This is a genomic window from Paraburkholderia yinzeri (genome assembly GCF_046581065.1).
GTDB lineage: Bacteria > Pseudomonadota > Gammaproteobacteria > Burkholderiales > Burkholderiaceae > Paraburkholderia.
This window is the reverse complement of record NZ_JBFOCJ010000003.1, coordinates 1-56,509: the sequence shown is the minus strand read 5'-3', so window position 1 is coordinate 56,509 and position 56,509 is coordinate 1. Positions and strand designations below refer to the sequence as shown.

Here is a 56,509-nt window from a genome sequence, read left to right as displayed (position 1 = left end):
GCGCCATCTGCCGCTCAAGGTGCGCCGCTTCCTGGATTTTCTCGCGACGACGTTCGGCGACGAACCGCCGTGGGATCGCGGCGCATCACGACGCCGGAGCAGCCCGCGGGGTTCGCGCGGCAAGTCGAAGACCTAAGCCGCCGGGCAATCGATGCATGGCCGCACGCGGCGCTGCGTCTGCCTCAGGACAACCATCAGGAATGCAGACGATCCGGCGGCCTGCGGAACGCTACACGATCACCTGCGTCTGCGCGAAACGATCGTTGGCGAGCAGTGCGGAGAGTCGCCGCAATGCCGAGTGCAGGTGGGCGCGGTCCGCCGCTGCGCCCAGCGAGATGCGGATCGCACTCGTCACGTCCTGGCGCCCGTCGGCCGCGAACGCGGTGGAAGGCGCGACCGCCAGGCCTTCCGTACTGGCCGCCGCGGCCAGATCGCGCGCCGACCAGTGGCGCGGCAGAACGTACCAGAGATGGATGCCCGCGCCCGCCGGCGCGCCAAGCGCCTGCACGGCAACGCGCTGACGCTCGTGCGCCTCGGCGCGCACACCCTCGAAAATTCGCGCAGCCGTGCCGTCGTCGATCCACTGGATGGCCAGCGCGTACGTGAGCGGCGCCGCCATCAGCGAAAACGAGCGCAGCGCCGCCAGAAAGCGCGCATGCGCCATGGCGTCGGGCAAGACGAGGAATGCGGTGCGCAGGCCGGGCGTCAGTACCTTCGAAAGCGTAGACAGATAGCAGACCCGGGCAGGGGCGAGCCTCGCGAGCGGGGGCGGCGCCTCGGGCGCGAAACGCCAGTACGGATCGTCCTCGACAACCAGGAGACCCTGTCGCGCCGCCACGCGCAGGATGTCACGGCGGCGCGCCTCGGGCATGGTCGCGCCGGTGGGATTCTGCAGTGTCGGATTGAGGTACACGAGGCGGGCGCCGTGCATCCGGCAGGCCGCCTCCAGCGCGTCGGGCCGCATGCCGTCGGCGTCGGCGGCCACGGTTTCGAGGCGGCGGCCCAATTGCGCCGCCGCATGCGGAAGCCCGGGATAGACCAGCGGCTCGCACAGCACGACTTCGCCCGGCGCACTGAAGGCGAGGATCAACGCGGCCAGCGCCGCCTGCGCGCCGGGGCAAACCGCTACCTGTGCCGGCGCGACCGCGCCGAGCACCGGTTCGAGCCAGCGCGCGCCGGCTTCGCCATCGCGCAGGGTCCCGCCGCCAACGTGGTAGGTCATGAGCAGATCGGCATCGCTGCGCAACAGCAGCCGCGAGAGCCCTTCGCGCAGCAGCGCTGCCATCTCGATGCCGAGCGGCGCCGGCGGGATATTCATGCTCAGGTCGACGCGCTGCAACTGCGCGGCACGCGGGGGCGCAACGAAGGTGCCGAGCGGACCGCGCGACTCGATCAGCCCGCGCCGGCGCGCCTCGTTGAAGCCGCGCGTGACGGTCGTGAGATCGACGCCGAGCAGCGCCGCCAGCGCCCGCTGCGCCGGCATGCGCGTGCCGGCCGCCAGCGTGCCTTCGGCAACCGCGCGCTCGATGAAGTCGGCAAGCCGCAGGTAGCGCGGACCGCTGCCCGTCTTAAGCGCCACGGACCACGGCGAAGCGTCTCTGGCAGCACCGGAAGAAGGATTTCGCGTCATCGGATTTGCGTCATCTTGCCGCACATGTATGCATCATGTCTTACTCTAGCATGCGGACACGAAGCGCGTAAATCCATACATATGATCATGTATGGCTTTTGACCGGAAAGCGCCGTCCTGTGCACCTCCCGTCAAGACTACACAGGCCCGTAGGGATGGGTTTGCGCGATCGCCAACCACGGAACCCGACATGCGCAATCCCGACATTCGAAGAGGACCGGCCGCCGAAGCCGGCGCACCTCCACCCCCTCCTCCCCGCCTGGGGCGTTCTATCCGCCCGCGATTGCGCGCCGCCGCCACGCTTGCGGCCACCGGCGCACTCACGCTGCTCGGCGGCTGCCAGGCGGTACTGTTCGACCCCAAGGGCGACATCGGCGTGCAGGAAAAGAACCTGATCCTGATCGCGCTCGGCCTCATGCTGCTGGTCGTGATCCCGGTGATCGTGCTCACGCTATGGTTCGCATGGCGCTATCGCGAGTCGAACACGCGCGCGACCTACGCGCCGAAGTGGGCGCACTCCACGGCGATCGAGATCGTCGTCTGGTCGATTCCGTGCGTGATCGTGCTGATGCTCGCCGGGCTGATCTGGCGCACCACGCACACGCTCGATCCGTACCGGCCGATCGAGTCGCAGCAAAAGCCCATACGCGTCGACGTCGTCGCGCTCAACTGGAAGTGGCTGTTCATTTATCCGGACTACGGCGTCGCCTCCGTGAACCAGCTCGCGATTCCCGTCGATACGCCCGTCTCGTTCCGGCTGACCGCGGAATCGCTGATGAACTCGTTCTTCATCCCGCAACTGGGCAGCCAGATCTACGCCATGTCGGGCATGGAAACGCACCTGCACCTGATCGCGAACCAGCCCGGCGTGTATGCGGGCCGCTCGTCCGCGTTCAGCGGCCCGGGCTTCTCCGACATGCACTTCAACACGATCGCCACCAGTCGCGCCGATTTCGACGCGTGGATCGCGCGTGCGAAAGCCTCGAATGCGCCGTTGAGCCTTTCGGCCTACGAAACACTCGCGCAACCCGGCGAGAAGGCCCCGGTGACGCTCTATTCGAGCGTCGCGCCGGGTCTGTTCGAAGGCGCGGTCAACAAGTACATGCGCGACGTCTACGGCAACCCCATCTGCGGCAGCGCCGCGCCTCCTCCCACCCTGAGCCGCGGCACCACCCTGGCAGCGGAGTAATCACATCATGTTCGGAAAACTCACGCTCGATGCCGTTCCCTGGCACGAGCCCATCATCATGGGCACCGGCGCCGTCGTGGCGGTGCTCGGACTCGCCCTGCTCGCCGCCATCACGCTCGCCGGGAAATGGGGTTATCTGTGGCGCGAGTGGATCACTTCGGTCGACCACAAGCGCATTGGCGCCATGTACATCGTGCTCGCCATCGTCATGCTGGTGCGCGGCTTCGCCGACGCGATCATGATGCGCGTGCAGCAGGCCATTGCGTACAATGGCGCCGCCGGCTATCTGCCGCCGCACCACTACGACCAGATCTTCACGGCGCACGGCGTCATCATGATCTTCTTCGTGGCCACGCCGCTCATTCTCGGGCTCATGAACGTGGTCGTGCCGCTGCAGATCGGCGCGCGCGACGTGGCCTATCCGTTCGTCAACTCGCTCTCCTACTGGCTCTCCGTGGTGGGCGCCGTGCTGGTGATGATCTCGATGTTCGTCGGCGATTTCGCGGCTACGGGCTGGGTCGCCTATCCGCCGCTCTCGGAGCTCGGCTATAGCCCGACTGTCGGTGTGGACTACTACATATGGTCGCTGCAGCTATCCGGCCTCGGCACCACGCTCTCGGGCATCAACTTCATCGTGACGATCCTGCGCATGCGCGCGCCCGGCATGGATCTCATGAAGATGCCGGTGTTCGTGTGGACCGCGCTCATCACCAACATCCTGATCGTCGCCGTGTTCCCCGTGCTGACCGGCACGCTCGCGCTGCTCACGATGGACCGCTATCTCGGCATGCATTTCTTCACGAACGAGCTGGGCGGCAACGCGATGATGTACATCAACCTGATCTGGGTGTGGGGCCATCCCGAGGTGTACATCCTGATCCTGCCCGCGTTCGGCGCGTTCTCCGAAATCATCGCGACGTTTTCGGGCAAACCGCTGTTCGGCTACAAGTCGATGGTGTACGCCACGGCCTCGATCGGCATCCTCTCGTTCTTCGTGTGGCTGCACCACTTCTTCACGATGGGATCGGGCGCGAACGTCAATGCGTTCTTCGGCATCATGACCACGATCATCTCGATCCCGACCGGCGTGAAGCTCTTCAACTGGCTCTTCACGATGTACCGCGGTCGCATCCGCTATCACAGCGCAACGCTCTGGACTATCGGCTTCATGGTGACGTTCGCCGTGGGCGGCATGACCGGCGTGTTGCTGGCCGTGCCGGGCGCGGACTTCGTGCTGCACAATTCGCTCTTTCTCGTTGCCCACTTCCATAACGTGATCATCGGCGGCGTGGTGTACGGCTGTCTCGCCGGCGTCAGCTTCTGGTTTCCGAAAGTATTCGGTTTCACGCTCAACGAGTTCTGGGGCAAGGTCTCGTTCTGGTGCTGGCTCATCGGCTACTGGCTCGCCTTCACACCGCTCTATATCCTCGGCTTCGAGGGCATGACGCGTCGCATGAATCACTATGACGTGGCGGCATGGCATCCGTGGCTCGTGGTGGCGCTCGTGGGCGCGGTCTTCGTCGGCCTCGGCATTCTCGCGATGATCGTGCAGATCGTGGTGAGCGTGCGCGACCGCGAAGCCAACCGCGACCTCACGGGCGACCCCTGGAACGGCCGCAGCCTCGAATGGTCGACCGCCTCGCCCGCGCCGTTCTATAACTTCGCCGTGCTGCCGAAGATCACTTCGATGGAGCAGCACTGGGACAACAAGGAAGCGGGCCGCGCGTACGCCGAAGCGCTGGTCTACGAGGACATCCACATGCCGCGCAACACGGGCGCGGGCTTCATCATCGCCATGTTCAGCCTGCTGTTCGGCTTCGCGATCGTGTGGCACATGTGGCTCTTCGCGGCGATCGGCCTCGCCGGCATGATCGTCACCTTCATCCTGCGCACCTACGACGAGGACACGGACTACTGGGTCCCCGCCGCCGAGGTCGCACGCATCGAGAACGCGCGCTTCGAACAGCTCGCGCAACTGGAAATCAGGGAGGCTGCGTAACTCATGGCGCACGCTGCAATCCATCACGCCGGCCATGCGCATGGCCACGATCACGACGACACCACGAAGACCACGTTCGGCTTCTGGATCTACCTGATGAGCGACTGCCTCATCTTCGCGACACTCTTCGCCACCTTCGGCGTGCTCGCGAACGCAACAGCAGGCGGTCCTGGCGCCACGCAACTGTTCGAGCCGTCCTACGTGCTCGGCGAAACGCTGCTGCTGCTTGCCAGCAGCGTCACGTTCGGCATGGCGATGTTGAACCTCCATGCGCACCGGCGCGCGGCGGTGATAGCGTGGCTCGCGGTGACGTTCGTGTTCGGCGCGGGCTTCATCGGCATGGAAGTCAACGAGTTCGCGAAACTCGTGGCCGAAAACGCCGGCCCCGGCACGAGCGCCTATCTCTCGGCGTATTTCACGCTCGTCGGCACGCACGGCCTGCACGTCACGGTGGGGCTGCTGTGGATCGCCCTCATGATGCACCAGACCCTGAAGTTCGGCCTGACCGGCACGATTCGCCGCCGTCTCGCCTGCCTGAGCCTCTTCTGGCACTTCCTGGATCTCGTGTGGATCTGCGTTTTCACTTTTGTCTATCTGCGAGGTCTGCTGTGAGCCACTCCCCCGTCACGCATCCGGTCGGCCAGGCGCATGGCAGCCTCAAGGGCTACATGGCGGGCGCCGTCCTGTCACTGCTGCTCACGCTCGCCTCGTTCGGCGTGGTCATGTTTCACGTCGTGCCACCCGGTGCAGGGCTGGCGGCCATCGTCGCGCTGTGCATCGCGCAGCTCGTGGTGCAGCTCGTCTACTTTCTGCATATCGGCTCGGCGCGCAGCCAGCGCGCGAACACGGGCATCTTCGTGTGTACGACGTTTCTGATCGCAGTGATCGTCGGACTTTCGCTGTGGGTCATGCACAATGCCAACGTCAACATGATGTCGACGCACCTCACCGTCGAGCGCGCCATGGCGCACGACTAGACGCGCCGGCGTCTTGCCGGCGGCCTGCCCCGTGGGCGGGCCCGCCGGCCTTCCGGTAGCGCGCCCGCGCATACCCCCTCGCCCCGCACAGCCCGTCGCGCTAGACCACAACCTCTTCTGCCGTTTCGGCGATGCCGGGCGGGTTCGAAATGGTCAGCTTCCACACGCCGTCGTCGCCGCGTACCATCACCTGGGTCGCCGTGCCGCGTTGGCGGGCCTCCCGCCCGTTCGGCAACGCCACCGTCACGGTCCAGTCGATCAAGACCAGCGCCACGTTACCGCTGACGAGCGAGCGCCGTACCTCGTTGTGAATGCGGGGCCCCGCCTTCAGGAGTCCGGAGAACTGCGTACGCAACGCGTCGTGACCGCTCGCCACACCTTTGCCATCGGCCATCCGCATTGTCGCGTTCTCGCTGAACACGGCAAGCATGCCGTCAATATCGCCGGCGTTGAACGCGGCGTCGAAGGCCACCGGAACCTGCTCGGGGGTGCCGGGTCCGTTTGCCGCGCGGTCTGCGTCCAGTTTGCCGGCGAACTGCCGGATCAGCGCCGCGAGGGCGGCGGGCGCCTCCAGCGGCAACAAATGTCCGACACGAGGCAGTACGTGCAGGCACGCACCGGCAATGCGCGGCAGCAACTCCTTGCGCAAGGTCTCGACCCGGTCGACCTGATCGAACTCGCCGGCAATCACGACGACGGGCACATCGATCGCCCCCACTTCGCCCGTGATGTCTTCGAGCATGCCGGCGATGGGCCACGCGGTCTTCGCTTGCGGCGCGCCGCGCAGACTGTCGGCGATGGCCTGCTCGCGATGCGCGGGTTCGAGCCGGTTCGCAGTGAGCGCGTGATCGAGCACCTGGCTCACGGATTCGCGCGACGCATAGGCCGAAACCATCGCGGCGCGCTGCTCGTCAGGCAGGGCCATCGGCGACGGCGGCGAAGGCGCGACGAGCACGACACCCGCCAGCCCGCGCGGGCGGCGCGACGCGAGCAGTTGCGCAACCTTGCCGCCCATTGAGTGCCCGACCAGCACATAGCGCCGCAGATCGAGTGCTTCGACAACGTCTTGCGCGTCGTTGGCCAGGTCCGCTATCGCGTAGCCCTGCGCAGGCGCTTCCGAATCGCCCCAGCCGCGATGGTCGATGGCGACGGTGCGGTAGCGGTCCGCTAGCTGCCCCACGACACCATCCCACGTGCGGGACGATCCGCCCCAGTAATGCAGAAACACGAGCGCCGGCTCGCCGTCGCCCTGTACTGTGACATGAATTCTCGGGCCGTTCGTCTGGATATGCATGGCAATGCTCCTGGGTCTGGTGTGCCGGTGGCACAAAAGTGGAGTGGTTGGGAGTGGACCCAAACCATGAAAGCATCGTAGACCCGGTCGATTGAATTGATAATCCGGCATCCCTTATCGACAGTCGATCACAGCAAGATCGAATTAGCTCGCAAGCGCGGAAACGGTTTCTCCCGGCAACAATGCCGGACTTCCATGTTTTAATGGTGTCCTTACTTTCCCGCCCCGCTTGCCGCCATGCCGCTATTCACGCCCGCCACGCTGACTACGCCTCGCCTCAATCTGCGGCCGCTACGCGAAGACGATGCGCAAGCGCTGTTCACGATCTGGTCGGATGCAGAAGCGATGCGCTACTTTTCGTTTCCCGCGATGAATCATCTCGACGAGGCAAAAGATCGGATTGCGCGCAAATTGAGGACTGCGATGGATGGCGAGAGCTTCATCTGCGTGATCGAGCTGCAGGGCACCGGCGAAGTGGTTGGTGACTGCGCGCTGTTTCACGCGGAGGAACAATGCCGGCGCGCGGAAGTCGGCTTTAGCCTGCAGCGCGGGCATTGGGGCAACGGCTATATGAGCCAAGCGGTTTCGGCGCTGATCGAGCATGCGTTCGGCACCTTGTGTCTGCGCCGCATCGAGGCCGATATCGACCCGCGCAACGCCGCCTCGGCACGCCTGCTCGAGCGGCTCGGCTTCGTCCGGGAGGGGCTGCTGCGCGAACGCTGGGTGGTGGGTGGCGAAGTATCGGATAGCGCGCTCTACGGGCTGCTCGAACGCGATCGTCGGGCCTGAGCGGCCAGCCGGCTATCGTCGAGGTGCTGCGAAGTATCGGCTGGGGACCACGCCCATGATGCGCCGGAAAACCGCTGCGAACGCGCTGGCCGAATCGTAACCGAGGTCGAATGCGACGGCCGTGACCGGCTCCCCGGCGGCAAGTCGCGGCAAGGCTGCATAAACGCGCATGTGTTGCCGCCATTGTCCGAAGGACATACCGGCCTGAGCGCGAAACAATCTCGCAAGCGTGCGCGCCGACATGTTCAGCGCACGCGCCCATTCTTCGAGCGTGCGCGAGTCGGCTGGCGCGTTTTCAAGCACCTCGCGCAAGACCTGAAGTCGCGAATCGGTCAGCGCCGGCAGTTCCAGTGGCCGCACCGTCGACCATTCGATTTCCGCCAGTGCGAGCGACGTAATCTGACCGTCGCGCCCCGCTTCGTCATACTCGATCGGCATCTCGACCGCTCTGAGGATCAGCTCTCGCAGTAGAGGCGACACGTCGATACTGCACGGCACGGAAGGCACGTCTCCCTGCAACACCGCGGGGTCGATATAGAAGGTCCGCACGGAAGTGGCGGTCCGGAAGTGGACCTCGTGCCCGCATGACGGCGGGATCCAGATGGCGCGCTGCGGCGACGCAACCCACGTCGTCCCGCCGGTACGGACTTCCATGACGCCCACCGGCGCATAGAGCAGTTGCGCGCGTGCATGGCAATGCCAGGCGCTCACCGTGCCGCGCGCGAATTCCTTGGCCATCGCACCTACGGCGCGCGCGATCGTTTGGTAGTCGTCCCGATTAGAGCTTTTCATGGCCGGTTGACGTGTCCGGTTTGATGCAGAGGTTGGCCGATATAGTGTAGCGAAGCCGGCGTCATCGACCTACACTGCGCTGCCCTATCGCATTCAGGCTGACTGTCATGACACCACGCTCCACCGCTGCGGCAACCAGGACCGCATGGGTCCTCAGACACGTCCACTTCGAGGATCTCGGCAGTCTGGCCGACGTCCTGACCGAATCGGGCTACGCCATCCGATACTTCGAAGCCGGCATCGAGGCACTGCCCGACGAAGCGGCAACCGTGCCCGATCTGCTCGTCGTTCTGGGAGGTCCCATCGGCGCCTGCGAGGAAACCCGCTACCCATGGCTGACGAATACGCTTCGGGTACTCGATCGACGCGTTCGGGCAGACGCTCCGACATTGGGGATCTGCCTTGGAGCGCAGTTGCTGGCGCGTGCCCTGGGCGCGAGCGTCTACCCGGGAGACCGCAAGGAGATCGGCTGGTCGCCTCTCAAGCTGACCGCTGCGGGCCTCGCCTCGCCCTTGCGGCACCTTGGGGCCGAACACACGTCGATGCTGCATTGGCACGGCGACACGTTCGATCTGCCGCAAGGCGCCGTGCTGCTGGCTTCGACGGATCTGTATCGCAACCAGGCCTTCATGCATGGGCGCAACGTGCTGGCGCTTCAGTGCCACCCTGAAGTGCGGGCGCGAGAATTCGAACGCTGGCTGATCGGGCATGCCTGCGAGATCGCAGCGACACCCGGTGTCACCGTGCAGCAGTTGCGCGACGATACGCAACGGTACGGCGCGAAGCTGGAGCACGCCGCGGCGGCCATGTTCAAGGACTTCCTGCCGCCTCGACGATAATCGCCGCGAGTCGCCGCGCCGCCGCCGCCATCTGCGCGCTGCCGAATCCGCCAAAGCCGAGTATGAGCCCAGGGCGGCCGGTTCCCCGCGCGAACATCGGCGACACCGCGCGCACCGCCACACCGGCCTGAGCCGCCAGTTGAACGACCGCGCGGTCGTCGAAGCGGTCGGCGAGCCACAGCACCAGGTGCATGCCCTGATCGCCAGGTTCGATCCAGGCCAGATTCCCCGGCAATACTTCGTCAAGCGTCCTGATCAACTGAATGCGCTGCTCCGCATACACGTTGCGAACCTTTCGAATGTGACGCCCGAGATGCCCCTCTGCCATGAAAGCGGCCAGCACGTGCTGATCGGCGGTGGGCGGATGGCGGTCCATGAGCACCCTGGCCCCGCAGAAGGCATCCGCAAGACTGCGCGGGACGATCGCATAGCCCAGCCTCAGCGAGGGAAACAGGATCTTGCTGAAAGTGCCGAGGTAAACCACGCGGTCCGGGTCCAGGCCCTGAAGCGCCGGGAACGGATAACCCTCATATCGCAGCTCGCTATCGTAGTCGTCCTCGACCACCCAGGCGTTGCCGGCCCCCGCCCAGGCCAGCAACGCCGTGCGCCGGGCCATGCTCAAGGGCATCCCCAGCGGATACTGATGAGACGGCGTGACAAAGGCCGCGCGTGCCTGCGGCGCCATGCGCATGCCCGCTTCCACGTCGAGGCCTTCGGCGTCGACGGGAACCCGCACCATGCCGTCACGATAGCCCAGGCTCTCCAGAATGGCGGTAACGCCGCGGTAGGCTGGGTTCTCGACCCATACCCGATCGTGCGGCCCCAGCAGGACCTGGCTTGCAAGAAAGAGCCCCTGCTGGGTTCCGCTCGTCACCACGACCTGATCCGCTTCGCAACGCACCGAGCGGGACTTGCGCACGTACGCGGCAATCGCTTCGCGCAGCGCTGGTGCGCCAAGCGGATCGGCATATCCCGTTGGCGCGCCGGGTCCCCTCGCGCGCAACCGGTTTCCGAGGCGGCGCCAGGTGTCGGCCGGTGCAGTGAGGCCGGTTGGCACCGATATCGCGAAGGGTATCGGCTCCAGCGGCCGGAACTCTTGCGCAATCTGCGCGAATCCCCTGGCGCGTTCAGACAGGCCGGGTTCCGATGTCGCGCGCCCTCGCGCCGCACGGGATTCGCTGGCCGGCTGCGGCCGGGCCAGTGCCTGCGCGACGCGCGTTCCCGCGCCCGCCTTCGATTCGAGAAAGCCCTCGGCGATCAATTGCGCGTAGGCTTCGATCACCGTGCCGCGAGCCACGCGAAGCGAAGCGGCAAGCGAACGCGTGGACGGCAACGCATCGCCGGCCCCGAGATCGCTTTTATGCACCGCCTCCCGCAACGCCTCGGCAACCTGACGGCTCAGATTGCCCGCCGTGCGATCGAGCGCGCCGAACGACGGCATCTCCGCAATCCGCACCGTTCTCGCCATGATTCTGGTCTATCGGGAATGGAATAAACTGGATCTACAGAATAAACCACTTTTCGGGCAAACTGGATGCCGTTGCCGTGCCCGCCCATCATCCCGTTCATCACGCCAGCCCGAGGCAATCGCATGTACGTACCCGCCCATTTCGCCGAATCCCGCAAGGAAGTGCTGCATACCCTCATCGTCCAGCACCCGTTTGGTACGCTGGTCACGCACGGCCAAAGCGGACTCGACGCCAATCACGTTCCGTTCGAACTGGCCGCCGCGGAAGGCGAACTGGGTGTGCTGCGCGCGCACGTCGCGCGGGCCAATCCGGTATGGCAGGACGTGGCGAACGGCGACGAGGTACTGGTGATTTTCCAGGCGGGGGACGCCTATATCTCGCCGAACTGGTATCCGAGCAAGCACGAAACGCACAAACAGGTGCCCACCTGGAATTACAGGGTCGTCCACGCGCACGGGCGGATCACGATCCTCGACGACGAGCGTTATGTGCGCGGCGTGGTCAGCCGACTGACGCGCACGCACGAAGCACCGCTGCCGAAGCCCTGGAAAATGGGAGACGCGCCCGAGGACTATATCGATACGATGCTCAAGGCGATTGTCGGCCTGCAGATCGAGATCACGCAACTCGTCGGCAAGAGCAAACTCAGCCAGAACAAGGAAACCCGCGATATTCGCGGGGCGGCTGATGCGCTCAGGGCAAGCGGAGCGTCGCCCATTGGCGATGCCATGCTCGTCGAGGCCGCGAGGAAGCCGGAATAACGCGCTTTGGCGGAGCTTCGGCGTCCGCCTCTCTCGCCAAAGCGCGCGCGGAAATCGCCTACACTACAGAACCGGCGAACGCGGTCAACCCGCATGGGTCCATCATGGCGCACCTCTTCTTCGCAGCCTCGATTCAGCGCCATATCGCAACGCCCGAGCACGAAGTCGACGCACGTACGCTCGGCGAAGCGCTCGCGGCCGTATTTGCCGCGCAACCCCGGCTGCGCGGCTACATCCTCGACGACCAGGGCTCGCTGCGAAAACATCTGGCCGTGTTCGTGGACGGCCGGCCGGTGCGCGACCGCCAGCATCTATCCGACTCGCTCGGCGAGCAGAGCCGCGTGTACGTCGTGCAGGCATTGTCGGGCGGATAAAGGGACATCACGGCTGTACACGAGGAGACATTCGGCATGAACGATCGATTGCTCGTCGCAACCCGCAAAGGGCTGTTCGTTCTGCATACCGACGGCAAGGGCGGCTGGACACTCGGCGACCCCCATTTCGTCGGCGAGCCGGTAAGCATGGTGCTGCACGATCCGCGCGACGGATCGCTGTACGCCGCGCTCAATCTCGGCCACTTCGGCGTGAAGCTGCATCGCCAGCGCGCGGGCGCGGCGAATTGGGAAGAGTGCGCGGTTCCTGTTTATCCGCCGCAGCCTGCCAATGAGCCGCTTGCCGACGGCAGCGCGAACACGGGCGAAGACGATCAGGATACCGATCCATCCGGCCCGCCGCTCGCCTGGACGCTTCATCAGATCTGGTCGCTCGAAACGGGTGGCCCGGACGAGCCGGGCGTCCTGTGGGCCGGCACGATACCTGGCGGCCTCTTCCGTTCCGACGACGGCGGCGACAGTTGGGCACTCAACCGCGCGCTATGGGACCGCCCGGAGCGCCGCGAATGGGCCGGTGGCGGCTACGACTGGCCGGGCATCCATTCCGTGCTGGTCGATCCACGCGACAGCCGGCACGTGACCCTGGGCGTATCGAGCGGCGGCGTCTGGCAGACCTTCGACAGCGGCGCGAGCTGGCACCTGACCGCCGAAGGCATGGAAGCCGACTACATGCCGCCCGAGCGGCGCGGCGAAGGCAACGTGCAGGACCCGCATCGCGTCGTGCAGTGCCCCGCCAATCCCGACGTGCTCTGGACGCAGCATCACTGCGGGATTTTCCGCTCGACCAACGGGGCGGCGCGCTGGCAGCGGATCGAGGCGCAGCCTTCGAGCTTCGGCTTCGCGGTGGCCGTGCATCCGGGCGAGCCGGACACCGCATGGTTCGTCCCCGCCGCGAAAGACCAGTACCGGATCCCGGTGAGCGGTCAGTTCGTCGTCACGCGCACGCGGGACGGCGGGCGCACCTTCGAGCGCTTTGCGAACGGCTTGCCGCCCGCACCCGCGTATGACCTCGTGTATCGGCACGGACTCGCGATCGACGACTCCGGCACGCGCCTCGCCATGGGGTCGACCACCGGCGCGCTGTGGACGTCCGATAACGGCGGGGAACACTGGCATTTGATTTCAGCGCATTTGCCGCCGGTTTATTGTGTCCGGTTCGGATGAAGCGTGGCGCCGGCCCAACGGTGCGCAACGAGGCCGCGAATGCATTCGCGCAGGCATCGGTGCGCGGGGTCGGTGTCGGCGCGCGGATGCCACCCCTGCACGATCTGCTCGGCCGGCACGGCCACCGGCAGCCGGAACATCGCGATTCCAAGGCTTTTTTCGACGTTGCGCACCATAGGCTCCGCCGCGCACGCAACCAGATCCGATTGAGCCGCTGCCATCAGCGAGCCGTAGGCGGTCGGCACCGTCAAGGCAACCTCGCGCACGATCCCGGCGTCGGCCAGCGCGCGGCCCAGCACGTCGCGGCTTTGTCCGCGCTGCAGCACGGCTACATGCTGCGAGGCGGCGAAGCGCTTGAGCGTGGCCCGCGACCGTATCAGCGGGTGCCCCGCCCTTACGGCGCCCACGATGTGCTGTTCGAGGAGCAACTCCGTACGAATCTCCGGACTGCGATCGTACAAAGTCCCGATGTCGACGTCGACGCGACCCTCGCGCAAAGCCATGACGTCGCCGTCGAGCTCGGGCACGAAGCGCACGGTGGCAAGCGGCATGACCTGCCGCACCGCTGCCAGCAACTGCGCGCCAAACACGACAGGAAAGCTGTCCATCGCACGCACGACGAATTCGCGACGCATGGCCGATAGTTGCGGTCCGTCCGCGGGTAGCATCAACTGCCGCGCCTCGGCGACGAGCCGGCGCACGGGCTCTCGTAGTTCCATCGCGCGCTGCGTAGGAATGAGGCGCTGGCCGGCACGCACGAGGATGGGATCGCCCAGCGCCTCGCGAATGCGCGCGAGCGTATGACTCATTGCCGGCGCACTGAGGTGCATGCGTTCCGCGGCCTCGCTCACACTACCGGTACTGAGCAGCGTGTCGAGCGCACAGAGCAGGTTCAAGTCGAATTTGTTCATTTCGTGCAGGTATCGATTAAGAACATTGCACTGGTCAAATGTGAGCCATCGTACAACACTGGCGCCCATGACTACGAGACCCAACACCGCGCTTCCGCTCGCCGCGACGTTCCTGGCCTTCCTCAGCCTCGTTGTACTGGCCGCGTTCGATCAGACCGTCGTATCGACGGTCCTTCCCGGTATTCAACGCGATCTTCGCGGCACGAGCGACATTTCGTGGATATTCTCTGCCTACCTGATCACATCGACGGTTGCAGTGCCGCTATACGGAAAGCTCGCCGATCAGTGGGGTAGCAAGCCGGCTCTGCTCGCTGCTGCGTCGATCTTTCTGGCGGGCTCCGTTTTCTGTGGCGCGAGCGGCAGCGCAACGGAACTCGTGTTGGCGCGCGGACTTCAAGGGGCGGGGGGAGGCGCGTTCATGACGCTGGCCATGACCTCGGTAGCACGTCTCTTCGATCCGCCGCTGCGCTTTCGGCTTCAAGGGCTGCTCGGCGCGGCATTCAGCCTTTCGACCATGGCTGGACCGGTATTGGGCGGCATCCTCGTGCAATACGGCTCGTGGCGATGGGCGTTCCTTTTCAATGTCCCCGCGGCGTTGCTCGCCATCGCGGTCCTCAGTTTCACGCTGCCTCGCACGCGCGCGATACGGGCCAGCGGCATGGACTACCGCGGTGCGCTGCTGTTGACCGCATCGTTGGTATGCATCATCGTGGGGACGTCCCGCAACGTGGCGATGGGCGTAGGCCGGCCCGGCTTCGTGCTGGCGGGCATTGCACTGGCTTCCGTTTTTATCTGGCTCCAGGCGCGTACGCCCAATGCGCTTCTTCCGCTCGAACCGTTTCGGCATCCTTCCTATGTGGCGGCCAACGTGCTGAGCGCTGCGTCGGGCATCGCGCTCTTTGCCATTGTCGTGTTCATGCCACTGTATTTCCAGTCCGCGCGAATGTTGACGCCGACCGCGTCCGGATGGCATCTGATGGCGCTTACCGCCGGCATTACGCTCGGCTCGGCGGCCGGCGGCCGTTCCCTCGCCGCCGCCGGCCGAGTACGCCGCCTGGCAATAACCGCGTGCGGGCTGATCTTCGCCTCCCTCGTGGCGCTGGCGTATGGGCTCGCCAGCCATCGCGCGCCTGTGTTCGTACTTTCCGCGTGCCTCGCGCCGTTGGGAGCCGGCCTGGGAATCCTGTTTCCGCTCGTCACCGTGGTGGCACAGCGATCGGTCTGCCCAACCCTGCTGGGTGTGGCTACGGCGAGCCCGGTCATGTTCAGGTCGGTGGCGGGCGCCCTTGGGGTGTCGGTGCTCGATGCGATCTTTTCGGGCGCCATGCGTCACGCCGGAACCGCGTTCCCGGGCATCGCATCGAAAGCGGTCACGTTTGAAAGTGCGCTGAGCGTGGTGCTATGGGTCGTCGCCGGCGTGGTACTCATTGCCGGCCTTGCGGCGTGGCGTCTTCCGCCGCAACTGATACGCCAGGCACCGATTCGGCCTACCCTCGGCGCGACTGCCGGAATGCAGGTACAGGAATAGCCCGATATCCGAACCGGCCTCCCCGCTCACGCCGACCGCAGCTCCCGCACCCCTCGCCCCAACCTGCGGCGCAGCAGCGTTCGCAGCGTGGCGCCGTCGGCATAGCCCACTTCCGCGGCAATGGCATCCAGATCCATCGAGCTCGTTTCGATGAGGTGCCGTGCGCGCTCCACCCGGCGGTCCTGGAAATACGACAACGGCGATTTGCCCAGCACGGCTTCCGCGCGCCTTTGCAGCGTGCGCGGACTGGTGGCGAGCGCACTCGCCGCCTCCTGGAGCGAGAAGCCGCTTGCCAGGTTCGCGCGCGTCCAGCGCTCGAAGCGCTCGATGAGCGGATCGCTGTGCGCAAGGTGATCGGGAATGATGTACGGCGCCTGCGAAACCCGGCCGTCGACCAGCATGTACCGCGCCACGAGCGTCGCCAGCTCCGGGCTCGCCTGGCGAATCAGCCAGAGTATGAGATCGAGGTGCCCCATCGCCGCGCCGGCGGTCACGAAGGGGCCTGATGGCACCAGCATGCGGTCCTTGTCGAGGCGCACCTTCGGGTAGCGGCTGCGAAAAAGCGGACTGAGCCACCAGGTCGTCGTGGCTTCCTCCGCGTCGAGCAACCCCGATTCGGCGAGGATAAACGTCCCGACGCAGGCCGCCGCGATCCGCACGCCCCCCGAGTACCAGTCGCGCAGTTGCATCCCGGCGTCGCGCACCGCAGGGCGCTCGAGAAATTCGGCCAGCATGTCGGGCGCCACGGTGCTGATCGCAGGAACGAGGATCCAGTCGGCCGGCTGCACGGTACGCGCCTTGTGTGTCTCGACCGTCACGCCAAGCGCCGTCGTGACGCGGGTTCGCAGGCCGGCCAGTTCGACTTCGAATGGCGGCGGCTCGCCGGGATGCGCGACCGCGGCGAGCCCGTTCGCCATCCTGAGCGCGTCGCGCACCACCGCGAGGCCCGTGTCGAACACGCCATCCAGAGGAAACACGACGATACGCATGGCGTAAATGATTCGAATAATGTCATTTGCGATGCTACCTTCGCGGGCCGTCTGCGTCTATTCTTTGCACCACCACATGATCGATGCAGGAGGACAGCATGGCGGAAACGACCCTCGCCGAACAGGAAGCCGGCACCGCGCACCCGCTGGACAAGGCGATAGGGAACGCGCTCGCCGGCAGACACCACGCCTTCGCGGAAGGAGACGACCGCGTGCGGCGCTATGCAGGCACGGTCGCTCCGTTCGGGGCGATAGCCGACACCAGCCCGGAGTCGTTCCGGACGTTGCGCGCGCTCATCGAGCAGCACGGCCCGACTGCCCTGGTGACCGTGAGCGAGGTCGTGCCTCCCGCGGGTTTCTCCATCGCGAGGCGCGACACCCTGCTGCAGATGGTGTGGCAAGGCGAACCCGACCGCCAGCACGAACCGCCGCACGTGAGGCTGACGGTCCAGGATGTGCCCGAAATGCTCGCCCTCGTGGCGGCCACGCAACCCGGCCCCTTCGGTCCGCGCACCATCGAGCTCGGCACCTATATCGGCATTCGTCACGAGGGCAAGCTCGCCGCGATGGCCGGCGAACGCATCAAGCCGGACGGCTTCACGGAGATCAGCGCGGTCTGCGTAGACCCGGCTTTTCGAGGGCAAGGTCTTGCAGCAAGTCTCATGAAGCGGCTGATCTCGACCATTGCCGCGCGTTCCGAAACGCCCTTTCTGCACGTGATCGCGTCGAATCGCGGCGCCATCGCGCTCTACGAAAAGCTGGGCTTCGTCGAGCGGCGCGCGATGCATCTCATGGTGCTTGGCGTGGCGTAGAGTTGATCGATTGTCGGCAGGCCGAAGCGCGAAATTAAAGCTGCTCCGTGGCGGGAATCCCGGAACGGCGCGACGGTTCGCCGAGCGCCTCGTCCCTCACCCGAACGCGGCTCAGGAACGCAAACGCGGCGAGCGCGCATAGCAGCGTGATCAGCGCGAGTCCGTCGAGTAACTGGCCAAACGCCGCGTGGTAGCCGGCCTGCAGTGTCGCGGGCGCGAGGCCCGGCAGTCGCGCCGCCGCATCGGCAAGGTTCCCCGCCGCGAGCCGCGCAGCAGCATCGGCCACCGCGGCCGGCTGCGCTTGCGGGAGCGCCGCGTGCAGCCGCGCCTGCACGAGTCCGGCAAGCAGCGCGCTCACGCCCGACGGCAGCGAGCCGCCGAACCTGCGCACGACGATGACCTGCAACAACATGGAGGCGCTGCGCGGCGCAGTAGCCGCGGGCTTCGGGATCGGCTTCATGCCGGACTTCCTTGCCCAGGAAACGCTCGCCAGCGGCGCGCTCGTCACGGCGCTCGGCGATCACCCGATCGCGCTCGGCCAGCTCTCGATCCTGTGGCCGTCCAGCCGGCAGCTTTCGCCGAAGCTGCGCGTTTTCGTCGACTTCATGTGTGCGCACCTGTTTCAGGAGTCCGTGCCGCCCGGCATCACGCGCGCCCATGCAAACGCCGATGCAACGGCCCAAGCGCGAGAGAAAGCGCCACGTAGGCCAGCAGCACCCCGACGAGCACAAACATCGTAGTCCTGAACGCGTGCACATAATCGGCGACCATGGGATGCGCACCGAGCGCCGAGAAGAACACCCCGCCGAGCGTTGCGGCACCCACAGCCGCGCCAATCTGCAGCGTCGCCGTCACCATCCCCGACGCCACGCCCGCCCGTTCGGGCGCCACCTCGGCCAGCACGATCCGCACGACAGAGGGAAGCACGAGCCCCTGCCCCATGCCGATCGCAGCGAGTCCCAGGTAAAAGCCCAATCCGGGCGCGGAGCTTCCCGCGAACGCGGCAGAGGCCGCGAGCCCGCACGCGAGCAGCACGTAGCCGAGCGTGAGCACGCGGTAACCGCCGAACCGATGGACGAGCTGCGGCATCAGCAGCGGGCTCGAAAGAAACCCCAGGCCGAACGGCAGGATCGCGAGCCCCGAGGCGAGCGGCGACCAGTGCAGGCCGCCTTGAAGATAGATGCCATAGGTCAGGAAGAACGCGCTCATCGTGTAGAACAGAAACGCCAGCGCGAGGCCCAGCGCCACCACGGGGTTGCGGAAAAGACGCAGATCCAGCAGCGGATCGCGGCCCTCCACGAGCTTGCGCCACTCCACGCGCAGCAGCCAACCGAGCACCGGCAACGAACCGGCGAGGCAGGCCAGCATCCACAGCGGCCAGCCGGCCTCGCGTCCGCGCGTGAGCGGATACACGAGCATCAGCAGGAACAGCGAGAGCAGGAGCGTGCCGGGCAGATCGATGCGCTGGCCGCGCGGCGGCCGGCTTTCCGGGATGAAGCGCCAGCTGCCGAGGAGCGCAAGCAGACCGATCGGCAGATTGACGAGGAAAATTGCGCGCCAGCCCAGCCCGAACGGATGCAGGCTGATCAGCGCGCCGCCGCCAAGCTGGCCGATGACGGCGGCAAGCCCGAACACGAAGCCGTAGAACCCCATGACGCGCACCTGTTCGTGCGGCGTGAAGACGCTACGGATCGTGGCGAGCACCTGCGGCGCCAGAATGGCCGCGAACAGACCCTGGAGCACGCGCCCGGCAACCAGCACGCCGCCACTGCCGGCCAGCCCGCAAAGCGTGGACGCAAGGACGAAGCCGGTCATGCCGATCATGAAGATGCGTTTGCGGCCGTACAGGTCGCCCAGGCGGCCGCCCGTGATCTGGGCAACGGCATTCGCGCAGGCATAGGCGGAGATCACCAGCTCCAGCTCGGCGGGTTGCGCGCCGAGTCCGTCGCGGATGGCCGGCAATGCGAGGTTCACGATGAAGTAGTCGATCGGCGGCAGGATCGCGCCGACCAGCAAGACGACCAGCGCCCAGCCGTGATGGTTGTGCGCCACCTTAGCGGTGGCGCCGCACGCCGGAGCGCGTGCGGCAAGCGTGCTGTCTGTCATGAGCGAAATCTCGATGGGGGGCCGGATGATGGGCCAGATGGGCCAATCAGCGCCACAGCCGCTCGCCTTTTCAGGAACCCACAGCCGGGCATTCGAGACGCCATTCTGACCTTTCCTCATGATCCGGAAAAGCGGGAAATGATGGTAGCATCCATCGCATATCCCGATGGATGAGGCGTGCGATGCGCGGTTTCGATTTCGACCAGTTGAAGACCTTCACAGCGGTGGCGGAGGCGGGCAGCCTCTCCGCGGCTGCGCCGCTGCTGCATCTCTCGCAATCGACCGTCAGCGAACAGGTGCGCAAGCTCGAGGAGCGCGCGGGCGTGCCGCTTTTCGTGCGCAGCAAGCGCGGCGTCGAGCCGACCGCTTCGGGCACACGGCTGCTGGAGCATGCGCGGCGTCTCGTAGCGCTCAACGAGGCCGCTTTCGACGAACTGCGCGGCCAGGCGATCAAGGGCGAGCTGCGTGTCGCGATCACCGAATATTTCCGTCCCAACGAGGTGGCGGGCCTGCTCGCGCGGCTGCGCGAGTGCTACCCGCGGCTCAGCCTGCATGTGCGCGCGATGAAGAGCGCCGATATCGAACTCGCCCAGACGAAGGGGCAGATCGACCTGGGTGTGGTCATGAACCTCTCGACGGGGCCGTACCGGCCCGTTGCCAGCGACGCCCAGTGGATCCTGCGGCGCGAGCCGCTCTACTGGGTCGCGTCGGCGGCGCTGGCGGAGCAGTTGCCCGAGCGGCTGCCGCTCGTGCTGCTGCCGGACGACTGCATGATGCACCAGACCGCGGTGCGTTCGCTCGAAGACAAGGCGCTGCCCTACGAGCTCGTGCACAGCGCGTCCGGCGTGGCTGGCCTGCAATCGATGGTCGCGGCCGGCCTCGGCGTGGGCTGCCTCTGCGCGTCGTCGATCCCGGACGGGCTCGTGCGGCTGGGCGCGAAGTACCGGTTGCCGGTGTTGCCCGAGGCCGTGTTCTCGCTCACGCCGCCGCATCCCGGCGAACGGGAAACGGTGACGCAGGCGAGAGAGGTGCTGTCGCGGCAGTTGTTGGTGTGAGACGTGTGAGACCTGGCCACTCGGCCAGAAGAGCCGGGCCGGTGGATAGCGTTACGGGCGCGTGCGGCGCACGCCCGCGGCCCGCAGCATCGCGAGATCGGGGAAGCCGTCGACGGCCATCAGCAGATCCGCCTCGGCAAGCAGGGACCGCACGACGTGGACGACGCCGGCCGCGCCGCCCAGCGCAAGACCATAGGCATACGGCCGGCCGACGCCGACCATGCTGGCCCCCATCGCGAGCGCCTTGACGACGTCGGTGCCCGAACGGATGCCCGAATCGAACCAGACCGGAACCTTGCCGCATGCCGCGACGAGCGCGGGCAGGAGGTCGATCGAGGCGATTCCGCCGTTGGCCTGGCGGCCGCCATGGTTCGAGCAATAGATCGCGTCGACGCCGGTGTCGACGGCGCGCTTCGCGTCGTCGGGATGCTGGATGCCTTTGACGATCAGCGGCAGGCGGGTGAGGGAGCGCAGCCAGACCAGATCGTCCCAGGTGACGGTCTGCCCGAATACCGATGCCCATTGACGCACGGCCCCGGCGATATCCTCTTCCGGCGGCGCCGCGAGCTTTGCGCGGAAGTGCGGATCCGAGAAGTAATTGGCGAGCGCCACGCCGCGCAACTGGGGAAAGTTGCTGTCGTTGAGGTCGCGCGGGCGCCAGCCCGTCAGCCAGGTGTCGAGCGTGACGACGATGCCCTGGTAGCCGGCCGTTTCGGCCCGCCGCACGAAGCTCGCGGCAAGATCGCGATCCTTGGGCGTATAGAGCTGGAAGAAGGCCGTGCCTTCGCCCAACGCTTGCGCAACCGTTTCGAGCGGGTCGTTCATCAGCGTGGAAGCGATCATCGGCACGCCGGCTTCCGCCGCGGCCTTCGCCGTCGCGATGTCGCCGTGGCCGTCCTGCGCACACGCGCCGATCACGCCGATCGGCGCGAGCATCAGCGGGGACGGGTAGCGCTTTCCGAACATCTCGACGGAAAGATCGCGCTCGCGCGTATCGACCAGCATGCGCGGCACGATCCCCCACTCCGCGAAGGCATCGACATTGCGGCGCTGCGTGGACTCGTCGCCGCAACCGCCCTGGACGTAGCTCAGCAGCGACGGCGACAGGGCGGAGGCCGCCCGCTCCTCCAGCCGTTTGAAATCCACGGGAAGACTCGGCCGAATGCCGTGGAGGCCTTTGAAGTAGATTTCGTTCTGGTAATCACCGAATTGCTTCATGGTCACCTGCACAAGTGGGTGGGCGATCTCCGGACGCGTCGCGCGACTCGCGGGCGCCTGTGCGGTACCGGCGGCGTCGCGTGGCCAGAGGCGTGGAGGCATGATGTCGGTAATCCCGCGCGGATTCTGTCGGGTAGGCGACAACTCCGTGCGCGGGAATAAAGCGTGGCAACGGCCGGAAGGCCTGCGCCGTCTCAAGCGCCGGCTGCGCTCAGCCCTTCCACGGCCACGGTCAGGCCGTGCCCGTCGGCATTGTTCTGCAATGTCAGCGTCAGGGCCTGCCGCTCCGCAATGCGCCACGCAATGGAAAGCCCGAGCCCGCTGCCCGTGCCGGGCACATGGCTGCTGCGGTAGAAGCGGTCGAGCACGCGTTCGAGCTCGTCCGCCGGAATGCCGGGTCCGTTGTCGACCACCTGGAAGCCGAGCCGGTCGCCGCTGCGCGTCAGCACGAGATCGACCTTGCCGCCCTGCGGGGTGTAGCGGACCGCGTTGTCGATCAGGTTGCCGAGGAGCGTGGCGAGGCCATGCGCGTCCGCGAGCACCTCGCACGGATCGTCTGGGGAGACCGGCGCGCGGTGTTCGAGACCGAGGTCGATGCCCTTCTCCTCCGCCAGCAGCGAGAAGTCGCCAACCGCGTGCTCCGCGAGCTTGCGCAGGCTCACGCGCGCCGCGTCGCGCTCGGGGCCGGCGTCCTCGCGCGCGAGCGTCAGCAGTTGCTGCGCGAGCCGGATGAGGCGATTGAGCCGCATGGAGACACGTTCTAGCGTGTGCGCCTCGCCGCTGAGCGTACCGTCGCGCAGCGCCGCCTGAAGCTGAAGCTTGAGCGCAGCGAGCGGCGAGCGCAGTTCGTGCGCCGCGTCGGCGATGAAGTTGCGTTGGGTCTGCGAAGCGATTCTCAGGCGTTGCAGCAAGTCGTTCAGCGCCTCGACGAGCGGTCGCAGTTCGACCGGCGTTGTGTTGTCGATGCGCAGCGGTTCGAGCGAGTTGAGCGAGCGCGTCGCGAGTGCCGTCGAGAGCGCGCTCACGGGCGCGAGCCCGCGTGCCGCGACGAGCAGCACGAGCGCAATCGCCGCCGGCACGAACAGGGCGAACGGCCACAGGGTATGCAGCGCGAGCCTGAGCGCGAGCCCGTCGCGCACCGAAACCGGTTGCGCGACCTGCACGTAGCGCCCCGCCTGCTGCGTGCCGTACACGCGCCAGCGATTCTCCTCGTGTTCGACCGTGCGAATGCCGCTCACATAGCGCGGCAGCGTAGGCGTCATGCGCGAGTGGTAGACGAGATGGCCGGCGTCGTCCCAGATCTCGATCAGGATGAGGTCGTCGGCAATGCCTTCGTATTCCGGATCGGGTTGCTCGACATTGCGTGCGGCTTCGAGATTCGCCGGCATCGAGAGCGCCACCGTGCGCAACTCGTAGTCGAACAGTTCGCTGGCCTCCTTACGGGCCGTGTGAAAGATGCCGAACGCGGAAATCGCCGAAGCGACAGCGAACCCGCAGATCAGGCCGCCCAGCAGCTTGCGGCGTATCGAACTCATTCGCACCTCTTGAGCCGGTAGCCCACGCCGCGCACCGTAACGATCTGCTCCGGGCCGAGCTTGCGGCGCAAGCTGTGGACATGCACTTCGATCGTGTTGCTGCCCACTTCCTCGCCCCAGCCGTACATGCGCTCTTCGAGCTCGGCCCGCGTAAACACCCGCGCGGGCTCCTCGATCAACGCACGCAGCAACGCGAACTCGCGCGGCAGCAGCGCCACGTTCTCGCCGTTCATCGTCACTTCATGGCCGGCCGGATCGAGCAGCAGCGCGCCGTGCGTATAGACAGGCTGCTTTTTGCCCGTGCGCCGGCGCAGCAGCGCGCGGGCGCGGGCTGCCAGTTCGTCGAGGTCGAAGGGCTTGATGAGGTAGTCGTCGGCGCCGGCGTCGAGGGCGCCGATGCGCTCGCTCACCGCGTCGCGCGCGGTCAGGACAAGCACGGGCGCATCGCCGTCGCGCAGGCGATAGTCGGTGAGCACCGCGATGCCGTCCTTCTTCGGCAGGCCCAGATCAAGCAGAACGAGGTCGTAGACGCCGCTGCCGAGCGAGAGCTCGGCCTCGCGTCCGTCATGCGCCCAGTCGACCGCATAGCCTTCGCGCCGCATCGACTCGAGCACCGTCTCGCCGATCATCTCGTCGTCTTCCACCAGCAAGAGGCGCATGGCGCTCCCCGTTTATCGCAACCCTGCATTGTCCCGCATCGCGGCTTAAGTCGGGCTTAAACTGCATGCCATGCGAATGCGCGACGCACTGCTCCGTGCCGCTTAAGTGTTCGTTAAGCCGCGGAAGCTTAAAGTGCGCGACTGTTTCGTTTCCTCCGTACGTTCCCCAGGGAGTCGCCCCATGCATTCCAGCAGTCGAAGTCTTGCCGGTCATGTCGTCAGCAAGGTCCCCGAGGTCACGCTCGGCTTCTGGCTCATCAAGATCGCGGCCACCACGCTCGGCGAAACGGGCGGCGACTGGGTGACGATGTCGCTGAATCTCGGCTATCTCGCCGGCTCGCTGATCTTCCTCGTGAGCTTCATCGTACTGGTCTCGGGCCAGATCCGCGCACAGCGGTTCTATCCCTTCCTGTACTGGGCCACCATCGTCGCGACGACCACGCTCGGCACGACGCTCGCCGACTTCTGCGACCGCTCGCTCGGCGTCGGCTATCCGGGCGGCGTCTCGATCGTCGCCGCGTTGCTCGTCGCGAGCCTTGCCGTCTGGTATCGCGTCGAGGGCACGGTGTCGGTCGAGAGCGTCGTGAGCGCACGCGCGGAATGGTTCTACTGGATCACGATTCTGTTCTCGCAGACGCTCGGCACCGCGCTCGGCGACTGGGTCGCCGACGACGATCGCGGCGGGCTCGGCCTCGGCTTCGAAACGGGCGCCGCCCTCTTCGGCGCCGGACTCGTGGTCGTGGCGCTGCTCCGGCTCTGGCCGCGCGTATCGCGCACGGCACTCTTCTGGGCCGCGTTCGTGCTCACGCGCCCGCTTGGCGCCACGCTCGGGGATCTGCTCGACAAGCCGGTCGCGCAAGGCGGCCTGGATTTCAGCCGCTTCTACGCGTCGGCCATCCTGATCGTGTTCATGGTGGGCTGCGTCGTGCTGATCCCGCAACGCGCGGCGCGGCGCGCGCCTTCCGCGTAACGCTTGCGCTCAACCCACGCGCACGCCATTCGCGTACTGGATGCTGCGCATCACGACGTTGAGCGCACGCCAACGATGTGGTACTGCAACGCCCGGCGCCACGCGTAAATCTAGAACTCGACGTCGAGCTCGTCGATATCCTCGGTCTCCGACTGGGCCGCCGCGATCCACTCCGCGACGAAGGGTTGCTTGAGCACGCGCAGGCAGTAGTCGGCGATGTCGCGGTCGAGCTTCACGTCATAGGTCAGAAGACGCGTGACGACAGGCGCATACATGGCGTCGGCGGCGCAGATCTCGCCAAAGAGCCAGGGGCCGCCATAAGCGGCAAAGCATTCGCGCCAGATCGTCACGATGCGTTCGATGTCGTCCTGCGCACGCGACCACACGCGAAAGTCGGGGAAGTGGCCGCGCAGGTTCATCGGCAAAGCCGAACGCAATGCGCTGAAGCCCGAATGCATCTCGCCGCAGATCGAGCGGCAATGCGCGCGCGCATTGCGCCCGGCCGGCAGCAAACCCGCGTTCGGGCACGCCTCGTTCAGATACTCGCAGATCGCGAGCGTGTCCCAGATCTTGATGCCGTCGTGCTGCAGGCAGGGCACGAGGATCGACGGCGAAAGCAGCAGCAACTCCGCGCGCGCCGCGGGATCGTCCACGGGCACGGTCACCGTCTCGAACGGCAGTCCCGCCAGCTTCGCCAGCAGCCAGCCCCGCATCGACCACGACGAATAATTCCGGCTGCTGATCGTCAAGGTCGTTTCCGTCTGACTCATGCGCGTCTCCGCGTGGCGATGCCATCTCAAGTGGTGTCGTCGGGGTGCGCCGCGCACCGCGAACGGCGAGCGATGCACCAACTTGCGGCGCGGTGCGGACCGCCGGATCATGCGCGTCTCGTTCGCGAGGCCGCGGCACCGCCTTTGCAAGCGGTTCGCCGCAAGCGTCGTGCCAGTCGCCGGCGTCACGCTGGCTCACGTATTGCTTGCTCACGCCTGTCCCCGCTGTGGCCTTCGCCCGGTCTGCGCCCCATGAACCTGCTCGCTTATCCGCTCTATCAGGCCATCGCCGATCTTGGCGCCCCATGGCGCGCCGGCGCCTCGGCCGTGCGCGCCGCCCTCGCCGCATGGCCCGAGGCCACCGCAGGCTTCGGCCTCGACGCGCGGCACCTGGACGCGTGCTGCGAACTCGTCGAGATGATGGGCCTCACGCATGCGCGGCCGCCTTTCGGCATCGGCCAGATCGACGTGAACGGCGAACCCGTGGCCGTTCATGAGGAGTACGTGAAACGTACGCCGTTCGGCTCGCTGTTGCACTTTCGCAAGGACAGCGCCGTACCGCAGCCTCGCGTGCTGATCGTCGCCCCGATGTCGGGGCACTTCGCAACGCTCCTGCGCGGCACGGTGCGCACCATGCTCGCCGACCACGACGTCTATATCACCGACTGGCACAACCCGCGCGACGTCCCGCTTGCGGCCGGCCGCTTCGGCTTCGACGAATATGTGGAGCACGTCATCTCGTTCATTCGCCGCATCGGGCCGGACGCTCACCTCGTCGCGATCTGCCAGCCCACGGTGGCGGCGCTCGCCGCGGTTTCGCTGATGGCCGCCGACAACGATCCGTCCCAGCCCGCCAGCATGACGCTCATGGCCGGCCCCATCGATTGCCGCGTGAATCCCACGCGCGTGAACGATCTCGCGAACAGCAAGCCCATCGAATGGTTCGAGCGCAACCTCATCAGTGTCGTGCCGGGCGGCTTCGCCGGCGCGCAGCGGCGCGTCTACCCGGGCTTCGTGCAGCTCACCGCGTTCATGTCGATGAATCTGGAGCGGCACGCGGCCTCGTTCGCCGATCTGCACCGCGAACGCGCGAAGGGCGATCCGGCCAGGGCCGACGCCATCCGTACGTTCTACGAAGAGTATTTCGCCACCACCGACCTCACCGCCGAGTTCTACCTCGAAACCGTAAGCTCGGTATTCCAGCAATACGCACTGCCGCTCGGCAGGCTGAAGGTGGGCGAGCGCCTCGTCGAGCCGCATGCGATCCGCCGCACGGCGCTCCTCACGATCGAAGGCGAAAAAGACGACATCTGCGCCGTGGGACAGACCGTAGCGGCCCAGGAGCTGTGTGCGGCGCTGCGCCCGTACATGAAGACACATCACGTGCAAACCGGCGTGGGACATTACGGCGTGTTCAACGGCCGCAAATGGGAGTCGCAGATCTACCCCATGGTGCGCGCGACGATTCACGATCACGAGCCGCGCGTGCGCCGCTTCGGCTCGGCTTCGCAAGCCGGGGCGCACGGCGAGCAGGTGAGCCTGCGCCAGCTCGTCGACGCTGAAGCCAGGACCGCCGCCGTCATCGCGAAGGCGGCGCAGACCTGAGGCAAGGCCCGCGCGATGTCCGGCGCAATGTCCCGTATGGCGCCCTGCATCAAACGTTCGCGGTACGCCAGGGCGCAGGCGCGGGGACCGCGCAGGGGGCTTCGACGTCGATCGACTTGAAGCTCGCGGGGCTCACGATTTCCAGGTACTCCATATCGGGCGAGTAGTCGAAGAGGTAATGCGCGATGCCTGGCGCCTGATGCACGCAGTCACCCGCCTCGACGAGCGTCTCCTGCTCGCCATACATGAAGCGCGCCCAGCCCTTGAGCATGATGACGATATGGAAGTCGGCCTCGTGCCGGTGCCAGCCGGTGCCCTGCTCGGGCGGCTGATTCGCGCGCACGAGCTGCGCGACGACCTTGCCGTGCGTCGCCGCCGCGATCCCCAGATCGCGATAGACGAAGAAGTCGCGCAGGCCGCCGCTCTCGAATGCGGTGTCCTGCGGCTTGACGTGCGAAAAGCGAGTAGCGAACTCCGTGGCCATGACCCGGCTCCCATTCAGAATGGCGGCCTGAAAACAAGCATTTCCCGTTCCATCGCCGCGAATCGCGGCATAGCCGCGCATGCATGGGCACTCCGGCTTTGCGTGGCATAATCGGCGCACCCGAGCACGCCACGCTGCACCGCGGCGCGCCTCGCCTGCACCTGAACCGCGCCTTCGTGGCGCACGCCCGCGCCGCATGCTACGCATCCGTCTACAGAAACTCGGCAGCCTGCTCGGATTGCTTGCAATCCTGCTGAGCACGCTTGCGCCGACCGTTTCGCAGACGCTGGCCGCCCATCATCGCCTGGGCAACGCGCTCGCCACTTACTGCACGGCCGAAGCCGGCACCGGCGCGACGCAGGACAGCGGCCAGCATGCGCCCATGCAGCACTGGCAGGCCTGCCCGTATTGCGGCCTGCTCGCGCATGTGCCCGTGCTCCCCGGCGTGTCCGTGCCGTTTGCTGTCTCGCTCGCCATCGCACGCGCGACGGTTGCGCCGGCGCGGCCCGAAATCCGCGCGCTGGCCATCCATACCACCGCGCAGCCGCGCGCCCCTCCCGCCTTTTCCTGATCCGGTCCACCCCCGGCTCCCCCGGTAACGAACCGAAAAACCGAACACCGCGCTGCACCCGCAGCCGCGGCTGGCCGTCATGCGTGCGCGCATGACTTCGGAAACACACATCAGGAAAAATCACATGCATACGCACTTCAGGCGGCATATCGCGCCTGCGCGCGCCGCCCTGCTCGCTTCGGCCGCAGTCCTGTGCGCGGCCGGCCCGACGGCCGCGCGCGCGCACGCCGTGGTCGGCGACCGCGTCTTCCCGGCCACGCTCACCGTGGACGACCCCGGCGTGGGCGACGAATTCGACACGCAATTCGGCCATATCAAGTCGCCCGACGACGACGGCGACAACATGAACGTCAACACCGTCTCCTACGAGTGGGACAAGCTCATCACGAAGAATCTCGACCTGATCGTACAGAGCGACTATGTGGGCCAGAACGCGCCGGGCGGCAATTCGGCCAAGGGCTGGGACGACGTGACGATAGGCGCGAAATACCTCGTCTACGCGAACGCCCGGCACGAGTTCATGGCGTCGGTCGGGCTGCTCGCCACCATCGGCGGCACGGGCGCGAAGTCGGTCGCAGACCCGTATTCCACGTTCTCGCCCACGGTCTATTTCGGCAAAGGCTTTGGCGACCTGCCCGCCTCGCTCAGCTACCTGAGGCCGTTCGCCATCACGGCCCAGATCGGGCCCAACCTGACGACCGCGACATCGGCGGAAGGGCCGAACTCGTTCGGCTGGGCGTTCACCCTGCAGTACAGCATCCCTTACCTGCAGCAGGAGGTGAAGGATCTTGGGTTGCCGCAGCCGTTCAGCAACCTGTACCTTGTTGTCGAAGCGCCCATGGCGACCTGCACGGCGGGCGCATGTTCCGGGCAGACGACCGGGACCATCAACCCGGGCGTCCTGTGGCTCAACCGCTATGGCCAGCTCGGCGTCGAAGCCGAGATTCCGGTCAACCGCCTGACCGGCAATCACGTCGGCGTGCTGCTCGACGCCCACCTGTATTTCGACGATCTCTTCCCGAATTCGCTTGGCAAACCCCTCTTCTGATCGAAGGAGACTATCCATGAAACTGCATACTGCCGTACGCGCCACCGTTGCCGCGCTTTTCGTCGCCACCTGCCAGCTCGCCCACGCGCATGCCTATCCCAAGCACCAGGAGCCCTCCGCGGGCGCCACCGTGCCGGCCACGCAGAAGGACGTGGCGATTGAATTCGACGACGCGCTCGAGCCTGCGTTCAGCTCGATCGCCGTCACCGATGCTCAGGGCAAGTCCGTTACGAGCGGCAAATCCGAAGTCGACGCTTCGGACAGCAAACACATGTCGGTGGGGCTCAATGCGCTGACGCCGGGCGTCTATACGGTTGCGTGGGTAGCCGTCGCCGCGGACGGGCATCGCACGCAGGGCCATTACTCGTTCACGGTGAAATAGGGCTGGCAGTCAGGCCGGTGGCGGCCGCGCGCCGCCGCCTCGTTTCAGATGCGCTCCGCGTAGACCGATCGCTCGATCGGCATGCAGACGAGCGTACGGCCCGTTGGCACGATGTAGCGCCGCGCAAGCTCGGCCGGCTCCGGTGCGTCGATCACGCGCCAGCCGTAAGACGCAAGCAATGAGGGCAGTTCTGCCGGATCGATGCCGTATCGCCAGATCGCATGCTTCGCCACAAAGCGGCGATAGAACACGTCCTGGCCATCCAGCGGCACCCCCTCCAGAAAATCCCGGCGCACGTAGGTCAACGCCAGGCGACTGCCGGGCACCGCCGTCGCGAGAAATTCGAGGGTCTTGCGCACGCCCGCTTCGTCGAGATACTGCGTGACGCCCTCCCAGATGAAGAACGTTCGCTGCTGCGGCGCGTAGCCGTGAGCGGTAAGCGTCGCGTCCAGCGCGTCGTGCCCAAGGTCCGCCGCCACGAGATGGATTTGCGGCGGCAAAGAACCGAGGCGCTGCGACAGACGCCGCCACTTCGCATCGATATTCACCGGCTGATCCAGTTCCCACGCGCGTACGCGGGTGCCCGGCAGCATGCGGTATGCGCGCGTGTCGAAGCCCGCGCCGAGATTGACGAGCGCTTCGATCCCGTCCAGCGCCTCGCGCAGCTTGTCGTCGATAAAGCGCTTGCGGCACAGGATGCCGCCCCATAGGCCCGGGTAGCGTCGCTCCGCCAGTGCGGCCAACACGTTGGCCGCACGCGGGCCCATGCGGGCAAGTGCCGCTCGCGCGGCGCCGGGGAGGAGCGCGACGGCGAGAGGGTCGGTAACGATCCGCTCGCGCGGCGCGAAATGCTGCTCCAGCGCCACCAGCGCCATTGGGTCCACACTGGTCCGGGCGGCTTCGTGGGTCACGGCCGGCCCAATCGTTCAGGTATCCAGATGATTCGGACCGTGCCGGCGCCCCTGCACGCTGACGACGGAGTCGAACAGCGCCTCGGCGCGCGCAAGCTCGTCCAGCGCGTGGTCGAGGCGCGACTGCGCGGCTCCATGAGCCATCGATGAGACTTCGAATTCGGCCTCGCCGCGAACGGCGCGAAAGGCCACCTCGACGTTGCGCGTCGCTTCAACGAAGCGTTGCGCGGCCTCGGCTTCTCGTGAACGGATGATGATCGCCATGGAAGAGTTCCATCGTCAGTTGCGTCCAGTCGGTCACGCGCGCAACGCTGCGTGCCCGTGAACGTGCGCCCCCGTGCCGGGCCGCAACGACCGGCTCGACCGGAGACATATCGAAGAGATCGCGCGTGAAGCCGCGCGTTTGCTGCGTGGCCGGCTGGCTGCGCATGCGCTTCGTGAGATCCGCATAGGCTTCGAAATCGCCGTTGCGCACGGCCTCGTGAATCGACGCAAGATCGCGCGCCTTGACGAGCGTGGGCTGCGTGAGGCGCACGAAGTACGGCGCTTCGAGCTCGACGCCCAGCGCGACGGGGTACGGCTTGCCCGCCGGCGCAGGCTCTCCCGCGCGCTCCACGCGATCGACCACGACCGTGGCTTGCGACACGCACGGCGCCTTGCCGGTGCTCACGCTGCGCAGCCGCTCGGGACAGATGTTGAGGCTGCTACCGATGCTGAGCTCGGTGGGCGAAGCGCACACCAGCGCGTAGTGGTGATCGCGGGCGCGCCCCGAAGGCCAGGTCGTGCGGCTCGCCACGAATACATGCATGGGCAGTTGCCGCACCTGCCCGCCCGCATCGACCCAGGCGTTCCATACCAGCGCGTCTTCGCGTTTGCGCGGCACATGGCGGGGCCGGCCCGCCGAAGGCGAAAAGAGCGCAAGCAGCGAGCCCGTGCGCAGTGCCGCGACCTGCGCGCTGCTGCCGAGCGACTGGCTGATGCCCCACAGGAACCGCCCGCCGCCCAGCCTGCGCTCCCACTCCTTGCGCAGCATGAGCGTAGCGAGATCTTCCCCGGTCTCCGATCCGGATCGGGACCAGCAAAAGGTGGGCGGTAGGTGTTTCAGTGCCATCGACTTCCTCGGAATACATCGACTCGCCAATTCGGCGAGCAATTCAATAGTCGTTACTGTATAGGTATAATGCATGACATGGAAGCCCCAGACAAACATTTTCCGGTGCAGGAGCTATTGATGCGGCTGTCGGCAGATTCCCGCTCGGCCAGCGAAATAGCAAGGCTTTCGGGAGTTAGCCAGCCTACCGTCTCGCGACTTCGGTCGTCGAACGGGCGCCGGCTACGCCGGAGCGCGTCATTCAATAAGCTATGCAGTTTCTACGATGTCAAACCTCCGCCCGCCGGACGGCATGACGCTGCCTATAACGACTTGCTCCGCAACGCGATCGTCGAAGCGTGGGACGGATCGGAGGAGCACGGCCGCGCGCTGCTCGTCGTGATCAACGGATTGAAAGAGATGAGCGGACGGCCGCGGTAGGTAGCCAATAGGTCGCCAGATAGCCGCAGCAGGTCGCGGCGCCAGGCGGCCCGGAAGGAAAAGATGCGGGTAGCGATCGCACAGGTCGCCGGGTGGAGGGGACGAAGCCTCGAAAGGTCACCGGTTATGGGAAGTTGGCCCCGGAAAGAGGCCGATTCGTCAGAGAAATTCCGTCGGAAACGCGTTGCGCGGCCCTCGGAAAGCCGCGCCGTGCGCCGCGTTCCAGCCTGCAAGGTCGCCGGATCCCAAATCCGGTTACCTTGCGCCTCCCGCGCCGGGCTTCGGCGCTACCTCAGACCGTTGTGCGCGCATGTTGCAGCACGGGCAGCAGATCGGACGGCTCGGGGCGGCGCGTGTAGTCCGGATTGACCTCCGGATACAGAATCACGCCGCCCAGGCCGATCACGTAGCGCGCCGGCATCGGCAAAGTCCAGCTCGGGTCGCCGTTCACGGTCGGCCGCATGGTCAATGCGCGCACGCGCGCGCTCGTGAGCTATATAGAAAAGACGCTCGGTCCGTTACTGGACTTGACGGGCGCTGTCGCGACACGCGAAGACTGATCGCCACGGAAAGCGGCAACGTGCGCGACACGGCCGGCCGCTTGTATTCGGCGTTCGAGGCCTCAATTGCGGAACAGGCGCCCAGCGGCGCCACGCTTTTGCTGGACGTTGCGGCGGTCAACCAGTCATCGGGCAAACGCGTTCATCATAGGGTCGCCATTCGCGATTGAGGGCCGGAAAGCAGTGCGCACGCTTATTGATCAGAGGATTCGATCGAACCGATCGCACTTTCCGGCGTCGAAAATCGACTGGAAACCGGTGCGGTTCAGCCGGCGTGGTAATCCGACCCTATGCGAATGCGAAACTGTGCGTTACACACGACGATTCAGGTTGCCTCGCATGGCGTAACGCACTACCATACGCGATCTTTCTGCATTGCACGAAAATTCAGGCCGCCTCACGCCCTGTGCGTCTGGCGTTCGCCCGGCGGAACCGGCATTCGCCCCCGCCTACTCCCCTGCAATTTCGTCTTCGCCAGGACGCAACGCCGCTGGCGCGTGACTCTTTTTGCCCTTGTCAGGCCCCCTCTTCAAGGAGAACGTATTGACAAGCCATGACCGGGACGACGTGCTGGCCTCGTCTGCCCGCCCTGCCCGCCGCGCCTCGAAAGAGAAGGCCGGCGATACGACTCAGTTGGACACAAGCTCGCAACTCGAAAAGCGTCAGCATCAGATGCGGGCGCTGATCAAGCTCGGCCGCGAACGCGGCTATTTGACGCACGCCGACATCAACGACCATCTGCCCGACAACTTCGCGCAGACGGCCGCCCTCGAAACGATCGTTGCCACGTTCAACGACATGGGCGTGCAGGTCTACGAGCAAGCGCCCGACGCCGAAACGCTGCTGCTCAACGACGAAGCGCGCGCAGACACGCAAAGCGACGACGAAGCGGACGAGGAAGTCGAAGTCGCGCTCTCGACCGTCGACTCGGAGTTCGGCCGCACGACCGACCCCGTGCGTATGTACATGCGCGAAATGGGCTCGAGCGAACTGCTCACGCGCGCCGGCGAAATCGAAGTCGCGAAGCGCATCGAAGACGGCCTGCAGGAAATGATTCAGGCGATCGCGGCGTGCCCGTCGATCGTCGCGACGATCCTCGCGGACGCGGATCGCATCGAGGCCGAAGAGATGCGCATCGATGAACTCGTCGACGGCATCGGCAGCGACGAGCCGGCAGCCGAGGCCGAAATAGCCGACGCCGAAGACGGTGCGGAGATCGAAGCGCAGGCTGACGACGCCGAAGAAAGCGACGGCTCCGACGAAGAGGACAGCGAGGCTGACGCCAACAAGGCCAATGAAGCGCAACTCGCGCAGCTGAAGGCCGACAGCCTCGCGATCTTCACGCGCGTGCGTACGCTCTTCGACCAGATGGCATGCACGACCGATTCGGAAGCGCGCGCATCGGCCGCCGAAATGAAGATCTGCGAAGATATCCAGCGCGAGCTCGCGCCGATCCGTTTCACGGCGCGCACGATCGACCGCCTCTGCCAGTTGCTGCAGGCCCAGGTGGCGCAAATTCGCGCAATCGAGCGCAACGTGCTGAGCATCGTGGTGGATCGCTGCGGCATGCCGCGCGAGACCTTTGTCGAGCAGTTCCCGGGCCACGAGACCGAACTCGACTGGACCACGCGCATGGCCGCGAAGTCGAGCAAGTATGGCCCCTCGATGGAACGCAGCCTGCCGGCCATCCAGGCCGAGCAGAACAAGCTCGCCGAAATCGAAGCCGCCGCGTCGCTCTCGCTGCAGCAGATCAAGGCCATCAACCGCCGCATGACCGCCGCCGAAGCCAAGATGCGCCAGGCCAAGGGCGAGATGGTGAAGGCCAACCTGCGTCTCGTGATCTCGATCGCGAAGAAGTACGTGAACCGCGGCATGCAGTTCCTCGACCTGATCCAGGAAGGCAACATCGGCCTCATGAAGGCCGTGGACAAGTTCGAATACCGACGCGGCTGGAAGTTTTCGACCTACGCCACGTGGTGGGTGCGCCAGGCCGTGACGCGCGCGCTCGCCGATCAGGCGCGCACGATCCGCGTGCCGGTGCACATGATCGAGACGATCAACAAGCTGAACCGCATCTCGCGCGAGATCCTGCAACAGACGGGCATGGAAGCGCATCCGGCGGATCTGGCCGCACGCATGGGCATGACCGAAGAGAAGGTGCGCGGCATCCTGAAGATCGCGAAGCAGCCCGTCTCGCTCGAAAGCCCGGTGGGCGACGACGGCGACGCGACGCTCGGCGACATGATCGAAGACGCCGGCTCCGCTTCGCCTGCCGACGCGGCGATCCACGCGAACATGCGTGCCGCGATCGACGAGGCGCTCAAGGCGCTCTCGCCGCGTGAGGCGAAGGTGCTGCGCATGCGCTACGGCATCGACACGACGTCGGATCACACGCTCGAAGAAGTGGGTAAGCAGTTCGACGTGACGCGCGAGCGGATCCGCCAGATCGAAAGCAAGGCGATGCGCAAGCTCATGCACCCGAGCCGGGCCGACAAGCTGCGGCCGTTCCTGGAGCGTTGAGCGGTTTTTCGTTGTGCTGACTGAAGTTATTTGTGGAAAGGCCCGTCACGGTTGTGACGGGCCTTTTTGCTTGAACGTCGGGATGGCGACAAAGCCAAGCTTGGGAAAGAGAATAACGCCAACACAATGTCGTTGGCACCTTCCGCCGGCAGGAAATATCCGTGATGCCGGCCACCGAATCGGTTGCAGGACAGCGCGCACTGAATCGGTTTCGCACCAGCCAGGATGACAAAGCCGTCCTTCGGGACGGTTTTTTTGTGCGCGGGATTTGCGCGGGCTGCCGGGGTCCGGCGAGTGGAGTGCGTAAACGCCGAAACCCCGGCGCTCTGTGGGAGAGGCCGGGGTTCCGGGTTACAGCATGAGGAGCCTGACGATTACCTACTTTCACACGGGCAATCCGCACTATCATCGGCGTGGAGCTGTTTCACGGTCCTGTTCGGGATGGGAAGGGGTGGGACCAGCTCGCTATGGTCATCAGGCATGACGGGTTGCTGCGTCGCAGTTTCCTGCGCCACAGCCAGTCGGGAAGAAGCGTAAAGAGGTTTCTTGTTGGGGTTGTGTTGTTTGTGGCACAACACCGATCTCTCAACCTGTGCGCACTTCACTCCACGTCGGGAGCGAGGCACACCTGTTATAGGATCAAGCCTTACGGGCAATTAGTATCAGTTAGCTTAACGCATTACTGCGCTTCCACACCTGACCTATCAACGTCCTGGTCTCGAACGACCCTTCAAGGAGCTCGAAGCTCCGGGGAAGTCTCATCTTGAGGCGAGTTTCCCGCTTAGATGCTTTCAGCGGTTATCTCTTCCGAACATAGCTACCCGGCAATGCCACTGGCGTGACAACCGGTACACCAGAGGTTCGTCCACTCCGGTCCTCTCGTACTAGGAGCAGGCCCCCTCAAACTTCCAGCGCCCACGGCAGATAGGGACCAAACTGTCTCACGACGTTTTAAACCCAGCTCACGTACCTCTTTAAATGGCGAACAGCCATACCCTTGGGACCGGCTACAGCCCCAGGATGAGATGAGCCGACATCGAGGTGCCAAACACCGCCGTCGATATGAACTCTTGGGCGGTATCAGCCTGTTATCCCCAGAGTACCTTTTATCCGTTGAGCGATGGCCCTTCCATACAGAACCACCGGATCACTATGACCTGCTTTCGCACCTGTTCGACTTGTCAGTCTCACAGTCAAGCACGCTTATGCCATTGCACTATCAGCACGATTTCCGACCGTACCTAGCGTACCTTCGTACTCCTCCGTTACCCTTTGGGAGGAGACCGCCCCAGTCAAACTGCCTGCCATGCACTGTCCCCGATCCGGATTCACGGACCAGGGTTAGAACCTCAAACAGATCAGGGTGGTATTTCAAGGACGGCTCCACGAGAACTGGCGTTCCCGCTTCACAGCCTCCCACCTATCCTACACAAACCGGTTCAAAGTCCAATGCAAAGCTGCAGTAAAGGTTCATGGGGTCTTTCCGTCTAGCCGCGGGGAGATTGCATCATCACAAACACTTCAACTTCGCTGAGTCTCGGGAGGAGACAGTGTGGCCATCGTTACGCCATTCGTGCAGGTCGGAACTTACCCGACAAGGAATTTCGCTACCTTAGGACCGTTATAGTTACGGCCGCCGTTTACCGGGACTTCAATCAAGAGCTTGCACCCCATCATTTAATCTTCCGGCACCGGGCAGGCGTCACACCCTATACGTCCACTTTCGTGTTTGCAGAGTGCTGTGTTTTTATTAAACAGTCGCAGCCACCAGTTTATTGCAACCCCTTCACCCTTCCGGCGCAGGCCGGTCAAGCTACCAGGGCGTACCTTATCCCGAAGTTACGGTACCAATTTGCCGAGTTCCTTCTCCCGAGTTCTCTCAAGCGCCTTAGAATACTCATCTCGCCCACCTGTGTCGGTTTGCGGTACGGTCAACGTGAAACTGAAGCTTAGAGGCTTTTCCTGGAACCCCTTCCAGTTGCTTCGCTTCCGAAGAAGCTCGCGCCACACCCTTGAATCCTGCGCCCGGATTTGCCAAAGCGCCTTCTCCAATGCAGCGACCGGGACTTCCAACACCCGGACAACCTTCCGCGATCCGTCCCCCCATCGCATTTCACGCCGGTGCAGGAATATTGACCTGCTTCCCATCAGCTACGCATTTCTGCCTCGCCTTAGGGGCCGACTCACCCTACGCCGATGAACGTTGCGTAGGAAACCTTGGGCTTACGGCGAGGGGGCCTTTCACCCCCTTTATCGCTACTCATGTCAGCATTCGCACTTCTGATACCTCCAGCACACCTTCCGGTGCACCTTCGCAGGCTTACAGAACGCTCTCCTACCATGCACATAAATGTGCATCCGCAGCTTCGGTATATGGCTTAGCCCCGTTACATCTTCCGCGCAGGACGACTCGATCAGTGAGCTATTACGCTTTCTTTAAAGGGTGGCTGCTTCTAAGCCAACCTCCTGACTGTTTTAGCCTTCCCACTTCGTTTCCCACTTAGCCATATTTGGGGACCTTAGCTGGCGGTCTGGGTTGTTTCCCTCTTGACACCGGACGTTAGCACCCGATGTCTGTCTCCCGTGATTGCACTCTTCGGTATTCGGAGTTTGCTATGGCGAAGTAATCCGCAATGGACCCTTCAACCATGACAGTGCTCTACCCCCGAAGGTGAGACACGAGGCACTACCTAAATAGTTTTCGGAGAGAACCAGCTATTTCCAGGTTTGTTTAGCCTTTCACCCCTATCCACAGCTCATCCCCTAACTTTTCAACGTTAGTGGGTTCGGTCCTCCAGCACGTGTTACCGTGCCTTCAACCTGGCCATGGATAGATCACCTGGTTTCGGGTCTACACCCAGCGACTAATCGCCCTGTTCGGACTCGCTTTCGCTACGCCTGCCCTATCCGGTTAAGCTCGCCACTGAATGTAAGTCGCTGACCCATTATACAAAAGGTACGCCGTCACCCCTTGCGAGGCTCCGACTGTTTGTATGCATGCGGTTTCAGGATCTGTTTCACTCCCCTCCCGGGGTTCTTTTCGCCTTTCCCTCACGGTACTGGTTCACTATCGGTCGATCACGAGTATTTAGCCTTGGAGGATGGTCCCCCCATCTTCAGACAGGATTTCACGTGTCCCGCCCTACTTGTCGTACACCCAGTTCTTCCAATCTGTTTTCGCCTACGGGGCTATCACCCGCTATGGCCACACTTTCCAGAGTGTTTGGCTAACAGTTCAGATAAAGAGTACAGGCTGATCCCATTTCGCTCGCCACTACTCTGGGAATCTCGGTTGATTTCTTTTCCTGCGGCTACTTAGATGTTTCAGTTCGCCGCGTTCGCTTCACGTAGCCTATGGATTCAGCTACGGATACTCCATACGGAGTGGGTTTCCCCATTCGGACATCCCCGGATCAAAGCTTGTTTGCCAGCTCCCCGGGGCTTTTCGCAGGCTACCGCGTCCTTCATCGCCTGTGATCGCCAAGGCATCCACCACATGCACTTGTTCGCTTGACCCTATAACGGGTGTGTCTCTTTCGTGTTGCCACGTCCGGACTCACTCGCTACAGGCTGAGTTTTCGCGTTGTGCCGTATTCCAAAGCAATCTTTCGATCACTTAAAAAATACTTCGATACAATCACAACCCTGATTCACTTACTGACGCCCATCTCTAGACGCGTTCAGATGAATCTCTTTACTACTTCTTCCTGATTGTTAAAGAACGACAGCCGATACTTTACGTACCGCTCTGACTGGCTCAATCGCCAATGCGTAATACCCGGTTTGTGTTCAAACCGGACACTAGGCATTAAGGATTGGTGGAGGATGACGGGATCGAACCGACGACCCCCTGCTTGCAAAGCAGGTGCTCTCCCAGCTGAGCTAATCCCCCAGTCACATTCTCAAGGGATCTGCCCGTCCACAGACAGTGGTGGGTCTGGATGGATTCGAACCATCGACCCCCGCCTTATCAAGACGGTGCTCTAACCGACTGAGCTACAGACCCCTGAGTCTGTCTTTTCTACAGCCGACAAGTGTGAGCGCTTAACACGCAGTGAGCAGAAAGCTCTGGAAAGGAGGTGATCCAGCCGCACCTTCCGATACGGCTACCTTGTTACGACTTCACCCCAGTCATGAATCCTGCCGTGGTGACCGTCCTCCTTGCGGTTAGACTAGCCACTTCTGGCAAAACCCACTCCCATGGTGTGACGGGCGGTGTGTACAAGACCCGGGAACGTATTCACCGCGGCATGCTGATCCGCGATTACTAGCGATTCCAGCTTCACGCAGTCGAGTTGCAGACTGCGATCCGGACTACGATCGGTTTTCTGGGATTGGCTCCACCTCGCGGCTTGGCAACCCTCTGTTCCGACCATTGTATGACGTGTGAAGCCCTACCCATAAGGGCCATGAGGACTTGACGTCATCCCCACCTTCCTCCGGTTTGTCACCGGCAGTCTCCCCGGAGTGCTCTTGCGTAGCAACTGGGGACAAGGGTTGCGCTCGTTGCGGGACTTAACCCAACATCTCACGACACGAGCTGACGACAGCCATGCAGCACCTGTGTGATGGCTCCCTTTCGGGCACATCCACCTCTCGGCAGACTTCCATCCATGTCAAGGGTAGGTAAGGTTTTTCGCGTTGCATCGAATTAATCCACATCATCCACCGCTTGTGCGGGTCCCCGTCAATTCCTTTGAGTTTTAATCTTGCGACCGTACTCCCCAGGCGGTCAACTTCACGCGTTAGCTACGTTACCAAGCCAATGAAGGCCCGACAACCAGTTGACATCGTTTAGGGCGTGGACTACCAGGGTATCTAATCCTGTTTGCTCCCCACGCTTTCGTGCATGAGCGTCAGTATTGGCCCAGGGGGCTGCCTTCGCCATCGGTATTCCTCCACATCTCTACGCATTTCACTGCTACACGTGGAATTCTACCCCCCTCTGCCATACTCCAGCGATGCAGTCACCAATGCAGTTCCCAGGTTAAGCCCGGGGATTTCACATCGGTCTTACATCACCGCCTGCGCACGCTTTACGCCCAGTAATTCCGATTAACGCTCGCACCCTACGTATTACCGCGGCTGCTGGCACGTAGTTAGCCGGTGCTTATTCTTCCGGTACCGTCATCCCCCCCCGGTATTATCGAAGAGGATTTCTTCCCGGACAAAAGTGCTTTACAACCCGAAGGCCTTCTTCACACACGCGGCATTGCTGGATCAGGGTTGCCCCCATTGTCCAAAATTCCCCACTGCTGCCTCCCGTAGGAGTCTGGGCCGTGTCTCAGTCCCAGTGTGGCTGGTCGTCCTCTCAGACCAGCTACAGATCGTCGGCTTGGTAGGCCTTTACCCCACCAACTACCTAATCTGCCATCGGCCGCCCCTTGAGCGCGAGGTCCGAAGATCCCCCGCTTTCCTCCTCAGAGCGTATGCGGTATTAATCCGGCTTTCGCCGGGCTATCCCCCACTCCAGGACACGTTCCGATGTATTACTCACCCGTTCGCCACTCGCCGCCAGGATTGCTCCCGCGCTGCCGTTCGACTTGCATGTGTAAGGCATGCCGCCAGCGTTCAATCTGAGCCAGGATCAAACTCTTCAGTTCAAACCTGTTACTGTTTTCTGTCCCTCTCGGAACAGGTCGCTCACTCAAAGCTGACAGGTTCTGAATAAATTCAAAAACCTGACTTACTTTAGTGTGAGACTCTTGATACTTGTGCTTTCCGACAGACTCCGAAGAATCCACCGGCCCGCCCACCGCATCAAGCGCCCACACCTGTCGGCTGTAAATTTTTAAAGATCGTTCGCAAAAACGCCGCTAAAACTCATCAACTGCCGGCTTCTTCCTGCGTCGCTGCGTCTGCAGCAGAGAAACGAGATTATGGAGAACGGTCGAAGGTCCGTCAAGCCCCTTTTTGAAAATATCTTGAGAACCTGCGAACAGGGCTAGTGGGCATCGGTTGGTCACGGCTTCCTCGGCTTCTTCCCGAACATCGCCTTGCATGGCGGCGACAGCTCGTCGTAGTGCTGCTTCATGCACGCCTCAATCTTTTCTTTGTTGGGTATTTCGCTCGCGCAGAAGTGAAATGCGTCGCCACGACACGCTCGATCCTGCTCCTCCTCGGTCGCGGCATGGCCAGTCAGTGTGAAGGTCAGTCCAATCAGCAGCGCAGCGGCGGCCACAGCCTCCGCCCGTATCGTTCGGCGTTCCATGTCGTGCTCTCCTTTCGCTACCTATAGGGAAAGGAAGCGAGAAGAGAAGTCACGCAACGACCGTTCCCGGCACGACGCTTGCGGCTCCAACAGCGTCGCATCAGCCGGGAGACGCTGCGTCAACGCAGCAACACGCCATGCATCCGATCATCCTGAAGATTTCCGTCGGCGCCTCGCTCTGCTTCGCCACTGCCCTGTGCGCTCAATCCGTCGCGCACGCCGACGACAGCGCGAGCCCTTGTGCCGCGCTCAAGCGCATCGTCGCCGCGGCACCGCAACACTTCGCGTCGCTCGACCCAAACGATGGACGCTCGGTCGCACAGCCCTATGGCGACGACGCCCGCTGCTCGACGACTCGCGGCACATATCAATGTGAATGGAGCACTCGCAATACCGGCGTCGACAGCGGTGGCAATCCGCTCGAGGGCGTCGGCGCCGACATTGCCGCATGCCTGCCCGACGCGACGCACGACCTGAACTCGCCGAGCCGCCAGCACTTCTATATCGGCGCTCGCGGCAGCCGGACCGAAATCACCGCGCAGACGGAGGGCCCGACGCGCGTCAGGCTGTCCGTCTCGCAAGAGTGAGGAAAGTCATGCAGGAGAGGAAGACGGCCGACACCATCAACGCGCCGGCTGGTCGCTGTCAGGAACTCGCCGTCTTGCGCGCAACGCGGCCACTACCCGAACCGCTTGCGCGCGCGGCGCCGTGACGACGCCCGGTCAGCACCGTCTGGACGATCACCGCCGCGAGCAGGAATGCTCCGCTCGCGAGGTTCTGGTAATACGGGCTCAGCGTGCCCACCTGATTGATGACGTTATCGATCACGCCGAGCAGCAACACGCCGGCGAGCGGTCCGGCCATGGTCCCGACGCCGCCCGTCAGCAGCACACCGCCTATCACCGCCGCCGCAATCGACTGCAACTCATAGCCCGTGCCGGCGCCCGAAAGACCCGAATCCAGATGCGAGGCCAGCAGCGCACCCGACAGTCCCGCAAGCGCGCCGCTCAATCCATAAGCCAGGATCTTCACGCGTTCGACACGCACGCCGAGCATGCGCGCCGCCTCCTCGTTGCCGCCAATCGCGAAGATCGCCGCGCCGAAGCGCGTGTGATTGAGGAGCAACCCGCCGAGGCCGTAGATCACCACGATTACCCAGATCAGATTGTTCACACCGAAGATCGAGCCGTTGGCGATGTGCGTGAGGAACCCCGGATTCGCAATCAGCAGGTCCTGACTCGCGAGCACGAGCGCGAAGCCTTTGAGCCCAAGCAACGCCGCCAGCGTGACGATGAACGGCGCCATGCGCGCCCGAGCGATCAGCACGCCGTTCACGAGTCCCACCACAAAGCCGGCCGCCACGGGAGCCAACATGGCCGCCCCCCAGCCATACGGCGCGGCATAGGCGGCCAGCACGGTGCCGAGCCCGACCATCGAGCCGACCGAGAGATCGAATCCGCCCAGAATGATCACGATACTCTGGCCCACGGCAACCAGCCCGAGGAAAGCGCTGTTCGAAACGATATCGGCGAGATTGGCGGGTTTCAGGAAATCCGGAAACACCATGCCCGCAATCAGCGCGACCACGACGAGCATCCCGATCGCGCCACGCGACTGCACGAGCGCGATGAGCTGGGCGCGGCGGGAGCCGTGTGCGTCGGCGGGCGTCGTGGCGGCATTGGCGAAGGGCATGGCCTCAGGCTCCCGAGCGTTGCAGGTACAGCGCCACCACGATAAACACCGCCTTCAGAATCTGCGCGTACGTGAAGCTGATGTTGTTCATGATGAAGCTCGCGTCGAGCACCTGCAGCAGCAGCACGCCGAACACGGCGCCGACGATCGAGATACGGCCGCCGGAGAGCGGCGTACCGCCGATCACCGAGGCAGCAATGGCGTCGAGTTCGAAGTTCACGCCAACATAGTTGGGATCGGCTGCGCCCAGCCGCGCCGATGCGAAAAGGCCCGCGAGTCCCGCGAGCGTGCCGCTCGCCGCATAGACAAGGAACAGCGTGCGCCGCACCGGAATGCCAGCGAGGAAAGCGGCGCTGCGGCTCGCGCCCACGAGTATCGTGTAGCGCCCGAAGGTCGTGCGCCGCACCACGAACGCCACGATCACGGCGAATGCGAGCGCAATGAGCATGACGATGGGAATCGGGCCGAACGAGCCGGCGCCGAGCAGGTCGAACGCGCCGGCATCGGGCAGATTCACGCGCGAGCCGCCCAGAAGCGCCTGCGCGAGGCCGCGCGCGGCAACGAGCAGCGCGAGACCGGAAATGAGCGGATCGATGGCGAGCAGCGCGACGAGCATCCCGTTGCAGAGCCCGACCAACGCCCCCATGCCCACCGCCGCGATCATCGCCGTGCCCACGCCATAGGGCAGGAACACCGCAATCGCCGCGCTGGAAAGCGCCATCACGGACCCGACCGAGAGGTCGATGCCACGTGTCGCAATCGCCAGATTTTGGCCGAGTGCGATCAGCACGATAGGCGCTGCCTCGAAGAGCAGGCTGCGTGCCGCAAACGGATTCGAGAATCCCGGCGTGACCACCAGGTTGAACGCCACGAGCGCCGCCAGCGCAACATAGACGCTGTGCTCGCGCAGTACCGTGCGCCACGCAAACGAGCGCGACGTGTCCGAGGCACCCGAAGGTGCGCGCGGTGCGGGAAAATTCGAGGGGCTCAAGCGTTCCTCGTTCGATTCAAGGTTGGTCGCCATCGGTGCCGTTGTCGTCGATTGTGCCTCGTCCGGGCGTGCCGCGTTCATGGCGTGCCGTCCGTGCCCGGTCCCGCGAGCACGGCGAGCACGTCGTCGGGATGCGCGCCCTTCGTCGGCATGCCGCCCTGGGTCGCCCCTTCGTTGAGCACCACGAGACGGTCGGTCAGCGCAAGCAGCTCTTCCATCTCCGACGATGTCACCACCACCGCCAGCCCCTCCTCGGCCAGTTGCTGGACGACGCGATGGACCTCCTCCTTCGCGCCGACATCGATGCCACGTGTCGGGTCGTCGAGCAGCAGCACGGTGGGACGCGTAGAAAGGCAACGCGCGATCAGCGCCTTCTGCTGGTTGCCGCCCGAAAGCGTGGAGATGGGCGCGCCGGGGCCGGCTGTCTTGATGCCAAGCCGCGCAATCGATTCGCGCACGAGCTGTGCTTCTTTTGCGCGCGAGATGAAGCCGAATCGCGAGATGCGCGGCAGCAGGCTCGCGACGATGTTCTCGCGCACGGAAAGGCGCGGGAAGATGCCTTCGGCGCGGCGGTCTTCGGACAGGAACGCGAGGCCGCGCGCGATCGAGCGAGCCGGCGTGGCGTGACCGAGCGGCTGCCCGTCGATATCGACCTCGCCCGCGTCCGCTTTCTGCGCGCCGAAGATCGTCTTGAACGTTTCGGTGCGCCCGGAACCGAGCAGGCCCGCCAGCCCCACAATCTCGCGGGGCGCCACGCGCAGCGAGACGTCGCGCACGCGATTGCCCCATTGCAGATGCGCGACATCGAGTGCCGGCGTCACGTCGGCGCCGGCATCGACACGCCCTTCGCGTTCCGACCACGCGTGCTCGCCCGCGCTCTCGCGCCCGAGCATCGCGGCAATCAGGGCGCTACGCGGCAACTCCTCGGGCGTGCCGGTACGCACCACGGCGCCGTCGCGCATAACCGTGAAGCGATCGCACAGCCGGTAGCATTCGGAAAGCCGATGGCTCACGAACAGCAACGCAATACCCTCGGCGCGCAACTGGTCGACGACTTCGAACAACACGTCGACTTCGGCGCCGCTCAGTGCAGACGTGGGCTCATCGAGAATCAGCACGCGCGCACCCAACGAAACGCCGCGCGCAATCGCTACCATCTGCTGCGCGCCGAGACCCAGCGAACCGAGCCGAGCCGCCGGATCGACGGCCAGGCGGTAGCGCTGCACGATCTCCGCCGCACGTTCGAGCATCCGCTTCCTGTCGGTCAGGATGCCGAATCTTTTCGGCTCGTGGCACAGAAAAATATTGTCGGCCACGCTGCGCTCGGGAATCAGGTTGATTTCCTGATACACCGCGCATACACCCGACTGCTGCGCGCCGCGCGGGCTGTCGAAAGCCACCGCGGCGCCGTCGAGCATCAGCCCGCCCGCATCGGGCTGATAAAAGCCCGTGAGGATCTTGATGAGGGTGGACTTGCCCGCGCCGTTCTCGCCGACAAGCCCATGCACCTCCCCTGCGCGCAACGTGAGCGACACGTCGCGCAACGCGCGCACCACGCCGAAGGTCTTCGAAACGCCGCGTGTTTCGAGCACGGCGGCGTCGGTCTGGGCGGGGTTTGCGGCGGCGCCTGTCGTCATGGTTCGCGCGCGGCTCAGTAGACCTTGCCCGCCGCCAGCGAAGGCTGTGCGTTGGTCTTGTCGAAGAGCGCGTCGTCCATGATCTGCTTTTGCGGCACCGGCTGGCCTGCGAACCAGGCCTCGAGCGACTTGAACGCGAGCGGGCCGAAGCGCGGATTCGTCTCGACGTCGGCAGCCACGACACCTTGCGAGATGTCCGTGACGATGTCCTTCGTCCCGTCGATCGAAACGATCTTCACGTCCTTGAGCTTGCCGGCCTGGCGCAGCGCCGTGATCGCGCCCAGGGTCATGGTGTCGGCATGGGTGTAGAGCGCGTTGATGTCAGGATGCGCGAGCAGCATCTGCTCCATCACCTTCTGCGCTTCGGTCGTGGACCAGTTGCCCGTTTGCGCGGCAACGATCTTCATGTCCGGATACGCCTTCAGGCCCGCGGCAAAGCCGTCGGTGCGCTGGCTTTCGACCGTGTTGCCGTAGCCGCCCTGGATTTCCGCAATGACCGCCTTGCCGCCCGTCGCATCGGCAAGTGCCTTGGCCGCGCGCTCGCCCTGCTTGTAGAAGTCGGAGCCGAGGAAGGTGATGTAGTCGTCGCAGAACGTGCCGGCCGTCAGGCGGTCGATCGTCACGACCGGAATGCCCTTGGCGCGCGCCTGGGCGAAGGCGGGTTGCAGGCCGGTGGAATCGTTCGGCGCGATGATCAGCGCCTGCGCGCCCTGGTTGATCATGCTTTCGATGTCGGCCACCTGCTTGGCCTGGTTCGCATTGGCATTCGTGTAGAGGAGACGCTTGACGCCGGCCGCCTTCGCCGCCGCACGCACCGAAGCCGTTTCAGTCGCGCGGAACGGGTTCTGCTCGTTTTCGGACTGCGAGAAGCCGACCACCATGTCGCTCAGCTTCATGCTGCCCGGCTTCGGGTTCGTACAGGTTTCAGAGGAATTCGATTGCACCTTCTGCGCGTCGCTGCCCGACTGGGCCCACGCGCTACCGGTGCTGGCCGCCGCGATGCAGAACCCTGCGGCGATAAGGGCTGACTGAATACGTTGATGACGCATGGCTGTCTCCGTCTCCGTGAATAGTCCTTGGCGGCGCGGGTTGCAGACCTCGCTCCGGCCGGTCACTTGTTCTCGTTCTCTTGCTGGATCCGACGCGCTGCGCCGGATTATTACGGCCACTTCTCCAACTAATATTACCAGTTAATTATCGACGATATTAATGAGGGTATTCACGGGGGAGGCGGGGTTGGGCGCGCAGACCGAAGCCCGCTCGATGAGCGGGCCGTCGAGCTTCACGGCGCGCCGCCGCACGGGCGCGCCGGCGCTGCGGTTTTGCTCCTCCTGCAGCAGCGTTTCGACCGCCCAGCGGCCCAGTTCGTAGTTCGGCAGCACGACCGTGGTGAGTGCCGGATGGGTGTGACGCGCGATTTCCTGGTCGTCGTAGCCCATCACCGACACGTCTTCGGGCACGCGCAAGCCGAGCTGCTTGAGCGCCTCGATCGCGCCGGTCGCCATCAGGTCGTTCGCGCAGAAGATCGCCGTGGGCGGATTGGGCTCGCGCATGAGCGAGAGCGTGAGCTCGAAGCCCTTGCCGGGGCTCCAGTCGCCGTCGCGCACGAGTTGTTCGTCGTAGAGCAGGTCGGCGGTGGCGAGCGCCTGACGATAGCCCTTCAGGCGGTCCTTCGCGGCGTCCTGCCAGGTCTCGCCGTTGATGAAGCCGATGCGCCGGTGGCCCGCCTGGATCAGGTACTCCGTGGCCGTGTGGCCGCCCGTCACCTCGGCCGGCACGACCGCGGACAGCACGTGATCAGACGAATAGCAGTTGAGCAGCACGGCCGGCACCTTCAGCAGGGCGGGCGGCACCGTCACCTTGCGCGTGTACACCGTCGCGTAGATCACGCCGAGCACGTTGGGCATGGCGAGCGTCTGCAGCACGCGCTGCTCCATCTGCGCATTGCCGTGCGTCGAGAACACCGCCAGCACGCAGCCGTTGTTCCAGGCGGCGTCGCGCGCGCCGTCGATGCTCACGACCGGGTGCGGGCTCGTGGAAACTTCGTCGGCGATATAGATGATGAGGTTGCGGTCGCCCGCGGGCGCGGGCTGCGCGGCGCGGATCGGCAACTGGTAGCCGAGCGACTGCGCGACCTCCAGCACCTTGCGGCGCGTCGCCTCGGAGAGCTTGGCGCCAACCGCGCCGTTGAGAACAAGCGAAACCGTCGATTGCGACACGCCCGCGGCTTTCGCGATGTCGGTCATGGTCGGACGGCGCTGGGTCGATTTTTTCATCGGAAGCAGGATAGGCTGCGCGGCCTCGCGGCAAGCGGAGCGGCCTTCGGGCGCGCGCGGGTAATGGGTCGCAGCGTAGCACTAATAATTTGGCCCATCAATTGGAGTATGTCGCCATTTTTTACAATCGCCACTCATTGCGTTTCACGAGTATATTAACGATTATTAGTAATAATTTTATGCGTTCGTGAACCACCCGGAGAGCGATCATTTGACTGCCCAGCCGCCCGGCTCGCGCCGTACCGCCCACACCGGCGATGCGCCTATCGAGCCTCCCTTGCCGCAGGATCCGCCTTTCGATGCCGCCGCGCTCGACGACGGCCGGCTTGTCACGCTGGCTTGCGGCGCAACGCGTGCGCTCGTCGCGCCCCACGTGGGCGGCTCGATCGCCGCGTTCTACGAAGCGGGCGGCGGCGACACGTTCCACTGGCTGCGTCCGGCCACCCGCGCGGCGCTCGATGCGCAGGATCCGCTCGGCATGGCCAGCTTCCCGCTGATGCCGTACTGCAACCGCATCCGCGACGGCCGCTTCCGCTTCGAAGGCGAAATGATCGATCTGCCGAGCGGCACCGGTGCGCTGCGCCACGCTCTGCACGGCCATGCGTGGCGCCGGCCCTGGCGCGTGGAAGCACGCAAAACGGCCAGTGTCACGCTCCATTTCGTGCACGAGCCCCACGCCCGGCACGACGCTCACGCGGGCTGGCCGTTCCGCTACGAGGCGCGCCAGCATATCGTGCTCGACGAGGCAGGGCTCAGCGTGCGCCTCTGGGCGCGCAATCTGGCGGCGCGGCCGATGCCGTTCGGGTTCGGCCACCACCCGTACTATCCGCGGCCGCCGGGCACGCGGATCGCCGCGCGCGTGCGCGCGATGTGGGAGATCGACACCGAAGTGCTGCCGGTTTCGCTGAACGCGCATCCGGCCGTCGATGCCCTGCAGGCCGGCCTCCCCATCGACGCTTTCGATCTCGACAACAACTTTTCCGGCTGGCGCCACGAGGCGGTGATCGATTGGCCGCACGCGGGCCGGCGCCTCACGCTGCGCGCGGGCGCGCCGCTCGACTATTTCGTGCTGTTCACGCCGGCGGGACTGCCTTATTTCTGCGCCGAGCCGGTCAGCAACACCACCGACTGGCTCAATCTGCGCGCGGAACGGCTGGATGTGGGCGGCACGGTGCTCGCGCCTGGCGAGGCGATCGAGGCCCAGCTTGCGTGGCTGCCCGGGCGCTGGTGAGCGCTTGCCCAAAACGCGCCATTGATCAGAAGTCCGAATCTGCCTTCCCCCCCCCCGAGCCCGAACCGCGTGGATGACAAAGCATCCGCAGCGGCCCGGGCGAACGCGCCGCGTCCCTCGAACCTGACAGGATTGCCATTGTTTGGCGAGCCCAAACTGTGTATTTGGGGAATCGGGATTTATCCTGCCAGACATGGCAGATACGATACCGGCGAGATCGCACAAGCACCGGAGGGATTCGACGTGAGCCAGTTACGAACGACATCATCCAGGCAAGCGGCGCCCGCGTATCCGCTATGTCCGCAGGCGTGTGGTGTCGGGGCCGGGGATCGGGAAGTGGGCGATCCGTGGACAGCCACCATCTCGCGGCTCGGCCAGCTCGCCGACCACGGCGAGGTCTATGAGCCCGCGCATGACGAGGAGGCACTGGTCGAAGCGCCGGCACCGAGAAGTGCGCGCGCGGTTTCGGATTATGGGCGCAATGCCGTAGTGACCTTCGTGGAGCGCATCGGCGAGAAAGCCGTGTCGATTTCGTGGCGCGATTCGACGGGCGGCAACTATCGCGAGCAGCGCTGGGTGCAGCGCGCGGCCCGCTCGCGCGGCGTGTGCGCGCTGACCGGCAAGCCCATCTCGCGCGGCGACAGCATCTACCATCCCGTGAGCAGCACGCGTGGACGCCCCTCGAATCTCGCGCAGATGATCCGCGCCGAAGCACTGGAGCGGCTCGAGTAGGCCGCATCCGCGCATTAATCCGTATTGGTCAGATACGGCGACATGAAGGGCTTCGGTGGGAACGGCTGCTGGCCCGACTGCGGCGTGAAGCTGTAGCGCAAATACACGGCGGCAATCCACTCGCGGTACTCGTACGCGTTGCCAAACGAAGCCAGCGCGCCCACCGTGAGCTGCGGCGCGAGCCGGTATTCGCCGTTGGCGAACAGCGAATAGGCAACGCCCGTCTTGCTTTGCCCCGGGTAGACGGCGTTCGCATCGAGCGGATTTGACGCCGAGTTGTCTGCGTTCATGGTGGACGCCGCGTTGTTCTCCATGGTCGGGTCGAGCGGGAAGTACGCCACGGCGTTTTCGCGGTAGTGCTGCACGCCGATGGAGCCCTTCAGGTCATACGTGAAGGCGCCCGTGCGACCGGCATATTCCAGCGGCAGATTCAGGATCACATACTGCTGCGGGCTGAAATAGCCACCCTGCCCGTATGTGACATACGACTGGTTCTGGCTGAACCTCATCCACGTGGCGTTCAGGCCGACCATGAGACTCTGGTCGGCATCCTGGTAGAGACGCGTGTACGCGCCGCCGCCAGCCTTGCCTTCGTAGTTGTCTTCCACATGATGGCCGTCGTAGTACTGGAACTGGCCGTTCACGTAGAGACCGCTCGTGCCATCGTCCCAACTGAGCGCCGCACGCGTGCCCGATTTCACGACACCGCCCCATTCGAGCCCCGCCTGGTCATCGCGCGCGCCCGCGTACGAGATCAGGCTATCGGTCACGGCCTGCCGCGTGACCGCGAGCGAGTAGGAGACCTTGTCGGTAATGCCGCCATCGTACTCGACGTCACCCAGCACGTTCTCGTAGCGGAAGCCAAGCGGTGTCGCACCGATATCGGCCTTCAGAGAACTTGTCTGGTAGCCGACCGAAAGCCCTACGCCGCTTGCCGTCTGCGAACCGAAGTTGCCATAGGGCCCCGGGCCCGAGAGACCCGAGCCGAATCGCGCGGCCGTCGAGAGGCTGCTGGACGCCGTGCCCGCGTCGAGCGTGACCGGCGTGGCCGTGACGACGACATGGCCGTTGCCAGCTCTGATGCTGCCTTGAATCGGCGCCTCGATGTCGGTGAGGTTCGTCAGGCCGTCCTCGCCTGCACGGTTGCGGAACACCGGGCCGCCCGTGATCGTGCTCGCCTCTTCGCGATTGACCTGCGCAAGCTCCTCCGCCACGCCGAGCGTCTGCGAGTTCGCCACCTGCTGCTGCGTGGGTGCGGCCTCAGCGGCGCCGGCCGCAGGCGCCGCATACGGTTGGGCGTAGCCTGCCGGCGGTTGCGGGATGTACTGCTGCGCGGCATAACCCTGTTGTGCCTGAGTCGCCGGATTCGGGTAAGGCGGCTGGGGCACGTAGGGCTGCGGCGCGTACGGCTGCACATAGGGCTGCTGCAGATACGGCGGTGGCGCGTAGCCTTGCTGGGGATAGCCTTGCGGATACGGCTGCTGCGCATAGCCCTGCGGCGGATAAGGCTGCTGCGGGTACGGCTGACCGTAGCCTTGCGCATAAGGTTGCGGCTGGCCATATGCGGGCGCGTATTGCTGCTGTTGTGGCCACTGCGGTGGCTGTGGCCGCTGCGCGTTCGTTTCGCGGCTGGCTTTGGACGACTTGCGTGCCTGAGTTGTGGTGCGCTTTATCGCAGGGGCTTCTTGCGGCAGCGGCGGTACGGAAGCGTAGGCACTTTGGGCCTGCTGCGCGGCGGGCGACATCGGCCACGGCGTCGCCGCATAGGGCTCCTGTTGCGGCGGATACGGTGCGGCAGGTGCAGGCTGCGAATAAGGCTGCGCGTTCGGTACGTTCGGCGCGTACTGCGCATACGGTTGCAGGGGCTGCGCGGGAACGGGCGCGCCCGAGGCACTGGAGCCGTAGGTATCGGGTCCGTAGCCGTCGACTGCGGCGGCAGCCGGCGCGTTCGCCTGCGCAGTCGTCGCGGGCAACGGCTGGTATCCCGAGTTGGCCCCGGCGGGCGCAACATAAGGTGCAACAAACGGCGCGCTTTGCGCCGGCGGGGGCGGAGTAGGCACGGTCGTGACGGGTGACGAAAGAGTGGACCAGGCGGGCGCCGCCGGCAGCGGCGCTGTCGAGCCCGCGTCGGTGGCCGACGAGGCCCCGGCGGTGTCGATCGCCGTCTTGCCTTCGAACGGATTGGTGCCCGGCAGCGGATTGGCGCCAATGGGCCGGCTGAGCGCCTCCCAGCCGCGCGGCACGTTCGACGCGGACGTCGCGATGCGCGCACCCGGCGGTGTCGTGCTCGCCACGAGCGAGCGTTTCAGGTATTGCGCCGCCAGCGACAGCTTGCCCTCGGCGCGATACATTCGGCCAACGGCCGCGAGCAGATCCGGGTCGTCGGGGGCGGCTGCGAGCGCCGTCGTCGCGGTCTGCCCGGCCATGCGCCAGTCCTTCGCGGCCGTGGCCGCGTAGATCGCCGCGGTTTGCAGGCCGAGGTCGTCGGGACGGCGGCCAAGCGCGACCTGGTAGCACTTCAGCGCGTTCGTGGGCTCTCCCGCCGACGAATACATCCGCGCGAGCGCGGCCTGCAGGTCGGGGTTGTCGGGCATAGCCGCCAGCCACGGCGCGATCACCGCATAGGCGCTTGCCAGATCGCCGCCGGTGCGCACCTTGTCGGCCTGACGCACGACGATGGTGAGATTCAGGTTGTCGAAGTCGGTCCGCTGCCCGGGCGTGAGCGGCATCGTCGCGAGACGCCGCATCACGTCGCCGAGAAGTGCGTCCTGATGACTCGCGAGCAGAATGCCCGCGTATTGCAACTGCAGGCCGGGATCGCCGGGCGCCGTCGACATTGCGCCCTGTACGAGCCAGAGCGCGCGCCCCGGATCGCCCGCGGCCACGTAGCCGCCCGCCAGCTCGCCGACGAGCGACGGCGTGGCGAGCGCGACAGGCTCAGCGTTGCGCAGGATGGCCTGCGCCTGCTGGGTCTGGCCGCGCTTCGCCATCTGCGTGGCAAGATCGACCTGCTGGCCGACCCACAGGCGATGCTGCAGTTCGGTCATGGCCTCGTTGCGCTGTGCGACGGGAATGCGGTCCAGCAGGCGCAGCCCGTTCGACCAGTCCCTGGTCTGCTCGGAGAGCAGCGCGCTCGCATAGAGTGCATCCACCATGTCGGGGTGGGTTGCGAGCAAGCCGTCCATCATGCTGCGCGCCGTGCCCACGGCGCCCTGGCGCACGTAGATGCGCGCCAGATCGAGCCGCAGCCATGGATCGTCAGGATTGCTCACGAGTGCGTCTTCGAACAGACTGCGCGCGGTGCCCAGGTCGCCCCGCGCTTCGGCTTCGCGCGCCTGGGCCGCTTCCGCCGTGCCGCGCAGGCGGTCGAGGCCGCCCGCCTTCGCCTGCTGCTCGGCGGTGAGCTGGGTGGCGAACTGCAAGGCCTCGTCGCCGCGGCCCTGTGCGGCGAGCGCGCCCACGAGGCCGCGAATCGCATCCGGATTGTCGGCCTGGCGGCGCAGCGCCATGCGGAAGGCTTGCTCCGCGCCCTGGGGATCGCGATTGGCGAGCAGCGCCTCGCCCAGCATCACCTGGGCCGTGACATCGGAAGGATTGAGCTCGATGGCGCGCTCGTACAGCGATTTCGCCTTCGCGAAGTCGCCGTTGCTCTGCGCGCCGATCGCCTCGCTCGTATAAGTCCAGTAGGTCGCGCTCGTGAGCGCCTCGCGCCAGCGCGCCGGATTCCCCGCGCGCGACGCGCGTTCGAGGTCGTTGCGCGCCGCTTCGAAATGCTCCTGCTTCAGTTCGACGATGCCCATGCCGCCCAGCGCATCGCTGTCGTTCGGCGACGATGCGAGCACAGCAGCGAAGCGCGCACGCGCCGTGACGAGATCGTCGCGGTCGAGCGCGGCGAAGCCCTGGCCGATCGTGCGGCCGCGCGCGTCGTTCGCCGCATTTTCTTCTGCCTGCAGGCGGCCCGCCTGATCCTGCTTCACCATGCTCTCGTAGCGCGCCTTCACGGCCGGATCGTCGGGCACGAGCTTCAGGTAGGCGTCGTAGAGCGGCTGGTCGGAAGGCCGCGCCGCCAGCCACAGCAATGCCTGGCGCCAGCTTGCGCGCGCCTCCTGGCCGACCTTGCTGTCGCCCGCGAGCTGTTCGAGCCGCGCGATACCGTCGCGGCGCGTGGCGTCGCGATACGTGAGGTGCTGCGCGTAGGCGAGCGCGTAGCGCGGATCGTCGGGGTTCTCGCGCGCGAGTTCTTCCAGGCCCTTGCGCGCCTCGTCCCAGCCGCTCGGCGTGGCCGAGAGCGCCTGGTAGTACTCGAGCCGCAGTTCAGGCGTCGCGGGCTTGCCGCCCAGCGCGTTGCGGTACTGCTCGACCGCCGAGGCGCTCTTGCCCATCTGCGCGAGGCGCCGCGCGTCGTTCACGGTCTGGTCGCGCGGGCTGGTCTGGCCGAGGCGCCGTCCCAGCTCGTCGATGCCCGGATAGTCGGGCGCCGCCTCGCGCAGCTTTTCGAGGTACTGTTCCGCGCCGCCGCCGTCCTTGCGGTCGGCCATGACCATGCCCATGCCGAACAGCGCGTCCGGCTGCTTCGGATCGATGCGCAGCACTTTCTGCCAGGCCTGCTCTGCAAGGTCGCCGCGGCCATGCGCCTGCCAGTACTTGCCTTGTGCGATCAGCGCCTGCAACGGGTCCGGCATCGCGGCATGCGCTACCGGCGTCAGCGCGAGGCAACCCGCGAGCGCGAGCGCCATTCCAAGCGCGGCAACAGACGACGAGCGTCGCAACATGGAAGCACCGGTTCGGCGGTCTCGCGTCTTCACTCGCATGCGCCCCTCCACGACGGGATCAACTGCCCGTTCGCGTCGAAGCGGTAGCGGCCATCGATCGCGCCCGTGCCGAACAGGCCGAGCACGCGGTCGTAGTAAACAGGCTCGCGGCCCGGCGTACCGCCATCGAGCGCGGCGAGATGCGTGCGCGCGAGCGCGAGGCTCTTCGTGTCCCCGAGCACCGCGAAATAAGGTGCAAGTGCCCCCCAGTAGCTGAGCGGCCCTTCGCCGGTTCCGGTCCCGCTCGTCGCCGCGACTTTCTCGGGCGGCACGCCGGTTTGCGCGACGCGCTCGTCCATGCCGCGCACCGCGTCGAGCCAAGGTTTCGCAAGCGGGTCGGACGGGGCCGCGAGGCCGGCCCAGAGATAGACGCGAATAGCGTCGTAGCTGCCGACGTCGCCCGTCTTCGGATCGACGACGAACTGGCCTTCGTGCCAGGCGACCCAGTCGGGCGCGAAGCCGCGCGGCGCCGTGCTTGTCACCATCTTCAGCGTACTTTGTGCGAGCGCCGTCCACGGGCCGCCGTGCAGGTCGTGCGCGAGGCCGCGCAGCAACGGCAGCGGCAGATAGCTCGGATTCAGGCGCGTCACGCCGCCATTGACGAAGCCCTGCGGCCCCGGCAGCAGCATCGGCCCAAGCCCCGCGAGGTCGGTCACTTCGCTCTTCGCGATCTGCGCCGCGAGCGCCGTGCCGAGCGCCGTGTAGTCGGGCGCATTCCACAGGCGCCCCGCCTGCAGCAGGTCGTAAGCGATCCAGAGGTCGGCGTCGGAGGCCGGGTTCGGGTCGAGCACGCCCCACGAGCCGTCCGGGCGCTTGCCCCACTGCCAGGCCGGCAGCCGGACGTCGTTCGCGTCGAACTGGCCGCCCGCGAGGTTTTGGCGCGTCCAGGCGAGCAGGCGGTCGAAGGTGGCGCGATCGTTCGCCACGAGGGCGAAGAACATGGCGTACGACTGGCCCTCCGAGGTCGTTTGCTGCACGGCCGTTGCGTAGTCGATCACGCGTCCGTCCGGTTGCACGAAGCGCGCAACGAACGCGCGGTAAGAGGTCCAGTCGCCGCAAGCGGCCGCGGCGGCATGAGCGAACGTCGTCACGGCAGCGAGTGCCAAGCCACAGATGAGCCGGCAAGCGTGGCGAAATCGGCGCGCTCGGTGGGCAGCGAGCAAAGCGGGCGTGGGGGCCATCTCAATCCTTCAATCCTTCAGGCGGCGCGACGCGACGGCACGCAGGAAACGGTAGAAAAGCGCCGCGATCACGATAGCCGCGAACACGCCGGAGAGCACGAGGAGGAACGGATGCGACGAGAGCACCCAGCGCAGATATTCGATGGGCGAAAGCGAGCCGACGTAGTACGCCTCGCCGTTCGACGTGACGGTGACCGAACGGCCGTGGATCACGTCCATGGCGCCCTGGATCGACGGCAGCACATCGGCGTCGAGCAGCGCCGACGTGATCTCCTCTTCCGACTCGC

Annotated in this window: 47 protein-coding genes, 2 tRNA genes, 3 rRNA genes and 4 pseudogenes (1 of these 56 cut by a window edge); 24 read left to right on the top strand and 32 right to left on the bottom strand. The window is 65.3% G+C overall.

Features of this window, described 5'->3' with window-relative positions:
* Positions 1-136, top strand: the 3' portion of a protein-coding gene (locus WJ542_RS27050; protein WP_411192625.1) for a LysR family transcriptional regulator. 824 nt of this gene lie to the left of the window's left edge; 136 of the gene's 960 nt are visible here — the last part of the coding sequence; the start codon falls outside the window, past its left edge; it ends in the stop codon at positions 134-136.
* Positions 137-229: 93 nt separating this feature from the next.
* Here WJ542_RS27050 and WJ542_RS27045 read toward each other — a convergent pair whose 3' ends face one another.
* Entirely contained in the window at positions 230-1,630 is a 1,401-nt protein-coding gene (locus tag WJ542_RS27045) for an aminotransferase-like domain-containing protein (RefSeq protein WP_411192623.1), read from the bottom strand.
* A 190-nt stretch (positions 1,631-1,820) separates the two neighbouring features.
* On the opposite strand from WJ542_RS27045, the gene cyoA reads away from it, so the two are divergent.
* The 4 genes from cyoA to cyoD are packed head-to-tail and all read left to right on the top strand — an operon-like array spanning position 1,821 to position 5,795.
* Positions 1,821-2,819, top strand: coding sequence for a ubiquinol oxidase subunit II (gene cyoA, locus WJ542_RS27040; RefSeq protein WP_411192622.1), 999 nt, complete (start codon positions 1,821-1,823; stop codon positions 2,817-2,819).
* A 7-nt stretch (positions 2,820-2,826) separates the two neighbouring features.
* The gene (gene cyoB / locus WJ542_RS27035) at positions 2,827-4,818 is read left to right on the top strand and encodes a cytochrome o ubiquinol oxidase subunit I (RefSeq protein WP_411192620.1); all 1,992 of its coding nucleotides are present in this window, start codon (positions 2,827-2,829) and stop codon (positions 4,816-4,818) included.
* A 3-nt stretch (positions 4,819-4,821) separates the two neighbouring features.
* Positions 4,822-5,430, top strand: coding sequence for a cytochrome o ubiquinol oxidase subunit III (gene cyoC, locus WJ542_RS27030; RefSeq protein ID WP_411192618.1), 609 nt, complete (start codon positions 4,822-4,824; stop codon positions 5,428-5,430).
* A complete protein-coding gene (gene cyoD / locus WJ542_RS27025; protein WP_411192616.1) occupies positions 5,427-5,795 on the top strand; it encodes a cytochrome o ubiquinol oxidase subunit IV in 369 nt (122 codons plus the stop codon). Before cyoC ends, cyoD begins: the two co-directional genes overlap by 4 nt.
* A 100-nt stretch (positions 5,796-5,895) precedes the next feature.
* Here cyoD and WJ542_RS27020 read toward each other — a convergent pair whose 3' ends face one another.
* Positions 5,896-7,089 carry an alpha/beta fold hydrolase gene (locus tag WJ542_RS27020; protein WP_411192615.1) on the bottom strand — a complete coding sequence of 398 codons (1,194 nt, stop codon included), beginning with the start codon at positions 7,087-7,089 and terminating at the stop codon, positions 5,896-5,898.
* A gap of 237 nt (positions 7,090-7,326) precedes the next feature.
* On the opposite strand from WJ542_RS27020, the gene WJ542_RS27015 reads away from it, so the two are divergent.
* Positions 7,327-7,878, top strand: coding sequence for a GNAT family N-acetyltransferase (locus WJ542_RS27015; RefSeq protein WP_411192614.1), 552 nt, complete (start codon positions 7,327-7,329; stop codon positions 7,876-7,878).
* 12 nt (positions 7,879-7,890) lie between these two features.
* Here WJ542_RS27015 and WJ542_RS27010 read toward each other — a convergent pair whose 3' ends face one another.
* Positions 7,891-8,670, bottom strand: a complete 780-nt coding sequence (locus WJ542_RS27010; protein WP_411192613.1) for an AraC family transcriptional regulator — start codon at positions 8,668-8,670, stop codon at positions 7,891-7,893.
* Between the two features lie 107 nt (positions 8,671-8,777).
* Here WJ542_RS27010 and WJ542_RS27005 point away from each other — a divergent pair, with 107 nt between their 5' ends.
* Positions 8,778-9,509: a glutamine amidotransferase gene (locus WJ542_RS27005; protein WP_411192612.1), complete on the top strand. Its 732-nt coding sequence runs from the start codon at positions 8,778-8,780 to the stop codon at positions 9,507-9,509.
* Here the strand turns inward: WJ542_RS27005 and pdxR are convergent.
* The gene (gene pdxR / locus WJ542_RS27000; RefSeq protein WP_411192610.1) at positions 9,481-10,977 is read right to left on the bottom strand and encodes a MocR-like pyridoxine biosynthesis transcription factor PdxR; all 1,497 of its coding nucleotides are present in this window, start codon (positions 10,975-10,977) and stop codon (positions 9,481-9,483) included. The genes WJ542_RS27005 and pdxR overlap by 29 nt on opposite strands.
* A 123-nt stretch (positions 10,978-11,100) precedes the next feature.
* Here pdxR and WJ542_RS26995 point away from each other — a divergent pair, with 123 nt between their 5' ends.
* The 3 genes from WJ542_RS26995 (at position 11,101) to WJ542_RS26985 (ending at position 13,295) form a co-directional block, all read left to right on the top strand.
* On the top strand, positions 11,101-11,739 hold the full coding sequence (locus tag WJ542_RS26995; RefSeq protein ID WP_411192609.1) for an FMN-binding negative transcriptional regulator: 639 nt from the start codon (positions 11,101-11,103) through the stop codon (positions 11,737-11,739).
* A gap of 104 nt (positions 11,740-11,843) precedes the next feature.
* Complete coding sequence (locus WJ542_RS26990; protein WP_411192607.1) at positions 11,844-12,113, top strand: MoaD/ThiS family protein; 270 nt, start codon at positions 11,844-11,846, stop codon at positions 12,111-12,113.
* 36 nt (positions 12,114-12,149) lie between these two features.
* Positions 12,150-13,295 (top strand): WD40/YVTN/BNR-like repeat-containing protein, encoded by a 1,146-nt coding sequence (locus WJ542_RS26985; protein WP_411192606.1) that lies wholly within the window; start codon positions 12,150-12,152, stop codon positions 13,293-13,295.
* Here WJ542_RS26985 and WJ542_RS26980 read toward each other — a convergent pair.
* Entirely contained in the window at positions 13,274-14,206 is a 933-nt protein-coding gene (locus WJ542_RS26980; RefSeq protein ID WP_411192604.1) for a LysR family transcriptional regulator, read from the bottom strand. The genes WJ542_RS26985 and WJ542_RS26980 overlap by 22 nt on opposite strands.
* 40 nt (positions 14,207-14,246) lie before the next feature.
* On the opposite strand from WJ542_RS26980, the gene WJ542_RS26975 reads away from it, so the two are divergent.
* On the top strand, positions 14,247-15,734 hold the full coding sequence (locus WJ542_RS26975; RefSeq protein WP_411192603.1) for an MFS transporter: 1,488 nt from the start codon (positions 14,247-14,249) through the stop codon (positions 15,732-15,734).
* Between the two features lie 26 nt (positions 15,735-15,760).
* Here the strand turns inward: WJ542_RS26975 and WJ542_RS26970 are convergent, their stop codons facing one another.
* Positions 15,761-16,723: a GlxA family transcriptional regulator gene (locus WJ542_RS26970; RefSeq protein WP_411192601.1), complete on the bottom strand. Its 963-nt coding sequence runs from the start codon at positions 16,721-16,723 to the stop codon at positions 15,761-15,763.
* A gap of 98 nt (positions 16,724-16,821) precedes the next feature.
* Here WJ542_RS26970 and WJ542_RS26965 point away from each other — a divergent pair, with 98 nt between their 5' ends.
* Positions 16,822-17,535 carry a GNAT family N-acetyltransferase gene (locus WJ542_RS26965; RefSeq protein WP_411192600.1) on the top strand — a complete coding sequence of 238 codons (714 nt, stop codon included), beginning with the start codon at positions 16,822-16,824 and terminating at the stop codon, positions 17,533-17,535.
* Positions 17,536-17,569: 34 nt separating this feature from the next.
* On the opposite strand, the gene WJ542_RS26960 is transcribed toward WJ542_RS26965, so the two are convergent.
* The gene (locus WJ542_RS26960) at positions 17,570-17,995 is read right to left on the bottom strand and encodes a hypothetical protein (RefSeq protein ID WP_411192599.1); all 426 of its coding nucleotides are present in this window, start codon (positions 17,993-17,995) and stop codon (positions 17,570-17,572) included.
* Here WJ542_RS26960 and WJ542_RS26955 point away from each other — a divergent pair.
* A pseudogene (locus tag WJ542_RS26955) lies at positions 17,886-18,161 on the top strand (LysR substrate-binding domain-containing protein); the annotation flags it as partial. The gene WJ542_RS26960 and the pseudogene WJ542_RS26955 sit on opposite strands and share 110 nt — an antisense overlap.
* Positions 18,162-18,180: 19 nt before the next feature.
* Here WJ542_RS26955 and WJ542_RS26950 read toward each other — a convergent pair.
* Positions 18,181-19,641 carry an MFS transporter gene (locus WJ542_RS26950; protein ID WP_411192598.1) on the bottom strand — a complete coding sequence of 487 codons (1,461 nt, stop codon included), beginning with the start codon at positions 19,639-19,641 and terminating at the stop codon, positions 18,181-18,183.
* A 182-nt stretch (positions 19,642-19,823) separates the two neighbouring features.
* On the opposite strand from WJ542_RS26950, the gene WJ542_RS26945 reads away from it, so the two are divergent.
* A complete protein-coding gene (locus WJ542_RS26945) occupies positions 19,824-20,696 on the top strand; it encodes a LysR family transcriptional regulator (RefSeq protein ID WP_411192597.1) in 873 nt (290 codons plus the stop codon).
* Between the two features lie 51 nt (positions 20,697-20,747).
* On the opposite strand, the gene WJ542_RS26940 is transcribed toward WJ542_RS26945, so the two are convergent.
* From WJ542_RS26940 to WJ542_RS26930, 3 genes are all read right to left on the bottom strand, one after another.
* Positions 20,748-21,914: an alpha-hydroxy-acid oxidizing protein gene (locus WJ542_RS26940; RefSeq protein WP_411192596.1), complete on the bottom strand. Its 1,167-nt coding sequence runs from the start codon at positions 21,912-21,914 to the stop codon at positions 20,748-20,750.
* Positions 21,915-22,108: 194 nt separating this feature from the next.
* Positions 22,109-23,449, bottom strand: coding sequence for an ATP-binding protein (locus tag WJ542_RS26935; RefSeq protein WP_411192595.1), 1,341 nt, complete (start codon positions 23,447-23,449; stop codon positions 22,109-22,111).
* On the bottom strand, positions 23,446-24,108 hold the full coding sequence (locus tag WJ542_RS26930) for a response regulator (RefSeq protein WP_411192594.1): 663 nt from the start codon (positions 24,106-24,108) through the stop codon (positions 23,446-23,448). The genes WJ542_RS26935 and WJ542_RS26930 overlap by 4 nt, the downstream gene beginning before the upstream one ends.
* Positions 24,109-24,289: 181 nt before the next feature.
* Here WJ542_RS26930 and WJ542_RS26925 point away from each other — a divergent pair, with 181 nt between their 5' ends.
* Positions 24,290-25,078, top strand: coding sequence for a COG4705 family protein (locus WJ542_RS26925; protein ID WP_411192593.1), 789 nt, complete (start codon positions 24,290-24,292; stop codon positions 25,076-25,078).
* 110 nt (positions 25,079-25,188) lie between these two features.
* On the opposite strand, the gene WJ542_RS26920 is transcribed toward WJ542_RS26925, so the two are convergent.
* Positions 25,189-25,848: a glutathione S-transferase family protein gene (locus tag WJ542_RS26920; protein WP_411192591.1), complete on the bottom strand. Its 660-nt coding sequence runs from the start codon at positions 25,846-25,848 to the stop codon at positions 25,189-25,191.
* 252 nt (positions 25,849-26,100) lie between these two features.
* Here WJ542_RS26920 and WJ542_RS26915 point away from each other — a divergent pair, with 252 nt between their 5' ends.
* Positions 26,101-27,453, top strand: coding sequence for a polyhydroxyalkanoate depolymerase (locus tag WJ542_RS26915; protein WP_411192590.1), 1,353 nt, complete (start codon positions 26,101-26,103; stop codon positions 27,451-27,453).
* 49 nt (positions 27,454-27,502) lie between these two features.
* Here WJ542_RS26915 and WJ542_RS26910 read toward each other — a convergent pair whose 3' ends face one another.
* A complete protein-coding gene (locus WJ542_RS26910) occupies positions 27,503-27,937 on the bottom strand; it encodes a cupin domain-containing protein (RefSeq protein WP_411192588.1) in 435 nt (144 codons plus the stop codon).
* A 196-nt stretch (positions 27,938-28,133) separates the two neighbouring features.
* Between WJ542_RS26910 and WJ542_RS26905 the strand changes: the two genes are divergently transcribed.
* From WJ542_RS26905 to WJ542_RS26895, 3 genes are all read left to right on the top strand, one after another.
* The gene (locus WJ542_RS26905; RefSeq protein WP_411192587.1) at positions 28,134-28,508 is read left to right on the top strand and encodes a DUF2946 domain-containing protein; all 375 of its coding nucleotides are present in this window, start codon (positions 28,134-28,136) and stop codon (positions 28,506-28,508) included.
* Between the two features lie 124 nt (positions 28,509-28,632).
* Complete coding sequence (locus tag WJ542_RS26900) at positions 28,633-29,556, top strand: transporter (RefSeq protein WP_411192586.1); 924 nt, start codon at positions 28,633-28,635, stop codon at positions 29,554-29,556.
* A 16-nt stretch (positions 29,557-29,572) separates the two neighbouring features.
* Entirely contained in the window at positions 29,573-29,938 is a 366-nt protein-coding gene (locus WJ542_RS26895) for a copper resistance CopC family protein (protein ID WP_411192585.1), read from the top strand.
* 44 nt (positions 29,939-29,982) lie between these two features.
* On the opposite strand, the gene WJ542_RS26890 is transcribed toward WJ542_RS26895, so the two are convergent.
* From WJ542_RS26890 to WJ542_RS26880, 3 genes are read right to left on the bottom strand one after another with little or no spacing between them, the layout of a single operon-like run.
* On the bottom strand, positions 29,983-30,849 hold the full coding sequence (locus WJ542_RS26890; RefSeq protein ID WP_411192584.1) for an SAM-dependent methyltransferase: 867 nt from the start codon (positions 30,847-30,849) through the stop codon (positions 29,983-29,985).
* A gap of 15 nt (positions 30,850-30,864) precedes the next feature.
* A complete protein-coding gene (locus tag WJ542_RS26885) occupies positions 30,865-31,113 on the bottom strand; it encodes a hypothetical protein (RefSeq protein ID WP_411192583.1) in 249 nt (82 codons plus the stop codon).
* Entirely contained in the window at positions 31,061-31,960 is a 900-nt protein-coding gene (locus WJ542_RS26880; protein ID WP_411192582.1) for a hypothetical protein, read from the bottom strand. The genes WJ542_RS26885 and WJ542_RS26880 overlap by 53 nt, the downstream gene beginning before the upstream one ends.
* 78 nt (positions 31,961-32,038) lie before the next feature.
* Between WJ542_RS26880 and WJ542_RS26875 the strand changes: the two genes are divergently transcribed.
* The gene (locus WJ542_RS26875; protein WP_411192580.1) at positions 32,039-32,380 is read left to right on the top strand and encodes a helix-turn-helix domain-containing protein; all 342 of its coding nucleotides are present in this window, start codon (positions 32,039-32,041) and stop codon (positions 32,378-32,380) included.
* A 292-nt stretch (positions 32,381-32,672) separates the two neighbouring features.
* Here WJ542_RS26875 and WJ542_RS26870 read toward each other — a convergent pair.
* A pseudogene (locus WJ542_RS26870) lies at positions 32,673-32,837 on the bottom strand (peroxiredoxin-like family protein); the annotation flags it as partial.
* Between the two features lie 646 nt (positions 32,838-33,483).
* Between WJ542_RS26870 and rpoD the strand changes: the two are divergent.
* The gene (gene rpoD, locus WJ542_RS26865; protein WP_411192579.1) at positions 33,484-35,460 is read left to right on the top strand and encodes an RNA polymerase sigma factor RpoD; all 1,977 of its coding nucleotides are present in this window, start codon (positions 33,484-33,486) and stop codon (positions 35,458-35,460) included.
* A 92-nt stretch (positions 35,461-35,552) separates the two neighbouring features.
* On the opposite strand, the pseudogene WJ542_RS26860 reads toward rpoD, so the two are convergent.
* The 7 genes and pseudogenes from WJ542_RS26860 to WJ542_RS26830 all read right to left on the bottom strand — a co-directional run.
* Positions 35,553-35,642, bottom strand: a pseudogene (locus WJ542_RS26860) (NIPSNAP family protein); the annotation flags it as partial.
* Between the two features lie 183 nt (positions 35,643-35,825).
* Positions 35,826-35,939 (bottom strand): 5S ribosomal RNA (gene rrf / locus WJ542_RS26855).
* 156 nt (positions 35,940-36,095) lie between these two features.
* Positions 36,096-38,976: ribosomal RNA gene (locus WJ542_RS26850) — 23S ribosomal RNA — on the bottom strand.
* 300 nt (positions 38,977-39,276) lie between these two features.
* A tRNA-Ala gene (locus WJ542_RS26845) sits at positions 39,277-39,352 on the bottom strand.
* A gap of 37 nt (positions 39,353-39,389) precedes the next feature.
* Positions 39,390-39,466, bottom strand: a tRNA-Ile gene (locus WJ542_RS26840).
* A gap of 66 nt (positions 39,467-39,532) precedes the next feature.
* Positions 39,533-41,063 (bottom strand): 16S ribosomal RNA (locus WJ542_RS26835).
* The 16S, 23S and 5S rRNA genes sit together here with 2 tRNA genes alongside, the layout of an rRNA operon.
* Before the next feature lie 359 nt (positions 41,064-41,422).
* Positions 41,423-41,671, bottom strand: coding sequence for a hypothetical protein (locus WJ542_RS26830; protein WP_411192578.1), 249 nt, complete (start codon positions 41,669-41,671; stop codon positions 41,423-41,425).
* A 137-nt stretch (positions 41,672-41,808) separates the two neighbouring features.
* On the opposite strand from WJ542_RS26830, the gene WJ542_RS26825 reads away from it, so the two are divergent.
* Complete coding sequence (locus WJ542_RS26825) at positions 41,809-42,258, top strand: hypothetical protein (RefSeq protein WP_411192577.1); 450 nt, start codon at positions 41,809-41,811, stop codon at positions 42,256-42,258.
* A gap of 58 nt (positions 42,259-42,316) precedes the next feature.
* On the opposite strand, the gene WJ542_RS26820 is transcribed toward WJ542_RS26825, so the two are convergent.
* From WJ542_RS26820 to WJ542_RS26800, 5 genes are all read right to left on the bottom strand, one after another.
* Positions 42,317-43,363, bottom strand: coding sequence for an ABC transporter permease (locus tag WJ542_RS26820; RefSeq protein WP_411192576.1), 1,047 nt, complete (start codon positions 43,361-43,363; stop codon positions 42,317-42,319).
* 4 nt (positions 43,364-43,367) lie between these two features.
* Positions 43,368-44,387 carry an ABC transporter permease gene (locus tag WJ542_RS26815; RefSeq protein ID WP_411192575.1) on the bottom strand — a complete coding sequence of 340 codons (1,020 nt, stop codon included), beginning with the start codon at positions 44,385-44,387 and terminating at the stop codon, positions 43,368-43,370.
* 44 nt (positions 44,388-44,431) lie between these two features.
* Positions 44,432-45,991 (bottom strand): sugar ABC transporter ATP-binding protein, encoded by a 1,560-nt coding sequence (locus tag WJ542_RS26810; protein ID WP_411192574.1) that lies wholly within the window; start codon positions 45,989-45,991, stop codon positions 44,432-44,434.
* Between the two features lie 14 nt (positions 45,992-46,005).
* Entirely contained in the window at positions 46,006-47,040 is a 1,035-nt protein-coding gene (locus WJ542_RS26805) for an ABC transporter substrate-binding protein (protein ID WP_411192573.1), read from the bottom strand.
* Between the two features lie 141 nt (positions 47,041-47,181).
* Positions 47,182-48,267: a LacI family DNA-binding transcriptional regulator gene (locus tag WJ542_RS26800; protein ID WP_411192572.1), complete on the bottom strand. Its 1,086-nt coding sequence runs from the start codon at positions 48,265-48,267 to the stop codon at positions 47,182-47,184.
* Between the two features lie 265 nt (positions 48,268-48,532).
* Here WJ542_RS26800 and WJ542_RS26795 point away from each other — a divergent pair, with 265 nt between their 5' ends.
* On the top strand, positions 48,533-49,498 hold the full coding sequence (locus tag WJ542_RS26795) for an aldose 1-epimerase (protein ID WP_411193496.1): 966 nt from the start codon (positions 48,533-48,535) through the stop codon (positions 49,496-49,498).
* 336 nt (positions 49,499-49,834) lie between these two features.
* Positions 49,835-50,230 (top strand): DUF3331 domain-containing protein, encoded by a 396-nt coding sequence (locus WJ542_RS26790; RefSeq protein ID WP_411192571.1) that lies wholly within the window; start codon positions 49,835-49,837, stop codon positions 50,228-50,230.
* A 14-nt stretch (positions 50,231-50,244) separates the two neighbouring features.
* Here the strand turns inward: WJ542_RS26790 and WJ542_RS26785 are convergent, their stop codons facing one another.
* The 3 genes and pseudogenes from WJ542_RS26785 to WJ542_RS26775 all read right to left on the bottom strand — a co-directional run.
* Positions 50,245-55,002, bottom strand: coding sequence for a cellulose synthase subunit BcsC-related outer membrane protein (locus tag WJ542_RS26785; protein ID WP_411192570.1), 4,758 nt, complete (start codon positions 55,000-55,002; stop codon positions 50,245-50,247).
* A gap of 29 nt (positions 55,003-55,031) precedes the next feature.
* Positions 55,032-56,222 carry a cellulose synthase complex periplasmic endoglucanase BcsZ gene (gene bcsZ, locus WJ542_RS26780; RefSeq protein ID WP_411192568.1) on the bottom strand — a complete coding sequence of 397 codons (1,191 nt, stop codon included), beginning with the start codon at positions 56,220-56,222 and terminating at the stop codon, positions 55,032-55,034.
* A gap of 9 nt (positions 56,223-56,231) precedes the next feature.
* Positions 56,232-56,509, bottom strand: a pseudogene (locus WJ542_RS26775) (cellulose biosynthesis cyclic di-GMP-binding regulatory protein BcsB); the annotation flags it as partial.

Bases quoted from the DNA above. Each gene is read 5' to 3' on its own strand.
- WJ542_RS27045 (WP_411192623.1), bottom strand. From the start codon at position 1,630: ATGACGCGAAATCCTTCTTCCGGTGCTGCCAGAGACGCTTCGCCGTGG.
- cyoA (WP_411192622.1), top strand. From the start codon at position 1,821: ATGCGCAATCCCGACATTCGAAGAGGACCGGCCGCCGAAGCCGGCGCA.
- cyoB (WP_411192620.1), top strand. From the start codon at position 2,827: ATGTTCGGAAAACTCACGCTCGATGCCGTTCCCTGGCACGAGCCCATC.
- cyoC (WP_411192618.1), top strand. From the start codon at position 4,822: ATGGCGCACGCTGCAATCCATCACGCCGGCCATGCGCATGGCCACGAT.
- WJ542_RS27020 (WP_411192615.1), bottom strand. From the start codon at position 7,089: ATGCATATCCAGACGAACGGCCCGAGAATTCATGTCACAGTACAGGGC.
- WJ542_RS27015 (WP_411192614.1), top strand. From the start codon at position 7,327: ATGCCGCTATTCACGCCCGCCACGCTGACTACGCCTCGCCTCAATCTG.
- WJ542_RS27010 (WP_411192613.1), bottom strand. From the start codon at position 8,670: ATGAAAAGCTCTAATCGGGACGACTACCAAACGATCGCGCGCGCCGTA.
- WJ542_RS27005 (WP_411192612.1), top strand. From the start codon at position 8,778: ATGACACCACGCTCCACCGCTGCGGCAACCAGGACCGCATGGGTCCTC.
- pdxR (WP_411192610.1), bottom strand. From the start codon at position 10,977: ATGGCGAGAACGGTGCGGATTGCGGAGATGCCGTCGTTCGGCGCGCTC.
- WJ542_RS26995 (WP_411192609.1), top strand. From the start codon at position 11,101: ATGTACGTACCCGCCCATTTCGCCGAATCCCGCAAGGAAGTGCTGCAT.
- WJ542_RS26990 (WP_411192607.1), top strand. From the start codon at position 11,844: ATGGCGCACCTCTTCTTCGCAGCCTCGATTCAGCGCCATATCGCAACG.
- WJ542_RS26985 (WP_411192606.1), top strand. From the start codon at position 12,150: ATGAACGATCGATTGCTCGTCGCAACCCGCAAAGGGCTGTTCGTTCTG.
- WJ542_RS26980 (WP_411192604.1), bottom strand. From the start codon at position 14,206: ATGAACAAATTCGACTTGAACCTGCTCTGTGCGCTCGACACGCTGCTC.
- WJ542_RS26970 (WP_411192601.1), bottom strand. From the start codon at position 16,723: ATGCGTATCGTCGTGTTTCCTCTGGATGGCGTGTTCGACACGGGCCTC.
- WJ542_RS26965 (WP_411192600.1), top strand. From the start codon at position 16,822: ATGGCGGAAACGACCCTCGCCGAACAGGAAGCCGGCACCGCGCACCCG.
- WJ542_RS26960 (WP_411192599.1), bottom strand. From the start codon at position 17,995: ATGAAGCCGATCCCGAAGCCCGCGGCTACTGCGCCGCGCAGCGCCTCC.
- WJ542_RS26950 (WP_411192598.1), bottom strand. From the start codon at position 19,641: ATGACAGACAGCACGCTTGCCGCACGCGCTCCGGCGTGCGGCGCCACC.
- WJ542_RS26945 (WP_411192597.1), top strand. From the start codon at position 19,824: ATGCGCGGTTTCGATTTCGACCAGTTGAAGACCTTCACAGCGGTGGCG.
- WJ542_RS26940 (WP_411192596.1), bottom strand. From the start codon at position 21,914: ATGAAGCAATTCGGTGATTACCAGAACGAAATCTACTTCAAAGGCCTC.
- WJ542_RS26935 (WP_411192595.1), bottom strand. From the start codon at position 23,449: ATGAGTTCGATACGCCGCAAGCTGCTGGGCGGCCTGATCTGCGGGTTC.
- WJ542_RS26930 (WP_411192594.1), bottom strand. From the start codon at position 24,108: ATGCGCCTCTTGCTGGTGGAAGACGACGAGATGATCGGCGAGACGGTG.
- WJ542_RS26925 (WP_411192593.1), top strand. From the start codon at position 24,290: ATGCATTCCAGCAGTCGAAGTCTTGCCGGTCATGTCGTCAGCAAGGTC.
- WJ542_RS26920 (WP_411192591.1), bottom strand. From the start codon at position 25,848: ATGAGTCAGACGGAAACGACCTTGACGATCAGCAGCCGGAATTATTCG.
- WJ542_RS26915 (WP_411192590.1), top strand. From the start codon at position 26,101: ATGAACCTGCTCGCTTATCCGCTCTATCAGGCCATCGCCGATCTTGGC.
- WJ542_RS26910 (WP_411192588.1), bottom strand. From the start codon at position 27,937: ATGGCCACGGAGTTCGCTACTCGCTTTTCGCACGTCAAGCCGCAGGAC.
- WJ542_RS26905 (WP_411192587.1), top strand. From the start codon at position 28,134: ATGCTACGCATCCGTCTACAGAAACTCGGCAGCCTGCTCGGATTGCTT.
- WJ542_RS26900 (WP_411192586.1), top strand. From the start codon at position 28,633: ATGCATACGCACTTCAGGCGGCATATCGCGCCTGCGCGCGCCGCCCTG.
- WJ542_RS26895 (WP_411192585.1), top strand. From the start codon at position 29,573: ATGAAACTGCATACTGCCGTACGCGCCACCGTTGCCGCGCTTTTCGTC.
- WJ542_RS26885 (WP_411192583.1), bottom strand. From the start codon at position 31,113: ATGGCGATCATCATCCGTTCACGAGAAGCCGAGGCCGCGCAACGCTTC.
- WJ542_RS26880 (WP_411192582.1), bottom strand. From the start codon at position 31,960: ATGGCACTGAAACACCTACCGCCCACCTTTTGCTGGTCCCGATCCGGA.
- WJ542_RS26875 (WP_411192580.1), top strand. From the start codon at position 32,039: ATGGAAGCCCCAGACAAACATTTTCCGGTGCAGGAGCTATTGATGCGG.
- WJ542_RS26830 (WP_411192578.1), bottom strand. From the start codon at position 41,671: ATGGAACGCCGAACGATACGGGCGGAGGCTGTGGCCGCCGCTGCGCTG.
- WJ542_RS26825 (WP_411192577.1), top strand. From the start codon at position 41,809: ATGCATCCGATCATCCTGAAGATTTCCGTCGGCGCCTCGCTCTGCTTC.
- WJ542_RS26820 (WP_411192576.1), bottom strand. From the start codon at position 43,363: ATGCCCTTCGCCAATGCCGCCACGACGCCCGCCGACGCACACGGCTCC.
- WJ542_RS26815 (WP_411192575.1), bottom strand. From the start codon at position 44,387: ATGGCGACCAACCTTGAATCGAACGAGGAACGCTTGAGCCCCTCGAAT.
- WJ542_RS26810 (WP_411192574.1), bottom strand. From the start codon at position 45,991: ATGACGACAGGCGCCGCCGCAAACCCCGCCCAGACCGACGCCGCCGTG.
- WJ542_RS26805 (WP_411192573.1), bottom strand. From the start codon at position 47,040: ATGCGTCATCAACGTATTCAGTCAGCCCTTATCGCCGCAGGGTTCTGC.
- WJ542_RS26800 (WP_411192572.1), bottom strand. From the start codon at position 48,267: ATGAAAAAATCGACCCAGCGCCGTCCGACCATGACCGACATCGCGAAA.
- WJ542_RS26785 (WP_411192570.1), bottom strand. From the start codon at position 55,002: ATGTTGCGACGCTCGTCGTCTGTTGCCGCGCTTGGAATGGCGCTCGCG.
- bcsZ (WP_411192568.1), bottom strand. From the start codon at position 56,222: ATGGCCCCCACGCCCGCTTTGCTCGCTGCCCACCGAGCGCGCCGATTT.